This is a genomic window from Roseovarius tibetensis, from assembly GCF_050896375.1.
Lineage (GTDB): Bacteria > Pseudomonadota > Alphaproteobacteria > Rhodobacterales > Rhodobacteraceae > Roseovarius > Roseovarius tibetensis.
In genome coordinates this window covers 57,370-112,609 of sequence record NZ_JBPBBB010000005.1, presented here as the reverse complement: position 1 = coordinate 112,609, position 55,240 = coordinate 57,370, and the positions used below count along the sequence as shown (strand labels likewise).

At 63.4% G+C, this 55,240-nt stretch carries 62 protein-coding genes (2 of these 62 running past the window's edge); 23 read left to right on the top strand and 39 right to left on the bottom strand.

Annotated elements, in window-relative coordinates; translation table 11 throughout:
• A protein-coding gene (locus tag ACROSR_RS05610) for a peroxidase family protein (RefSeq protein ID WP_432682916.1) crosses the window boundary here: on the top strand, positions 1–1,282 show its 3' portion. It extends 215 nt beyond the left edge of the window; 1,282 of the gene's 1,497 nt are visible here — the last part of the coding sequence; its start codon lies off the left edge, out of view; the stop codon is at positions 1,280–1,282.
• Positions 1,283–1,440: 158 nt separating this feature from the next.
• Positions 1,441–1,584 (top strand): hypothetical protein, encoded by a 144-nt coding sequence (locus ACROSR_RS05605; RefSeq protein ID WP_432682914.1) that lies wholly within the window; start codon positions 1,441–1,443, stop codon positions 1,582–1,584.
• Between the two features lie 24 nt (positions 1,585–1,608).
• Here ACROSR_RS05605 and ACROSR_RS05600 read toward each other — a convergent pair whose 3' ends face one another.
• Genes ACROSR_RS05600 through ACROSR_RS05575 form a run of 6 tightly spaced genes read right to left on the bottom strand, consistent with a single transcriptional unit; the run spans position 1,609 to position 4,746 of the window.
• Positions 1,609–2,145 (bottom strand): DsbE family thiol:disulfide interchange protein, encoded by a 537-nt coding sequence (locus ACROSR_RS05600; RefSeq protein WP_432682912.1) that lies wholly within the window; start codon positions 2,143–2,145, stop codon positions 1,609–1,611.
• Positions 2,138–2,296 (bottom strand): heme exporter protein CcmD, encoded by a 159-nt coding sequence (gene ccmD / locus ACROSR_RS05595; RefSeq protein ID WP_432682910.1) that lies wholly within the window; start codon positions 2,294–2,296, stop codon positions 2,138–2,140. The genes ACROSR_RS05600 and ccmD overlap by 8 nt, the downstream gene beginning before the upstream one ends.
• Positions 2,293–3,036 (bottom strand): heme ABC transporter permease, encoded by a 744-nt coding sequence (locus tag ACROSR_RS05590; protein WP_432682908.1) that lies wholly within the window; start codon positions 3,034–3,036, stop codon positions 2,293–2,295. Before ACROSR_RS05590 ends, ccmD begins: the two co-directional genes overlap by 4 nt.
• Positions 3,037–3,064: 28 nt before the next feature.
• Entirely contained in the window at positions 3,065–3,721 is a 657-nt protein-coding gene (gene ccmB / locus ACROSR_RS05585) for a heme exporter protein CcmB (protein ID WP_432682906.1), read from the bottom strand.
• On the bottom strand, positions 3,718–4,335 hold the full coding sequence (gene ccmA / locus ACROSR_RS05580; RefSeq protein WP_432682904.1) for a heme ABC exporter ATP-binding protein CcmA: 618 nt from the start codon (positions 4,333–4,335) through the stop codon (positions 3,718–3,720). The genes ccmB and ccmA overlap by 4 nt, the downstream gene beginning before the upstream one ends.
• A gap of 57 nt (positions 4,336–4,392) precedes the next feature.
• Complete coding sequence (locus tag ACROSR_RS05575) at positions 4,393–4,746, bottom strand: Mth938-like domain-containing protein (RefSeq protein WP_432682902.1); 354 nt, start codon at positions 4,744–4,746, stop codon at positions 4,393–4,395.
• 198 nt (positions 4,747–4,944) lie between these two features.
• Between ACROSR_RS05575 and radA the strand changes: the two genes are divergently transcribed.
• From radA to ACROSR_RS05555, 4 genes are all read left to right on the top strand, one after another.
• A complete protein-coding gene (radA, locus tag ACROSR_RS05570; RefSeq protein WP_432682900.1) occupies positions 4,945–6,309 on the top strand; it encodes a DNA repair protein RadA in 1,365 nt (454 codons plus the stop codon).
• A 28-nt stretch (positions 6,310–6,337) separates the two neighbouring features.
• A complete protein-coding gene (locus ACROSR_RS05565) occupies positions 6,338–6,901 on the top strand; it encodes a CvpA family protein (RefSeq protein ID WP_432682898.1) in 564 nt (187 codons plus the stop codon).
• 119 nt (positions 6,902–7,020) lie between these two features.
• Positions 7,021–8,484 carry an amidophosphoribosyltransferase gene (purF, locus tag ACROSR_RS05560; protein WP_432682896.1) on the top strand — a complete coding sequence of 488 codons (1,464 nt, stop codon included), beginning with the start codon at positions 7,021–7,023 and terminating at the stop codon, positions 8,482–8,484.
• Positions 8,485–8,608: 124 nt separating this feature from the next.
• A complete protein-coding gene (locus ACROSR_RS05555; RefSeq protein WP_432682894.1) occupies positions 8,609–8,869 on the top strand; it encodes a type II secretion system protein N in 261 nt (86 codons plus the stop codon).
• A 74-nt stretch (positions 8,870–8,943) separates the two neighbouring features.
• Here ACROSR_RS05555 and ACROSR_RS05550 read toward each other — a convergent pair whose 3' ends face one another.
• Positions 8,944–9,516, bottom strand: a complete 573-nt coding sequence (locus ACROSR_RS05550) for a biotin transporter BioY (protein WP_432682892.1) — start codon at positions 9,514–9,516, stop codon at positions 8,944–8,946.
• A 107-nt stretch (positions 9,517–9,623) separates the two neighbouring features.
• On the opposite strand from ACROSR_RS05550, the gene ACROSR_RS05545 reads away from it, so the two are divergent.
• The 4 genes from ACROSR_RS05545 to ACROSR_RS05530 all read left to right on the top strand — a co-directional run bounded on the left by ACROSR_RS05545 (position 9,624) and on the right by ACROSR_RS05530 (position 12,996).
• A complete protein-coding gene (locus tag ACROSR_RS05545; protein WP_432682890.1) occupies positions 9,624–10,277 on the top strand; it encodes an SDR family NAD(P)-dependent oxidoreductase in 654 nt (217 codons plus the stop codon).
• 73 nt (positions 10,278–10,350) lie between these two features.
• On the top strand, positions 10,351–11,133 hold the full coding sequence (gene surE / locus ACROSR_RS05540) for a 5'/3'-nucleotidase SurE (protein ID WP_432682888.1): 783 nt from the start codon (positions 10,351–10,353) through the stop codon (positions 11,131–11,133).
• Positions 11,130–11,789, top strand: coding sequence for a protein-L-isoaspartate(D-aspartate) O-methyltransferase (locus tag ACROSR_RS05535; protein ID WP_432682886.1), 660 nt, complete (start codon positions 11,130–11,132; stop codon positions 11,787–11,789). Before surE ends, ACROSR_RS05535 begins: the two co-directional genes overlap by 4 nt.
• Before the next feature lie 43 nt (positions 11,790–11,832).
• The gene (locus ACROSR_RS05530; RefSeq protein ID WP_432682884.1) at positions 11,833–12,996 is read left to right on the top strand and encodes a LysM peptidoglycan-binding domain-containing protein; all 1,164 of its coding nucleotides are present in this window, start codon (positions 11,833–11,835) and stop codon (positions 12,994–12,996) included.
• 60 nt (positions 12,997–13,056) lie between these two features.
• On the opposite strand, the gene ACROSR_RS05525 is transcribed toward ACROSR_RS05530, so the two are convergent.
• The 4 genes from ACROSR_RS05525 to ACROSR_RS05510 form a co-directional block, all read right to left on the bottom strand.
• Entirely contained in the window at positions 13,057–13,230 is a 174-nt protein-coding gene (locus ACROSR_RS05525; RefSeq protein WP_432682882.1) for a hypothetical protein, read from the bottom strand.
• On the bottom strand, positions 13,227–14,360 hold the full coding sequence (locus tag ACROSR_RS05520; protein WP_432682880.1) for a YeeE/YedE family protein: 1,134 nt from the start codon (positions 14,358–14,360) through the stop codon (positions 13,227–13,229). The genes ACROSR_RS05525 and ACROSR_RS05520 overlap by 4 nt, the downstream gene beginning before the upstream one ends.
• 26 nt (positions 14,361–14,386) lie before the next feature.
• The gene (locus tag ACROSR_RS05515) at positions 14,387–15,328 is read right to left on the bottom strand and encodes a sulfurtransferase (RefSeq protein ID WP_432682878.1); all 942 of its coding nucleotides are present in this window, start codon (positions 15,326–15,328) and stop codon (positions 14,387–14,389) included.
• Positions 15,329–15,501: 173 nt separating this feature from the next.
• Positions 15,502–15,771: an usg protein gene (locus ACROSR_RS05510; RefSeq protein WP_432682876.1), complete on the bottom strand. Its 270-nt coding sequence runs from the start codon at positions 15,769–15,771 to the stop codon at positions 15,502–15,504.
• Positions 15,772–15,997: 226 nt separating this feature from the next.
• On the opposite strand from ACROSR_RS05510, the gene gyrA reads away from it, so the two are divergent.
• Positions 15,998–18,679 carry a DNA gyrase subunit A gene (gene gyrA / locus ACROSR_RS05505; RefSeq protein ID WP_432682874.1) on the top strand — a complete coding sequence of 894 codons (2,682 nt, stop codon included), beginning with the start codon at positions 15,998–16,000 and terminating at the stop codon, positions 18,677–18,679.
• Between the two features lie 71 nt (positions 18,680–18,750).
• Here the strand turns inward: gyrA and ACROSR_RS05500 are convergent, their stop codons facing one another.
• Both ACROSR_RS05500 and ACROSR_RS05495 read right to left on the bottom strand, forming a co-directional pair.
• A complete protein-coding gene (locus tag ACROSR_RS05500; RefSeq protein ID WP_432682872.1) occupies positions 18,751–20,277 on the bottom strand; it encodes a polysaccharide biosynthesis protein in 1,527 nt (508 codons plus the stop codon).
• Between the two features lie 165 nt (positions 20,278–20,442).
• Positions 20,443–21,219, bottom strand: coding sequence for an NAD-dependent epimerase/dehydratase family protein (locus tag ACROSR_RS05495; protein WP_432682870.1), 777 nt, complete (start codon positions 21,217–21,219; stop codon positions 20,443–20,445).
• Positions 21,220–21,499: 280 nt separating this feature from the next.
• Between ACROSR_RS05495 and ACROSR_RS05490 the strand changes: the two genes are divergently transcribed.
• From ACROSR_RS05490 to ACROSR_RS05465, 6 genes are all read left to right on the top strand, one after another.
• Positions 21,500–22,039, top strand: coding sequence for an NADPH-dependent FMN reductase (locus ACROSR_RS05490; protein WP_432682868.1), 540 nt, complete (start codon positions 21,500–21,502; stop codon positions 22,037–22,039).
• A gap of 206 nt (positions 22,040–22,245) precedes the next feature.
• On the top strand, positions 22,246–22,599 hold the full coding sequence (rpsF, locus tag ACROSR_RS05485) for a 30S ribosomal protein S6 (protein WP_432682866.1): 354 nt from the start codon (positions 22,246–22,248) through the stop codon (positions 22,597–22,599).
• Between the two features lie 29 nt (positions 22,600–22,628).
• A complete protein-coding gene (gene rpsR / locus ACROSR_RS05480; RefSeq protein ID WP_013961325.1) occupies positions 22,629–22,856 on the top strand; it encodes a 30S ribosomal protein S18 in 228 nt (75 codons plus the stop codon).
• 12 nt (positions 22,857–22,868) lie between these two features.
• On the top strand, positions 22,869–23,495 hold the full coding sequence (gene rplI, locus ACROSR_RS05475) for a 50S ribosomal protein L9 (RefSeq protein WP_432682863.1): 627 nt from the start codon (positions 22,869–22,871) through the stop codon (positions 23,493–23,495).
• 250 nt (positions 23,496–23,745) lie between these two features.
• The gene (locus ACROSR_RS05470; RefSeq protein ID WP_432682861.1) at positions 23,746–24,447 is read left to right on the top strand and encodes an autoinducer binding domain-containing protein; all 702 of its coding nucleotides are present in this window, start codon (positions 23,746–23,748) and stop codon (positions 24,445–24,447) included.
• 152 nt (positions 24,448–24,599) lie between these two features.
• Positions 24,600–25,448, top strand: coding sequence for an acyl-homoserine-lactone synthase (locus ACROSR_RS05465; protein WP_432682859.1), 849 nt, complete (start codon positions 24,600–24,602; stop codon positions 25,446–25,448).
• Between the two features lie 112 nt (positions 25,449–25,560).
• On the opposite strand, the gene tig is transcribed toward ACROSR_RS05465, so the two are convergent.
• On the bottom strand, positions 25,561–26,895 hold the full coding sequence (gene tig, locus ACROSR_RS05460) for a trigger factor (protein ID WP_432682857.1): 1,335 nt from the start codon (positions 26,893–26,895) through the stop codon (positions 25,561–25,563).
• Between the two features lie 266 nt (positions 26,896–27,161).
• On the opposite strand from tig, the gene ACROSR_RS05455 reads away from it, so the two are divergent.
• A complete protein-coding gene (locus ACROSR_RS05455) occupies positions 27,162–27,863 on the top strand; it encodes a Crp/Fnr family transcriptional regulator (RefSeq protein WP_432682855.1) in 702 nt (233 codons plus the stop codon).
• 273 nt (positions 27,864–28,136) lie between these two features.
• Positions 28,137–29,138 carry a DMT family transporter gene (locus tag ACROSR_RS05450; RefSeq protein ID WP_432682853.1) on the top strand — a complete coding sequence of 334 codons (1,002 nt, stop codon included), beginning with the start codon at positions 28,137–28,139 and terminating at the stop codon, positions 29,136–29,138.
• Positions 29,139–29,159: 21 nt separating this feature from the next.
• Here the strand turns inward: ACROSR_RS05450 and ACROSR_RS05445 are convergent, their stop codons facing one another.
• Positions 29,160–29,810: a response regulator transcription factor gene (locus ACROSR_RS05445; RefSeq protein WP_432682851.1), complete on the bottom strand. Its 651-nt coding sequence runs from the start codon at positions 29,808–29,810 to the stop codon at positions 29,160–29,162.
• Positions 29,811–30,031: 221 nt separating this feature from the next.
• Between ACROSR_RS05445 and ACROSR_RS05440 the strand changes: the two genes are divergently transcribed.
• The 4 genes from ACROSR_RS05440 to sucD are packed head-to-tail and all read left to right on the top strand — an operon-like array spanning position 30,032 to position 34,274.
• A complete protein-coding gene (locus tag ACROSR_RS05440) occupies positions 30,032–31,237 on the top strand; it encodes a pyridoxal-phosphate-dependent aminotransferase family protein (RefSeq protein WP_432682849.1) in 1,206 nt (401 codons plus the stop codon).
• Positions 31,238–31,250: 13 nt separating this feature from the next.
• Positions 31,251–32,192, top strand: a complete 942-nt coding sequence (locus ACROSR_RS05435; RefSeq protein WP_432682847.1) for an HpcH/HpaI aldolase/citrate lyase family protein — start codon at positions 31,251–31,253, stop codon at positions 32,190–32,192.
• Positions 32,193–32,208: 16 nt separating this feature from the next.
• Positions 32,209–33,393 carry a malate--CoA ligase subunit beta gene (locus ACROSR_RS05430; protein WP_432682845.1) on the top strand — a complete coding sequence of 395 codons (1,185 nt, stop codon included), beginning with the start codon at positions 32,209–32,211 and terminating at the stop codon, positions 33,391–33,393.
• Entirely contained in the window at positions 33,393–34,274 is an 882-nt protein-coding gene (sucD, locus tag ACROSR_RS05425) for a succinate--CoA ligase subunit alpha (protein ID WP_432682843.1), read from the top strand. Before ACROSR_RS05430 ends, sucD begins: the two co-directional genes overlap by 1 nt.
• Before the next feature lie 49 nt (positions 34,275–34,323).
• Here sucD and ACROSR_RS05420 read toward each other — a convergent pair whose 3' ends face one another.
• The 24 genes from ACROSR_RS05420 to ACROSR_RS05305 form a co-directional block, all read right to left on the bottom strand.
• Entirely contained in the window at positions 34,324–34,842 is a 519-nt protein-coding gene (locus tag ACROSR_RS05420) for a DUF2478 domain-containing protein (RefSeq protein ID WP_432682841.1), read from the bottom strand.
• A gap of 9 nt (positions 34,843–34,851) precedes the next feature.
• The gene (locus ACROSR_RS05415; protein ID WP_432682839.1) at positions 34,852–36,519 is read right to left on the bottom strand and encodes a ribonuclease J; all 1,668 of its coding nucleotides are present in this window, start codon (positions 36,517–36,519) and stop codon (positions 34,852–34,854) included.
• Positions 36,520–36,525: 6 nt separating this feature from the next.
• Entirely contained in the window at positions 36,526–37,296 is a 771-nt protein-coding gene (locus tag ACROSR_RS05410; RefSeq protein ID WP_432682837.1) for a type III pantothenate kinase, read from the bottom strand.
• Between the two features lie 18 nt (positions 37,297–37,314).
• Entirely contained in the window at positions 37,315–38,079 is a 765-nt protein-coding gene (locus tag ACROSR_RS05405) for a biotin--[acetyl-CoA-carboxylase] ligase (RefSeq protein ID WP_432682835.1), read from the bottom strand.
• Positions 38,080–38,187: 108 nt separating this feature from the next.
• Positions 38,188–39,624 (bottom strand): NADH-quinone oxidoreductase subunit NuoN, encoded by a 1,437-nt coding sequence (gene nuoN / locus ACROSR_RS05400; RefSeq protein WP_432682833.1) that lies wholly within the window; start codon positions 39,622–39,624, stop codon positions 38,188–38,190.
• A gap of 17 nt (positions 39,625–39,641) precedes the next feature.
• Positions 39,642–41,189, bottom strand: a complete 1,548-nt coding sequence (locus tag ACROSR_RS05395) for an NADH-quinone oxidoreductase subunit M (RefSeq protein WP_432682831.1) — start codon at positions 41,187–41,189, stop codon at positions 39,642–39,644.
• On the bottom strand, positions 41,189–43,156 hold the full coding sequence (nuoL, locus tag ACROSR_RS05390; protein WP_432682829.1) for an NADH-quinone oxidoreductase subunit L: 1,968 nt from the start codon (positions 43,154–43,156) through the stop codon (positions 41,189–41,191). Before nuoL ends, ACROSR_RS05395 begins: the two co-directional genes overlap by 1 nt.
• A gap of 4 nt (positions 43,157–43,160) precedes the next feature.
• Entirely contained in the window at positions 43,161–43,466 is a 306-nt protein-coding gene (gene nuoK / locus ACROSR_RS05385; protein ID WP_268954300.1) for an NADH-quinone oxidoreductase subunit NuoK, read from the bottom strand.
• Between the two features lie 128 nt (positions 43,467–43,594).
• Entirely contained in the window at positions 43,595–44,203 is a 609-nt protein-coding gene (locus ACROSR_RS05380) for an NADH-quinone oxidoreductase subunit J (protein ID WP_432682826.1), read from the bottom strand.
• Positions 44,200–44,613, bottom strand: a complete 414-nt coding sequence (locus ACROSR_RS05375) for a carboxymuconolactone decarboxylase family protein (protein ID WP_432682824.1) — start codon at positions 44,611–44,613, stop codon at positions 44,200–44,202. The genes ACROSR_RS05380 and ACROSR_RS05375 overlap by 4 nt, the downstream gene beginning before the upstream one ends.
• Positions 44,610–45,104, bottom strand: coding sequence for an NADH-quinone oxidoreductase subunit NuoI (gene nuoI, locus ACROSR_RS05370; protein WP_432682822.1), 495 nt, complete (start codon positions 45,102–45,104; stop codon positions 44,610–44,612). The genes ACROSR_RS05375 and nuoI overlap by 4 nt, the downstream gene beginning before the upstream one ends.
• Positions 45,105–45,107: 3 nt before the next feature.
• Positions 45,108–46,145 carry an NADH-quinone oxidoreductase subunit NuoH gene (gene nuoH, locus ACROSR_RS05365; protein WP_432682820.1) on the bottom strand — a complete coding sequence of 346 codons (1,038 nt, stop codon included), beginning with the start codon at positions 46,143–46,145 and terminating at the stop codon, positions 45,108–45,110.
• 181 nt (positions 46,146–46,326) lie between these two features.
• Positions 46,327–48,315, bottom strand: a complete 1,989-nt coding sequence (nuoG, locus tag ACROSR_RS05360) for an NADH-quinone oxidoreductase subunit NuoG (protein ID WP_432682818.1) — start codon at positions 48,313–48,315, stop codon at positions 46,327–46,329.
• Between the two features lie 6 nt (positions 48,316–48,321).
• On the bottom strand, positions 48,322–48,726 hold the full coding sequence (locus ACROSR_RS05355) for a DUF5333 domain-containing protein (protein ID WP_432682816.1): 405 nt from the start codon (positions 48,724–48,726) through the stop codon (positions 48,322–48,324).
• 112 nt (positions 48,727–48,838) lie between these two features.
• The gene (locus ACROSR_RS05350) at positions 48,839–49,213 is read right to left on the bottom strand and encodes a hypothetical protein (protein WP_432682814.1); all 375 of its coding nucleotides are present in this window, start codon (positions 49,211–49,213) and stop codon (positions 48,839–48,841) included.
• On the bottom strand, positions 49,210–50,508 hold the full coding sequence (nuoF, locus tag ACROSR_RS05345) for an NADH-quinone oxidoreductase subunit NuoF (protein ID WP_432682812.1): 1,299 nt from the start codon (positions 50,506–50,508) through the stop codon (positions 49,210–49,212). Before nuoF ends, ACROSR_RS05350 begins: the two co-directional genes overlap by 4 nt.
• 4 nt (positions 50,509–50,512) lie before the next feature.
• Positions 50,513–50,734 carry a DUF5337 domain-containing protein gene (locus ACROSR_RS05340; protein WP_432682810.1) on the bottom strand — a complete coding sequence of 74 codons (222 nt, stop codon included), beginning with the start codon at positions 50,732–50,734 and terminating at the stop codon, positions 50,513–50,515.
• A gap of 12 nt (positions 50,735–50,746) precedes the next feature.
• The gene (locus tag ACROSR_RS05335; protein ID WP_432682808.1) at positions 50,747–51,502 is read right to left on the bottom strand and encodes a helix-hairpin-helix domain-containing protein; all 756 of its coding nucleotides are present in this window, start codon (positions 51,500–51,502) and stop codon (positions 50,747–50,749) included.
• A gap of 74 nt (positions 51,503–51,576) precedes the next feature.
• Entirely contained in the window at positions 51,577–52,728 is a 1,152-nt protein-coding gene (locus ACROSR_RS05330; RefSeq protein ID WP_432682806.1) for an NADH-quinone oxidoreductase subunit E, read from the bottom strand.
• Positions 52,729–53,046, bottom strand: a complete 318-nt coding sequence (locus tag ACROSR_RS05325; protein ID WP_432682804.1) for a hypothetical protein — start codon at positions 53,044–53,046, stop codon at positions 52,729–52,731.
• Positions 53,043–54,260, bottom strand: a complete 1,218-nt coding sequence (locus tag ACROSR_RS05320) for an NADH-quinone oxidoreductase subunit D (RefSeq protein ID WP_432682802.1) — start codon at positions 54,258–54,260, stop codon at positions 53,043–53,045. The genes ACROSR_RS05325 and ACROSR_RS05320 overlap by 4 nt, the downstream gene beginning before the upstream one ends.
• Complete coding sequence (locus ACROSR_RS05315) at positions 54,260–54,478, bottom strand: hypothetical protein (protein WP_432682800.1); 219 nt, start codon at positions 54,476–54,478, stop codon at positions 54,260–54,262. The genes ACROSR_RS05320 and ACROSR_RS05315 overlap by 1 nt, the downstream gene beginning before the upstream one ends.
• A complete protein-coding gene (locus ACROSR_RS05310) occupies positions 54,475–55,080 on the bottom strand; it encodes an NADH-quinone oxidoreductase subunit C (RefSeq protein WP_432682798.1) in 606 nt (201 codons plus the stop codon). The genes ACROSR_RS05315 and ACROSR_RS05310 overlap by 4 nt, the downstream gene beginning before the upstream one ends.
• A protein-coding gene (locus ACROSR_RS05305; RefSeq protein WP_432682796.1) for a NuoB/complex I 20 kDa subunit family protein crosses the window boundary here: on the bottom strand, positions 55,077–55,240 show its 3' portion. The gene runs 457 nt beyond the window's last position; only the last 164 of its 621 coding nucleotides appear in the window; its start codon lies beyond the right edge, outside the window; the stop codon is at positions 55,077–55,079. Before ACROSR_RS05305 ends, ACROSR_RS05310 begins: the two co-directional genes overlap by 4 nt.

The following is a 55,240-nucleotide window of genomic DNA, read 5'->3' as shown; positions in this document are numbered from 1 at the left end:
CGCGACTAGCGTGCTGCGACCGTCGCCGGACAGCGACCAGGCCAGGGACGTGACGAGTTTCGTCAAGACGCTTGGCAACGTCCGCTCGGCCAGTCTGGACCTTGATTGCGTCTACGGATTCGGCCCGGAAGCCAGCCCGCATATCTATGACGGCGAACATCTGGCTGTTGCGGATAACGGCGTTGATCTTGCGCGCTCTCCCGGTGGCGTTGCGCTGATCGGAGATCCACGCAACGACGAGAATATCTTCATCGGACAGATCCAGTTGGTGATGCATCAGTTGCACAACCGCATCTTCGATGAACGCGTCTACCAGCGCGATATTTCCACCCGTGGGTGGAACCGGTTCGAGGCAGCGCAGGAGGAAACGCGGTATCATTACCAGTTCGTCGTGCTGTTCGATTTCCTCAAGCGGATCTGCGATCCAAAGATCTTTGCCTTTGCGGCCGAAAGGATCTGCGGGGACAAGGGTGATTTTCCCCTTTGCTACGGGCTGGACGACCATGGCAAGCTGCCGATGCCGGTGGAGTTTTCGACCGCCGCCTACCGCGTCGGGCACACGATGGTGCGCGACCGTTACGCGCTGAATGCCCGGCACACAGAGGTCGAATTGTTCGACGAGTCGTTCGGCACCCTCGGGTTTACCGCCCTGCCCGAGGATCTGGCCCCCGATTGGCGGTACATGCTGGATCTCGACCCGTGTGTGACCCCGCATATGGCCAAGGCGTTCGACCCGGCCTTCGCGGACGAGTTGATGGACCTGCCGATCGTCGGCAGCCGCAACCCCAATGACCGGTCTCTTGCGTTTCGCAACCTGATGCGCGCATCGGCGCTCGGGGTGGCCTCGGGACAGGAGATCGCGGACGAGATGAGATCCAAGGGCTATCCGCTGACTGTCACCGATCTCGCGCTGGACGAGGTTCACGAGTGGAAGCGTGTCGAGGCCGTGCTGCACAAATCCGGCACCGACCTGTCCAAGAAGACACCTTTGTTCTATTACCTGCTGCGTGAAAGCGAGATCGTGTCAGGCGGCGCGCGCTACGGTCCGTTGGGATCCGCCATCCTGATGGAGGTGTTCGGCGGGATGCTGCGCCTGTGCGACGACACGTTCGTCGAGAAATTCGTCACGGGTGAATGGCGGCCGGATGCCTGTATCGCCAAGCCGGACGCGGATTTCGACAAGAGCCGCCTGATCAAGGACGCCGATCACTATCCGCTCGACCTGGCCGATCTCGTGCGATTCGCAAAGCGGCTGGATCGAAACGGGCGCGCGACCGGATAGCCCCCGGTTTTGCAACGCGCGCAAACTGACGGCACAGGCGACCCGGTTTGCACGGATTTCCGCCGATCACGCCGCGTCCAGACCGGTCACGTCAATAAAATTTAATAGTCTCACGCGACAATGGCATACTTGGAATTAGGATTTGACGGGAACAGACGATGCGGACAGCGATCATTCTCGCGCAGGCGGCCTTTCTCAGCCTGATGGCGGTCATCGGGGCGCAGGGCGACAGCAGCCGCGAAAAGACCTGCCCACTGCCGAAATCAAGTGCCCATCACTGCACGGCCCCGCAATCGCGGTAAAATGCGATAGCGCGCGCAGGTGCGCTACTGCCGCGCTTTTTCTATTGCGGGACGGATCGTGTTCTCCATGATCCGGTCAGTGATGGGTCCGGCAAAGCGCAGCACGATCTGTCCGTCTCCGTCGATCACATAGGTCTCGGGGACGCCGTAAAGCCCCCAGTCCAACGCCATTCGACCCTTGGGATCGGCCCCGAGGGATGTATAGGGATTGCCCAGCTCTTCGAGGAACCCCAAGGCGTTACCGGGCTTGTCCTTGTAATTGACCCCGTAGATCGTGATGCCCTCGTTGGCCAGCTCTTCAAGGTTGGGATGCTCGACCCGGCAGGGGGCGCACCAACTGGCCCAGTAATTCACCAACGCCACATCGCCGTCCCGCAGGTCCGCGTCGGTAAAGGGGTCTCCATCGCCCAACGGTGTCAGGACAACGTCGGGCGCTGCTTTACCGGTCAATGCAGATGGCAATTCGTCGGGGTTGTCGCGGCCCAGACCGACGAGGGCGAGGCCCGCGAAACCGGCGAAAATCACCAGTGGCGCAACCATCAACGGCGACATTCTAGCCATTTTTTTTCACTTTCGTTTCAAGCTCCTGAAGTTCTTTCTTCACGCGCTTTGACCGGTAGAGGCTGAGCAGGACGATACCCGCGAGCAAGATCAGCGAGACCGCGTAGGAGGCCAGCACGGTGTCGGTGTATTTTCCAAGATCCGGCATCATGCCCCCCTCATCCGTTCACGTGCCAGAAGCACCCGTATCCGCCGTGCCCGGATCTCGGTGCGTGTCCGCACCAGCACAAGGGCTATGAACAGCAACGCAAAGGCCGTCATGCTGACATACAATGGCAGCTTGAAGGTCATCGCCATCCGCTCGCCGGGCGCCACCGACAGCGAGGCCCCCTGGTGCAACCCCTGGTTCCAGAAGTTGACCGCGTACCGGCTGAGCAGCGCGAAGACCGATCCGACAAGGCACAGGATCGAGGTAAGATCGGCCGCGGTGTCGTCATTCTCGATCGCCTCCCACAGGGCTATATAGCCGAGATAAAACAGGAAAAGTATCAGAAACGAGGTCAGGCGCGGGTCCCACACCCACCACGTGCCCCAGATCGGCTGCCCCCAGATCGCGCCGGTCAGCAGCGCGATCACGGTCATGACCATCCCCACCGGCGCGGCCGCCCGCGCCGCCAAGGCGCTGACATGGTGCCGGCGGATAATCCATATCAGCGACGTGACCAGCATCATCAGCCATGCATTGATCGCCATCAGCGCGGCGGGCACGTGCAGATAGACGATCTTGACCGTGGACCCTTGCCGGTAGTCGTCGGGCGTGAAGAAGAACCCCCAGACCAGTCCGACGATCAGCGTCAACGCCGCCAGCCACGCGACCCATGGCAGTACCCTGTCGGCGGTTCGTATGAATTTCAGGGGGTTGGCATATTCCCAGAGCGAATTGCGGCTCATCCCGTTTCCTTTGGTCGTCGCGTTCGTGTCATTGCAGGTTGGCTTTCAATACCGCTGCCGAGGCAAACGGCAGCAGGGCGATGGTGCCGCAGGTGATGCCCGCCAGCAAGAACAGCGGTGTCGCGGTGGTCAATCCTTCGGCCCCCCGCCGGGCGATTTCCGCGCCGAAAATAAGTGTCGGCACGTAAAGCGGCAGCACAAGCAGGCTGAGGAGCAACCCGCCACGCTTCAACCCCACGGTCAGCGCAGCCCCGAAGGTGCCGATCACGCTCAGCGCCGGCGTGCCGAGCAGGAGCGACAGGGTCAGCCAGAGAAATCCCGGCCCCGGCAGGTTCAACAGTACGCCCAGCACCGGCGCCAAAAGCACAAGGGGCAGCCCCGTCGTCAACCAGTGGGCCAGCGACTTTACGGCGACGATACCCTCCATCGGCAAGGGTGAGGTGGCGAGCAGGTCGAGGCTGCCATCCTCCCAGTCGAGCGCGAATATCCGGTCCAGCGACAAGAGACAGGCCAGCAGCGCACCGATCCACAGGATGCCGGGCGCGATCGTCGACAGGATCGCGGCCTGCGGCCCGACGCCGAACGGCACCAGCACGACGACGATCAGGAAAAACGACAGCCCGAGGCCAAACCCCCCGCCCGCGCGCATCGCCAGCCGCATGTCGCGAACCAGCAGCGCGATCACAGGAAGGCCCCATCGAAATCATCCATGTCCAGTGGCTTGGCACGGTAACCCGCGACATCGAGCACCCGCGCTTCGGACAGTCCAAGGTCGATATGCGTGGCGATCAGCGCGATACCACCGCAGGCCAGGTGGGCGCGCACCGCCGCCGTGAACATCGCCACGGCGTCCGTGTCGAGCGAGACGGTCGGCTCGTCGAGGATCCAGATCATACGTCCCGTCACCAACAGCCGCGCGAGCCCCAGACGGCGTTTCTGCCCGGCCGAAAGCGCGCCGGACGCCCGCTGCGATAGGGGGGCGAGATCGAACGCGGAGAGGGCCGGCGAAATATCCGTGGTACCAAAGGCCTGCGCCCAGAAGCACAGGTTTTCCACGACGGTCAGGGTGGGTTTGATCCCGTCGGCATGGCCTGCATAAACAAGACTGTCCTCGGGTGTCGTCACCTGCCCGGACAGGGGCGGCTGCAACCCTGCGATGGTGCGCAGAAGTGTCGTCTTGCCAATTCCGTTCGGTCCGCGCAGCACCAGTGCCTGCCCGGCGCAGAGCGTGAAGCCCACCCCTTCGAGTACGGGAATCCCGCCGCGCGCAATGTTCAGATCCGAGACGGTCAGTGTCATGCGCTGCGCTCTATCCCAATGACCGGGGCGCGAAAAGCGCCAAACCCGCACAGCGGGTCACACCGGCAAGGCCGCCAACGCGACGCGACGCCCCTCGGACAAAAGCACGTTGTAGGTCCGGCAGGCGGCGGGCGAGCTCATGACCTCGATCCCGATATCGGCATCTTCCAGAACGTGGCGCAGACCCTTGGGGATCTGCGCCGTCTCGGCCCCGGTGCCGATGAAGATGACGTCGACATCCTCGGCCAGGTCAAGCAAGGGCGCGCTGTCGTCATATCCGCCCCAGCCGCGCGCCGACGCGATGGTCACGACGATGGGCCCTTCGACGACCTCGCCGGCGACGCGGAAAAATCCCGGACCGTAGCCGTCGATCGGGGTGGCTCCGGAAAAGGTGATCTCGGTCAGTTCCATGTCCTTGGCTCCTTCACGCGGTCAGACGCAATAATCAACGCCGCGTTTTCCACTTCCGGTATACATGTGTCGCACAGATGCGTCCTGTTCAAGCCGGTCGGGCGACATCAGCGTGCCCCCCGGACCGGTGCGGGCCGGGCCACGACCCGGTGCCATTTCGGGTTTGACCGCCCATGAGCCTTGGGGCATGACCGCGCCATGGCAAAACCCGGATCCTTTTCCTGCAATTCCTGTGGCGCGGTGCATACCCGCTGGTCGGGGCGTTGCGACGCCTGCGGTCAATGGAACACGATCGTCGAGGATGCGCCGCTGTCGACTGGCCCCAAGGGCAAGACCCTGGGCGGCAAGCGGGGCGCGCAACTGACCCTGACGGACCTGTCGACACAAGAGGCCCCGCCGCCGCGTACCTTGTCGGGGATCGGTGAACTGGACCGCGTACTGGGCGGCGGCCTCGTACCATCAAGCGCGGTTCTGGTGGGCGGCGATCCGGGCATCGGGAAATCCACCCTTCTGTTGCAGGCCGCGGCGCAGTTCGCGCAGACGGGACTGCGCACCTTCTACGTTTCGGGCGAAGAGGCCAGTGCGCAGGTCAGGATGCGCGCACAACGGCTCGGGCTGGAGAACGCGCCGGTCAAGCTTGCCGCGGCCACGTCGCTGCGCGACATCCTGACGACGCTGGAGACCGAGAAACCCGATCTGGTGATCATAGACTCGATCCAGACCATCTGGTCCGACACGGTCGAGGCGGCGCCTGGCAGCGTGTCACAGGTCCGGGCCGCCGCGCATGAGCTGACGCAGTTCGCCAAGCGTTTCGGCACCTCGGTCATCCTTGTGGGTCATGTCACCAAGGACGGCCAGATCGCCGGTCCCCGCGTGGTCGAGCACATGGTCGATTGCGTCCTCTATTTCGAGGGCGAGCGCGGGCACCAGTTCCGCATCCTGCGCAGCGTCAAGAACCGCTTTGGCCCCGCCGACGAGATCGGCGTGTTCGAGATGACCGGCAGCGGGCTGGCCGAGGTCGCCAACCCGTCCGAGCTGTTCCTGTCGGGGCGCGGTTCGCCGTCGCCCGGATCGGTGGTGTTTTCCGGCATCGAGGGCACCCGGCCGGTGCTGGTCGAGATGCAGGCGCTGGTGGCGCCCACCCCGCACGCGCAGCCCCGGCGCGCGGTCGTCGGCTGGGACGGCGCGCGGCTGGCGATGATCCTCGCCGTGCTCGAAGCACGCTGCGGCATTCCGTTTGCGGGTCTCGATGTCTATCTCAACGTCGCCGGCGGTCTGCGCATCTCCGAGCCCGCCGCCGATCTTGCCGTCGCCGCGGCCCTTTTGAGCGCGCGTGAGGACACCGCCCTGCCCGCCGAAACGGTGATTTTCGGGGAAATCAGCCTGTCGGGGGCCTTGCGTCCGGTGGGGCAGTCCGAAAACAGGTTGAAAGAGGCGCAAAAACTTGGTTTCACCTCGGCTATCATTCCGTCCGGCGGCAAGATCGGCGGAGAAAGCGGGCTGAGCCTCACCCGGATGGGCGATCTGACCGCGTTCGTGGGTGACATTTTCGGCGCGGGATAGACGCCGCCAAAGGGACAGGACACGGCATATGCAAGGTTTCACCATCATCGACGGTGCCGTGGCGCTGTTCATCATCCTGTCGGCGCTGCTGGCCTATTCGCGCGGTTTCGTGCGCGAAGGGCTGGCCATCGCGGGCTGGGTCGTGGCGGGCATCGTCGCCTTCGTCTTTGCGCCGCAGGTCGAGCCGTTGGTCACCGAAGTGCCGGTGGTGGGAGAGTTCATCTCTGACAGCTGCGAGCTTTCGATGATCGCCGCCTTCGCCGCCGTGTTCGCCGTGGGCCTGATCGTGGCCTCGCTGATCACGCCGCTTTTTTCGTCGCTTGTGCAACGCTCTGTCCTTGGCGGTATCGATCAGGGGCTTGGCTTCGTCTTCGGTGTGGCGCGCGGGGTGCTGCTGATCGCGATCGCCTATTTCGTCTATGAAACGGTGATCGGCTCGCAATCCGTCGAGATGATCGACAACAGCCGCTCGGCGCAGGTGTTCGCGCAGCTCACCGGGAAGATCGAGGACGAGAACCCCGAAGAGGCGCTTGGCTGGATCACCCGTCAGTACGAGCAGCTGATCGGGGCCTGCGGCGACACGCAACTGTGATCGATGGGCCGGTCCGATCCTTCCCCGTGTGATAGTTTCGTGACATGCGGCCTTCAGGCGCGTATGCAGGCGTCACACGACTGACACAGGATTCGGAGCTGCCACTCTTGTCCACCCAAATGCCCCCCGCCCACCCGTTCGACGACGACACGCTGCGGGAGGAGTGCGGCGTGTATGGCGTCGTCGGCCTGCCGGATGCCGCCAATTTCGTCGCCCTCGGGCTGCACGCCCTTCAACATCGCGGACAGGAGGCCGGCGGCATCGTCAGCCACGAGGCCGAGCTGGGCTTCAACAGCGCCCGCCGGTTCGGCTACGTGCGCGACAACTTCACGCGTCAAAGCCTCATGGAGACGCTGCCGGGGCCGTTGGCCATCGGGCATGTGCGCTATTCCACGTCCGGGGCGAAAGGGCCCACGCAGATGCGGGACGTGCAGCCCTTCTTCGGCGAGTTCTCGATGGGCGGGGCGGCGATTGCGCATAACGGCAACATCACCAACGCCGACGCGCTGCGCCGCGAACTGATCGACCGCGGGTCGATTTTCCAGTCCGGCTCTGACAGCGAATGCATCATCCACCTGATGGCCCGGTCGTTGCAGCGCACCATCCCCGAACGGATGGAGGATGCGCTGCGCCGGGTCGAGGGCGCGTTCTCGATCGTCGCCATGACCCGGACCAAGCTGATCGGCGTGCGCGATCCGCTGGGTGTGCGGCCGCTGGTGCTGGGACAACTGGGTGAGGGCTGGGTGCTGTCGTCGGAGACCTGCGCGCTCGACATTCTCGGGGCGCGCTACGTGCGCGAGGTGGCACCCGGCGAAATGGTCGTCATCTCCGAAAAGAACGGCGTCGAGAGCCATTTTCCCTTCCGGCCGCGGCCCTCGCGCTTCTGCATCTTCGAGCATGTCTATTTCTCGCGCCCCGATTCGATCATCGGCGGGCGGTCGGTCTATGAAACGCGCCATCAGATCGGCGTGGAGCTGGCCCGCGAGGCGCCGGTCGAGGCCGATCTGGTCTGCCCGGTCCCCGATAGCGGCACGCCCGCCGCGATCGGTTACAGCCACGAATCGGGCATCCCCTTCGCCATGGGGATCATCCGCAATCAATACGTGGGCCGCACCTTCATCGAACCGACCGAGCAGATCCGCAACATGGGCGTGCGTCTGAAGCTCAACGTCAATCGCGCCCTGATCGAGGGCAAGCGCGTGATCCTTGTCGATGACAGCGTGGTGCGCGGCACGACAAGCCGCAAGATCAAGGAAATGATCCTCGATGCCGGTGCCACCGAGGTACATTTCCGCATCGCCTCACCGCCGACATCCTGGCCGTGCTTTTACGGTGTGGACACGCCGCAGCGCGAGAAACTGCTCGCCGCGACGATGTCCGAGGACGAGATGTGCGCGCATCTCAAGGTGGACAGCCTGAGATTCGTGTCGCTGGACGGGCTTTATCGTGCTGTCGGCGTGCCGTCCGGGCGCGACGCCGCGTGCCCGCAATATTGTGATGCCTGCTTTTCCGGTGACTATCCGGTGGTTCCGTCAGACCAGATCGAAAAGGGCTTTCAGATGAAGGTCGAGGCTGCCGAATAGCGCATGGATGCGCGCGCCGTTGCCGCGATGCAGCGCGATCTTGCCGAGCCTTCACATGCAGGCTTTTCACCGACAGGCGTGACGCGTAGTGGCGCGCATGCTTGCGAGAAAGGCACACACACGCATGACAGATCAGACAGACACACCCGTCGCCACGTTGGCGGCGGCCACACAAACGGGCGCGCTGCCGCAGGGTCGGTTGATCCTGCTGGGAACCATGCACGGCCCATCGACAGGGCGGGCCCTCGTCAGCCACGATGGCAGGGTGTCCGTCGTTCAGGCCGGCGACACGCTCGACCGTGCAACGGTGGTCGCGGTCGGCGAGAGCGTGGTCGTCCTCAGCCGCGGCGGCCGCGCCGAGCGGCTGACCCTGCCCGACGGCTGAGGCCCGGCATGAAAAAGGCCGTGCCCGCATCGCCGGGCACGGCCTTTCGCCACCTCGGGGATCTGTCGCGCAGCTTAGCCGCGGCGCGCCGCCAACGCCTTCCAGCCGCCCCAGACGACCATCGCCGCAAGCACGGCCTTGACCACGTCACCCAGCAGGAATGGCGCCATCCAGTAGGCCCAGAGATCCGGCATGCTGGTCCCCATCACCGCGGCCGGCCATGCAAGACCGGGCAGGTACAGAAGCGCCGAGATCCCGATGCCGCAAAGCGCCGTCGAGACGATCCCGCGGGCCAGCCCCTTTTCCACCGCAAGACCGGCAAACCATGCCATGCCAATGAACCCGTAAAGGAACCCGGCCGTCGGGCCGACAAGCGACGCCCCGTTCATGCCGCCCGCGAAGACCGGCAGGCCCATGGCCCCCTCGGCCAGATAGGCCAACACCGTCGCCGCCCCGAGGCGCGAGCCGAAGGTCAGACCGACGATCAGGATCGCCAGCGTCGACAAGGTCAACGGGACCGGGAAGAATGGCACGCTGACCTGCGCCGCGATCGCGATGAACAAGGACCCCCCGAGCACAAGCCCGGCCTTGCGAAGCAAACTGTCATGGCCCGTGACGGCCTTGGCTAGAACTGTGTCGCGCGTCATGTCGCGTCCCTCCTTGATGCATGTCAGGGCGCAGTTTTTCGCTGCACTGCTGCGAAAGTCAAGCGATTGTCCTTGAACACGCCGCCATGCGGTGGGATTTGCAAACCATGATACAGGATGACACCGTTCCCCTCGCGCTCGTGACCGGGGCCTCGCGGGGCCTCGGCGCCGCCATGGCCGAGGCACTGGCCCCGACCCATCATATCGTCGCGGTCGCGCGCACCACCGGTGCGCTCGAAGAGCTTGACGACCGCATCCAGGCCAAGGGCGGGCACGCCACGCTGGCGCCGATGAACATCACGGATACCGGGAAGCTGGCGCAGCTTTGCCGCGCGATCCATGACCGCTGGGGCGGGCTCGCGATGTGGGTTCACACGGCGGTTCACGCGGCCCCGCTGACCCCTGCCGCGCATCTGTCGGAAAAGGACTGGGCCAGATCGGTCGCCTGCAATGTCACGGCAATGGGCACCCTAATCCCGTTCATTGCGCCGCTTCTCGGCGAGAATGGCCAGGCGGTATTCTTCGACGATCCCGATGCCGTCGGCGCAAAGTTCTTCGGCAGCTACGGCGCCACCAAGGCGGCACAGATCGCCCTTGCGCGCAGCTGGCAGGCCGAAAGCGCACGGACCGGCCCGCGCGTGCACGTGCTGACGCCGGCCCCGATGCCGACCGGAACCCGCGCGCGGTTCTTCCCCGGAGAGGATCGCGCGGCTCTGAGCCATCCGCGCGACGAAGCGGCGCGACTGCTGGCCCTGTTGTAGAGGGCGCGCGCCTTGCCCCTCATGCGGTGCGCCGCTACACAGGGGGCCGAACGACACATGACGGGGCACATGCATGCGCATTCTGATCACCAATGACGACGGCATCAACGCACCGGGCCTCGCAGTGCTCGACGAGATCGCCAACGCGCTTGCCGGTGACGGGGGCGAAGTCTGGACCGTCGCGCCGGCCTTCGAGCAATCCGGCGTGGGGCACTGCATCTCCTACACCCGGCCCATGATGATCTCGAAAATGGCCGAGCGCCGCTACGCCGCCGAGGGCAGCCCCGCCGATTGCGTGCTCGCGGGCCTGCATGACGTGATGAAGGACGCGCGCCCCGACCTCGTGCTGTCGGGCGTCAATCGTGGCAACAACGCCGCTGAAAACGCGGTCTATTCCGGCACCGTGGGGGCGGCCATGGAGGCCGCGCTGCAGGGTGTCCCGGCCGTCGCGCTCAGCCAGTATTACGGGCCCGACAACCGCGATCTCGACGACACGTTCGAGGCCGCGCGCGTGCACGGGCTGGCGACCTTGCAACGCCTTCTCGACAAGGGCGTGTGGAGCCATGACGATTACGGCATCTTCTACAATATCAACTTTCCGCCCGTGCCCGCCTCGGGGGTCATGGGGCTGCGCGCCGCGCGTCAGGGGTTCCGCCGCGACATGGGCTTTGGCGTCCAGCCGCACACGGCCCCCTCGGGGCGACGGTTCCTGTGGGTGACGGGTGCGCCGCAGCACGAACCGACAAGCCCCGGCTCGGACGCGGATGTGAACCTGCAGGGCTATATTTCCGTCACCCCGATGCGGGCAGATCTGACCGCGCATGACGCGCTGGAGGCGCTGAAAGCGATCGAATGAGCGAGACTGATCCCGAAACCGCCGAACGCAAGATGCAGTTCCTGTTCGCGCTGCGCTCCAAGGGGGTGACGGATACGCGCGTTCTGACCGCGATGGAAAAGATCGACCGCGCCCCGTTCATCCGGGGCTACTTCACGGACCGCGCGTACGAGGACATGCCCCTGCCCATTGCCTGCGGCCAGACGATCAGCCAGCCCTCGGTGGTCGGGCTGATGACACAGGCCCTCAAGGTCAGCAACCGCGACAAGGTGCTCGAGGTGGGCACCGGCTCGGGCTATCAGGCCGCGATCCTCAGCCAGCTCGCGCGGCGTGTCTACACGGTGGATCGCCACCGGCGGCTGGTCAACGAGGCCTCCGAGGTGTTCCGCCGCCTCGATCTGACCAACATCACGGCGATCACCGCCGATGGCAGCTTCGGCCTGCCCGATCAGGCCCCGTTCGACCGGATCATCGTGACGGCCGCGGCCGAGGATCCGCCCGGGCCGCTCTTGGCGCAGTTGAAGATCGGCGGTATCATGATGGTTCCGGTCGGTCAGTCGGACGCCGTGCAGCGGCTCATTCGGGTGACGCGGACCGAGACGGGGTTCGAGTATGACGAGTTTCGCCCGGTCCGCTTCGTGCCTCTGGTCGAAGGCATGGGGCGTGACGAACAGTGAACATTTGCCCCCGCGACACGGGGCGGGACAAAGGACGATCACGATGCGCCACCTTTCGCGAAATCTGGTCTTCGGGGCCGGCCTCGGCCTGACAGTCGCGGCATGTGACCGGCCCGTTGACATGGACCTGCGCGGCGCGTTCGGCGACGCGCCCAGCACGACCGAAGCCGCGCGCACGGCACAAACCGGGCGGCCCGAACCGGACGCGCGCGGCATCATCTCGTATCCCGGTTACCAGGTGGCCGTCGCCCGGCGCGGTGACACGCTGGCCAAGCTCGCGACCCGGATCGGGGCGAATGCACAGGATCTCGCGCGTTACAACGGCATCCAGACCGGCGATCCGCTGCGCGAGGGCGAGGTCATCGCCCTGCCCGGTCGTGTATCGGAACCCGAGGGCGGTCCGATGCGGTCGCCCGGCGGGGTCGATATCGACAGCCTCGCCGGTGAGGCGATCCGCCGTGCGGACGGTCAGCAGGTAGAGACGTCGCAGCTTGAGCCCACAACGTCCACGGCGGTCGAGCCGGTGCGCCACCGCGTCGAGCGCGGCGAAACGGCCTTCAGCATCGCGCGGCTATACGACGTCCCGATCCGCACGCTCGCCGAATGGAACGGCCTCGGGCCGGATTTCTCCGTGCGCGAAGGACAGTTCCTGCTGATCCCGGTGGCATCGTCCGGCGCAGACGACAGATCGGCACAGGCGGACGATGTCACGCCGCCGGGCAGCGGGTCACCCGCGCCGACACCGCCTAGCGCCTCGCAGCCCTTGCCCGAGGAGGAGACGCCGCCCGCCTCTGAACCGACCGAACCGGTCGCGGCACCCGATCTCGGCACCGACCAAAGCGACTCGGGCGCCGCGCGCATGGTCTCGCCGGTTCAGGGCGACATCGTCCGCGATTACGCCAAGGGCCGCAACGAAGGCATCGACATCGCGGCCGATCCCGGAACGGCCGTCAATGCCGCGGATGCGGGCTCTGTCGCGGCCATCACGGAGGATACGAACGGCATCCCGATCATCGTGATCAAGCATGCGGGCAACCTTCTGACGGTCTATTCCAATGTCGGCGGGGTGACGGTGCAAAAGGGGGACAGCGTCACGCGCGGGCAGAAGATCGCGGAAATTCGTCGCGATGGCTCGGCCGTTCTGCATTTCGAGGTCCGCGATGGTTTCGACAGCGTCGATCCGGGTGACTACCTGAACCCGTCGTAACCGCACCATGTGTCGGATGACGGGCGCGGATCACGCCCCGCAAAGGGGCGGATCACCCGTTCATTGCGGCGGCGGCGGCGCCGCGCAATGCGCGCCCGACGCCGCCAACCCCGAACCAAGCGCCAGCATCGGCGGCGCGGTGTAGGGGTTGAGCGGTGCAGACTGGGACTGATCCAGCACGATGAGGCCAACCGCACCAAGCGCCACAAGAAGCGTCACATGCACGCGTTTCATTGCCGCGCCTCCAGTCCCAGATGCGGGCGCAGACGGATACCGGCCCAAGAGCCCGCGAATGCGGCGATGAACCACACCCAGCCATGCGCCGACCCCGTGCCGATCCCGCTGAAGAACGCGCCGATATTGCAGCCGAAGGCCAGCCGCGAGCTGTAGCCCAGCACAAGGCCCGCCGCGATCACCGCGATCCAGGCGCCCGCGGGCAGTTTGCCCACCGGAGAGGCGAGGCCCGCACGCCACCACGCCATCAGGGCGGCCCCGGCGATCAGGCCCAAATCCGTGAGCGAGGTGATGTCGGTCAAAAGGCTGGCCTCGACCTGCGCGGCATTGGCGGGCGCGGACCAGAACGGCGATCCCGACAGGTCGCCGCCCACGGCAACCACGCCCTTGGCAACCCACAGGCCAAGCCCGTAGACCACGCCCCAGGGCTGTCCGGCCACGACCAGGTGCAGGATCGCGAGCGCGGCCAGAACCCCGATCGCGCCGATATAGCGCGCCGGCGTCCGGAACGTGCCCTTGGCGCGCAGCAAGAAGGCCACCGCGCCAATTGTCGCCAGCCCCGCAAGCGTGACGATCAGCCCGCCCGTGCCGGACAGGGTCATCATCGGAAGGCTGCCAAGAGAGGTCCACCACGACAGGTGATACGCCCCGGCGAAACTGCCGATCGCGAAGAAGGGCAGCGCGACGGCCCCGATGGCATTACCGCTGCCGGCATTGACCAGCGTGCCGGACCCGCAGCCAAGGACCACCTGCATCGCCGCCCCGAACACGAACGCCCCGCCGATCATGGCGACGCCGATCGGGGCATGTGCGCCCTTCAATTCGGCACCGTTCGCGGCCAGCAGGGGAAAGGCGACCGCGGCCACGATACCGATGCAGACAAGCTGCGCGATCAGCCCCGATGGATCACGAGACAGGATCATGCGCCGCCACGGCCCGGTAAAGCCGAAGCGGAACCCTTCGAGCGCCAGTCCGAACCCGAGCCCGATCAGCAGCAGCAACCCGTAGCGCGGCCCGGCCAGTAGCGTCACCGCAAGCACGCCCATACCAACGACAAGAAGAACCGCCGCCCGTGACAGATGTCCCGGCGCGGTGGCGATGGATGCGGGGCCGTCGGATGTCGTGGTCATGCTGTGCTGCGCTCTCGTTCAGGCCGTCAGTAACGGCCCATGATCTTGTTGTAGAGGTTCTGGAAAAGTCCCGGCACATTGGCCATCTCGAACCCGGCGTTGGACCAGCCGACCACGGATTCGGGGTAAAGCCGTACAGTGTCGATACCCGCAACCTCGCTCAGGGCGAACCAGTTGGTCGCGGCCCAGTGCCCGGTGTTGCAGAAAGACACCAGGCTGTCGTCCTGCGCGAACCCGTTCTCGGCCGCCAGCCGGCGGATCAGGTCGGGGTCGATGCGCGCGGGTTCGTCCCCACCAAACCAGCGATCATGCGTGAAGTAGCGTGATTGCGGCAGGGTGCCGGGCTGTGCGGCCGCACCATGCTTGGTCTTGCCCTGCCAGAACGCCTCGGGACGGGCATCTATCAATTGCGCCGTGTCCTCGCCATCGACGATGGCCTTCACATCCGCGCGCGTGGCCAGCCATTCATCGGAAAAATTGACGGTGATCTCGCTGGGGTTCACCTCGGGGGCTGCGCCGATGGCGACCTCTTCGCCGGCGCCTGTCCAGGCGTTCATGCCCCCATTCAGGATGGCCAGGGGGCTGATACCGCTGGATTTGAGTGTCCAGTAGACGCGCGCGGCGGCGCCGAAATCGGTCTGGTCCGTGCCTTGGTGAATCACCACGACCGGCGTCTCGGCGTCGATTCCGAGACCGCGCAGCACCTGCGTGATGTGATCCTCGGAGACAAGCTGGCCGGGATTGTCGGACGGGCCGCGAAAGAGGCCGTAAGGGGCGTTCAGCGCACCGGGCACATGCCCGTCCTCGTAAGCCGCCGCACTGCGGATATCCAGGACGACCGGATCGGTCGTGTCGATGGCCTCGCGCAGCCCCGCAGGGTCCACGAGCGGGCCAAGCTCCGCCTGCGCGACGGCCGGCACGACAGCCATGGCCGCGGCCATGCAGGCGGCGCGTATCTTCATCAACATGTCGGGATCCTTTTCCGTGAGACGTTGTGATTGCCGATGCGTCTTACGCCCCTGCCCGCAACACGACAAGGCGTCCTGCGCACCGCTTCACGCCATGGTGAAAAGCGCCAACGACAATCCGACATCCGGGCATGCGGCATGACGACCCGCATCGGGCGCGCCGCGACGCCCGCTCAGTTCACGGTGAATTCGCCGACCACGTTTCGCCATTCTCCGGCGGCGACCATCTTGCGATGCGTGAAACGTACCGAGTGCAGCGGCCCCTCGATCTCGCGTTGCCAGAACTCGATGAATTCGAACAGCTTGGGGTGATCCGGGGCAAGGTCGTAGTCCTGCCAGAGATAGCTGTTGAGCACGCTTTGATGGTCGGGCATCCGGTAAAAGAATTCCGCCGTGGTCAGGCCATATCCCTTGAGCATCAGTTCGGTTTCCGAGGTCTCCATGTGTCGCTCCTGTTCCGTAGACCCTTCGATGATGCCCGAAAGATTTTACTTTTCAATGAAAACAGTTTGTTACCACTCGTCTCAAGTGGCTGATAAAAGCACGTCTTCAGGGCCATTGCACCCTATGTGGTGGCTCTGATATAGGTTCTTGACAAGATATTGCGCCAGATCACAGGACGGTAAAAACGTGAGCGATACGCCTCAACCCCCTGAAACCAATGACGAAATGCCGCCCGCTTACGACGGGCCGTCGGTTTCCATCACGCACGAGATGAAAACCTCGTATCTCGATTACGCGATGAGCGTGATCGTGAGCCGCGCGATCCCCGATCTGCGCGATGGCCTGAAACCTGTGCACCGGCGCATTCTCTACGCGATGCACGAGGGCGGCAACACGCATGACAAGCCCTACCGCAAGTCGGCGCGCGCCGTGGGTGACGTCATGGGCAAGTACCACCCGCACGGCGACTCGGCGATCTACGACGCGCTGGTGCGGATGGCGCAGGATTTCTCGATGTCGCTGCCACTGCTGGACGGCCAGGGCAATTTCGGCTCGATGGATGGCGATAACGCCGCCGCCATGCGCTATACAGAGGTACGCATGGACAAGCCCGCCTCGTATCTGCTGGCCGATATCGAGAAAGAGACGGTTGATTTCCAGGACAATTACGACGGCAAGGATCGCGAACCGACGGTCCTGCCCGCGCGTTTTCCCAACATGCTGGTCAATGGCGCGGGTGGTATCGCCGTTGGCATGGCGACCAACATCCCGCCGCATAACCTGGGCGAGGTGATCGAGGCGACGCTGGCACTTATCGACGATCCCGATCTCGAAAGCGCCGATCTGATCCGCTACGTGCCGGGCCCGGATTTCCCGACGGGGGGCATCATGCTGGGCCGGTCCGGGGCGCGCAAGGCGTATCTGGAAGGGCGCGGCAGCGTCGTCATTCGCGCCAAGACCCGCATCGAGGAATTGCGCAAGGACAGGTTCGCCATCGTCATCGACGAGGTGCCCTACCAGGTCAACAAGGCCGCGATGATCGAAAGGATCGCCGAGGCCGCGCGCGACAAGCGGATCGAGGGGATCGCGCATGTGCAGGACGAGAGCGACCGCACCGGCGTGCGCGTGGTCGTCGAACTGAAGCGCGACGCGACGCCCGACGTGGTGCTGAACCAGCTGTTCCGGTTCACCCCGATGCAGACGTCGTTCGGCTGCAACATGCTGGCGCTGAACGGCGGCAAGCCCGAGCAGTTGACGCTGCACCGGTTCCTGTCGCTTTTCGTGCAGTTCCGCGAGGAAGTGGTCGCGCGCCGTACCGCGCATGATCTGCGCAAGGCGCGCGAGCGGGCGCATGTGCTCTGCGGTCTGGCTGTGGCCGTCAGCAACGTGGACGAGGTCGTCGCGGCGATCCGGTCTTCGGCCGATGCCGCCGAGGCGCGGGAAAAGCTGATGACCCGGCGCTGGCCGGCGGGCGACATCCTTGAATACATCGCGCTGATCGACGACCCCAGCCACCGCGCCAACGAGGACGGAACCTACAACCTGTCGGAAACGCAGGCGCGCGCGATCCTCGATCTGCGGCTGCAGCGCCTGACGCAACTGGGTGTGCGAGAGGTCACCGACGAGCTGCGCGACCTTGCCGGAAAGATCAAGGATTACCTCGCCATCCTCGCCAGCCGCGAGCGGATCATGCAGATCATCTCGGACGAGCTGCGCGAGGTGCGCGACCAGTTCGCCGTGCCACGCCGAACCGAGATCGTGGACTGGGCCGGCGATCTCGAGGACGAGGACCTCATCGAACGCGAAGACATGGTCGTGACGGTGACGCAGGGCGGCTATGTCAAACGCACCGCACTGGCCGATTTTCGCGCGCAGAAACGCGGCGGCAAGGGCCTGTCGGGCATGGCGACCAAGGACGAGGACGTGGTCACGACGCTGTTCGTGGCCAACACGCACACGCCGCTTCTGGTCTTCACGACCGAGGGCATGGTCTACAAGCTCAAGACATGGCGGCTGCCGCTTGGCGGGCGCACCTCGCGCGGCAAGGCCATGGTCAATATCCTGCCCATCCCCACCGGCGTCTCGATCGCCGCGATCATGCCGGTGGACCGCGCCGAGGAAGACTGGGACGACTTGCAGATCGTCTTTGCAACATCGGCGGGCGACGTGCGGCGCAATGCGCTGTCGGATTTCACCAACGTCAAACGCAACGGCAAGATCGCGATGGACCTGCCCGAGGGCGTGGAGCTTGTGAACGCGCGGATCTGTTCGCCCGGCGAGGACGTGATGCTCATCACCAGTTCGGGACGCGCCATCCGCTTTCCGGTGACCGATGTGCGGGTCTTCAAGGGCCGCAAGTCCACCGGCGTGCGCGGCGTGCGCCTGCAGGGCGCCGATCGTGTCGTGTCGATGTCGGTGATCGACCATTTCGACGCCAGCGCAGATGAGCGCGCGGCCTATCTCAAGAGACGCCGCGCCGCTGCCGGTGCGCCCGAGGAAGAGGGCATCGACGACATGGGCGGTGTCGAGACAGCCATCACGCCTGCGCGGTTCGAGGAAATGCGCGCGGGCGAGACGCTGATCCTGACGATCACCGCGCGCGGGACGGGCAAGCTGTCGTCAAGCCACGATTACCCGGTGCGCGGACGCGGCGGCATGGGCGTGGCGGCGATCGACAAGGGGATGCGCGGCGGGCCTGTCGTCGCGTCCTTTCCGGTCACGCAGGATGATCAGATCATGCTGGCCACGTCACGCGGCCAGTCGATCCGCGTGCCGGTGATGGGCATCTCGTTCCGGTCGCGCGGGGCCGGTGGTGTAAAGGTGTTCAACACCGGCGCGGGCGAAGAAGTGGTCTCGGTCGCCTGGATCGCCGAACATTCGGAAGAGGACGCCCCGACGGACGAGTGACCCTTGTCCGGTCCCTGCCCCCGGTGTCACCCCCGTTATCCGGCCGGGTGACGTCGGGGCGGGTGCCGGGATCAGTCGTTGATGGCCTCGTCGGGCTCGGCATGTTCCATCCATTGCGCAAGGATGCTGCGCAGCAAGGCGACGTCGCGCGTCTCTATTGCCTCGGCCAGCGATTTCAGCGCCTTGGCCAGTTCGATCTCGGACAGGTGGCCCTCTTGCGCGCGCAGGATCCGGGGATGCGGCGTGGTCAGCATGTCAGACCCGATCAGCAATTCCTCGTGCAGTTTCTCGCCGGGCCGCAGGCCGCTGATCTCGATCCCGATATCGCCGTCGGGGGTTTCGGCATCGCGCAGGGTATATCCCGAGGCCGCGATCATGCGGCGCGCGATGTCGTGAATCCTGACGGGCGCGCCCATGTCCAGCACGAACACATCGCCGTCGTGCGCAAACGTGCCGGCCAGCAGCACCAGCCGCACAGCCTCGGGGATGGTCATGAAATAGCGCGTCACGTCCGGGTGCGTCAGGGTCACCGGCCCGCCGCGCGCGATCTGATCCGCAAAGGTCGGAATCACCGATCCCGACGACCCGAGGACATTGCCGAAGCGCACCATCGAAAACCGGGTGTGCTGCGAGCGTGTCGCGAGATCCTGCACGATCATCTCGGCAAAGCGTTTCGACGCGCCCATCACCGATGTCGGGCGCACGGCCTTGTCGGTGGACACAAGGATGAACCGTTCCACCCCGGCCTCGCGTGCGGCATTGGCGACGGTGCGCGTGCCGATGACGTTGTTGCGCATCCCCTCGATGGCATTCGATTCGACCAGCGGCACGTGCTTATAGGCCGCGGCGTGCAGCACGACGTCGATCTTCCTGGCGCTCATCAGCACGTTGACGAGGGCCGCATCGCAGACAGAGCCGAGGATCGGCATGATGTCGAGATCAGGCGACAGGGTGCGCAGTTCGCGCTCGATCTCGAACAGCACATGCTCGCCGTGATCCATCAGGATCAGCGTCTCTGGCGCACATCTTACCAACTGGCGGCACAGTTCCGAGCCGATGGACCCTCCCGCGCCGGTGACGAGGATCCGGCGCCCGGCATAGATATCGGTCACGTCGGACATGTTCCCCTCGACCGCGTCACGTCCCAGAAGCGTGGCGGGATCGACGGGGCGGCTGTCGAAACGGCTTTGCGCCGTGCCGGTCACGAGATCGGCAAAGGACGGCAATGCATGCACGTCGCAGCCCGTCCGGCGCAAATCCCGATCGAGGCGCTCGCGCTGACCGTCCGTCAGGCCGGGCATGGCAAGGATGATCCGGCGGATGTCCTGCCGCGCGACAATCACGTCGATCTCCCGCGCCGGATACACCCGCAGCCCTTCGATGGTCAGCGATTGCAGGCGGGGATCGTCATCGACGAACGCTACAGCCCGGATCGTGTCATCATGCGCGAGCGCCGCCGCAAGCTGTCGCCCGGTACGCCCTGCGCCGTAGATCAGCACGTGGATGCGGGGGGCCACCGTGGAATGATCGCGTTGCCGGATCGCGGTCCGCCGCCTCGGCAGGGCCGCGACCAGCCCGCTGCGTATGCTTCGTAGCATCCTGTGAAACACGACGGATCTCCATCCGGCCAGACCAGATATTTGTTTTGGCTCGATTCGATACATACCGCGCGATCTTGCGCGCGCGCAATCACGCTCACCGACCTGTGACAGCGTTTGACAGGATGTTTGGTTCAGACCGCGGTGCTGCCGTGCGGCGCGCGATCATCGCGCGGGTGCCAGACCGCGCCAATCCGCGATCATCGCCTCGGGTGTCGTGCACCGGATCACACCCGGCAGGACGCGCCCAAGCCGCCCCGTATCCAGCGACACGCAGGGCTGGGCGCCGGGCGGCGCATCACGCCAGACGACCGGTCGCCCGGCGGCCCGCGCCAGATCGACCATCGCGACCGGCTCTGGCGCCGCGACGTTTAGGATGTCCGGCACGCGATCCACCGGCAGGCGCGCAAGCGCGGACAGCACCCGTGCAAGGTCGCCCGGCGCGATATAGCTTCGACGTGGCCCCGTCCCATCGGCAAAGCGGTCCAGGGTGACGGGGTGCGTATGGTCGTGCAGCGCCGCGCCAAGGCTGTCTGCCCCCACGACATTGGCCAGCCGCAAGATCACGTGACGCGGGCCTTCCGGCGGCAGCGCCGCGATGGTGCCTTCCATGTCCCGCTTGGCCGCACCATAGGCGTTTGCAGGGGCCGGGCTGCGGGTCTCTGGCATCCACGTGCCAGGGCCGTAGATCGCGGCCGAGGACAGGTGAAAAATCCGCCCTGCTCCGCATGCCTGTGCAAGGCGCACCCCCTCGAACACCAGATCGCGGTTCAGCCCGAGGGTGTCCGCATCGCCGTCTGTTCGGCCCCACAGGGCGATCACGGTCTCGCATGGCGGCAATGCCGGCACGGGCTGGCCCGGTGACCAGACTATATCTGCCGGCGTCCTGCGCGCGCACAGGATCGGGGCAATGTCCGGTTCCGCCAGCCACGCGGCCTGCAACAATAGGCCAAGACGACCGTTGGGCCCTGTGACAAGACAGCGGGGCGGATCGCACGTGATGTTCAAAAGCGGATCCCTGCCCCGTGGCCCTATTCCATGTGGCTTGCAAATAGCACGGCCTGCCCTGCACGGAAACCCGACCCGTCAGCATCCCGCGGCCGCGACACGCCTCGAAAGGGGTATCATGGATAATTGCCGCATACCGTGAAATCGCGATTGCCAAACCTGCCTTCAGGCTCCACGTGGTCATGACGTATTGTAAATTTACAGGAGAATGCTGATGGCAGACCCGAAACTGCTGATACTGTCAGGATCACTGCGCAAAGGATCTTACAACCGGATGCTGATCATCCTCGCCGCCCGCGCGTTCGGTAGCGCCGAAGTGACGGAAGGCGATCTCGACCTGCCGCTCTACAACGGCGATCTGGAAGAGGCCAACGGCGTGCCCGAAAAAGTGCACACGCTGGTGCAACAGATCACGGATGCCGATGCGGTCGTGATCGGCGCGCCCGAATACAACAAGGGCATCACCGGCGTTCTGAAGAATGCCCTCGACTGGGTCAGCCGCGTGCCCGGCGGCGCGTTCAAGGACAAGCCGACGGTCGTTGTCTCGGCGTCGGCGGGGCGCACCGGGGGCGAGACGTCGCAATTCATGACCCAGCACTGCCTGTCGCAGCATCAGGCGCGCCTGATCCCCGGCCCGGCGGTCTGCGTGGCCGGTGCGATGGACGCGTTCGACGACGATGGGCGTCTGAAGGATGAAACCGCACAGAAGCTGCTGAACACGCGCATGCAGCGCCTGCGGGCCGAGGTCACCTGATATCCTTTCGGGTCGCCCGCGCACGGGCGGCCCGGACAACGGGGCAATCCGTGCCGCGTGCGGCATCGGACTTGCACACCATGAAGGGGCCATGTACACGCCCGATACCTTTCGCATCATGGATGAACCGCGCAGGCTCTCGTGGACGGGTCGCGAAAGGTCATAGGCCCGCCTTTGAAATGCGCCTTGATAAAAATGGAGACGACATGCCGTTCTATGAGCATGTAATGATCGCGCGTCAGGACTTGTCCAACGCGCAGGCCGAAGGCCTGATCGAACATTTCGGCACCGTGCTGTCGGATAATGGCGGCACCCTCGTGGATAGCGAGTATTGGGGTGTCAAGACGATGGCCTACAAGATCAACAAGAACCGCAAGGGCCACTACGCCTTTCTGCGCACGGATGCCCCGGCACCGGCCGTGCAGGAAATGGAACGCCTGATGCGCTTGCATGATGACGTGATGCGCGTGCTGACCATCAAGGTCGATGCGCATGAAGCGGGACCATCCGTGCAGATGCAAAAGCGCGAGGAACGCGGCGAACGCCGCGAGCGTCGCTGATCCATTTCCTGAAGAAAGGACGATAACTCATGGCAACCAAACCGTTTTTCCGTCGCCGCAAGGTGTGCCCCTTCTCGGGGGACAACGCGCCCAAGATCGACTACAAGGACACACGCCTGCTGCAGCGCTACATCTCCGAGCGTGGCAAGATCGTGCCGTCGCGCATCACCGCCGTGTCGGCCAAGAAGCAGCGTGAACTGGCGCGCGCCATCAAGCGCGCACGGTTCCTCGCCCTGCTGCCCTACGCCGTGAAATAAGGAGACGAGACTATGCAAGTGATCCTTCTGGAACGCGTGGCCAAGCTTGGCCAGATGGGCGAGGTCGTGGACGTCAAGCCCGGTTTCGCGCGCAACTACCTGCTGCGGCAAGGAAAGGCGCTGTCGGCCTCGCCGCGCAACATCGCCGATTTCGAAGAGCGTAAGGCGCAACTCGAGGCACAGAACCTCGAAAGCCGCAAAGAGGCCGAGGCGATGGCCAAGGACCTCGACGGCAAGCAGTTCACGGTGATTCGCCAAGCCTCTGATGGTGGCGCGCTGTATGGGTCGGTCAGCACCCGCGATGCGGCCGATGCCGCAACCGAGAACGGCTTTACCGTCGACCGCAAGCAGGTTGCGCTCAGCCGTCCGATCAAGGAGTTGGGGCTGCATGACGTCATCGTGACCCTGCACCCCGAGGTCGAGGTCAAGATCCAGCTCAACGTCGCACGCACCGAGAACGAGGCCGAATTGCAGGCGACCGGCAAGTCCATCCAGGACGCCGCCGCCGAGGCCGACGAAGCCGCCGATTACGAGATTGCCGAGCTGTTCGAGGATATCGGTGCAGCGGCCGAGGACGACGACAACCTGTCGGAAGTGATCGAGGATCCGTCCACGAAACCCCGCAGCGACGATAGCTGATCGCAACACGGTCGCTGACTGGCGGTCGCGTATCCCCAAGATGCGCGGCCGCCATACCCCAGTATCCCCAGCCCTACTCGTCTGATTCCGAACATAATAAATGCTCCGACGCAAAAGCCGTAATGACGTGCGGGTGGCATTTCATGATGCTCTGGCGCACCGCCGGTGTGACCCGCAGGAAAATCGACGTTGAAATTTAGTGGGGCTGTCGTTACGTTTTGACAATTCGCACCTGCAAACGGACATTTTGATGGATCTGATCGATCTCAGCAAAATACCAAAGTCGGATGATCGGTTCGTACGATTCCTCGACGACGTTTGCGATCGGATGGAATTTGATCACGCCTCTTACGCAACATTCAACCCTGTAACCGGCGCAGTCCAGGGGTTTGCGAATTATCGGCCAGAGTGGATTTCGCATTACTCGAAAAAAAGTCTTCATCGGATCGACCCGACGATCCATCTGAGCAGGAAATCGATTGCACCGGTTGACTGGAGCTTTCTGGAACGCAATGCGCATTTCTGCTCTGTCTTTGCGGATGCCCCGGATTTCGGAGTCTCCGACCGCGGTTTGACGGTGCCCGTTCGCGGGCCGTATGGGGATGTCGGGCTGCTGAGCGTAACGCGAGATTGCACAGATTCCGACTGGCAAAACCTGAAGAAGAAGATCATCGGTGATCTCCAGGTCGCTGCGGTTCACATGCATGACAACGTGATTGCGGCTGACGTCACGCGCGCCGTGTTCAACCGGCCGGCCTTATCCACGCGCGAACGCGAAATCCTGCAATGGGTCGCCGATGGGAAATCGCAACAGGATATCGGTGACATTCTGAACATATCTCATCGTACGGTCGAGGTGCATTTGCGCTCGACACGGACCAAGCTTGCCGCGCTTACCACGGCTCAAGCCATTGGTCGGGCCGTTGGACTGGGTATCGTAAAGCCAAGCTGAGTTGTCTGCACACGCAACTCGGTAACGGTATTTAGCTAAAATTATTCAATGCTGAACTGCCCTTGACCGCGGTACTAAGGGAAACCCCTAATAGAACATTCTCTGCCAATGGTAGAGGGTCGTCGCAGGATCGACAATATTGGGGAACAAACATGATCATCGTTATCGATGCACTCAACAAAAAACGCTACGAAACCATACTGCAGGAAACGTACCGCCTTCGTGCGCGCGTATTCCGGGATCGTCTCGATTGGGACGTACAGGTGCATGATGGGCTTGAAAAAGACGAGTTCGATGCGCTCGATCCGGCGCATGTCGTCTCTATCGACGAAGATGGGAATGTCGTGGGCTGCATGCGGCTATTGCAAACGACGGGGCCGCACATGCTCGCCGACGTTTTTGCCAAGGTTCTGGATGGCGAGCCACCGCTGCGCGACCCGCAGATTTGGGAAGCGACCCGTTTCTGCGTCGATACAGAGCGTCTGACGCGCAAGGGTCGGGCGAAAAACTCGATCAGCTATGTGACGTCCGAGGTGATGGTCGGAGCATTCGAATACGGTCAGAAGGCCGGGGTTCTCGACGCAGTTGCAGTTATCGACCCTGTCATGAACAGGGTCATGATCCGGTCGGGTAATGCCCCCTACGACTATCTCGGTAAGACAACCGATATGGGCAAAGTGTCCGTGCTGGCGGCTCTTCTGGACTGCTCGGATGAGCGGATCCAGAGAATCCGCGAGTTCGCGGGTATCGAAGGCAATGTCTTCCTTGAAGACGAAGACGTGGTTCCATCTCCGATATCCGCTCGCCACGACGTCGCAAAGCCGGAGCGTGAAATCCATTTTCACAAGCAGACGGCCAGCGCCGAAGAGGCCAGACCCGCGAAATCGCATCTCGAGGAATATTGCGACGAACAAATCGCTGCCGCCTCGACCGAGCATGAACGGGTCGCGGCCCTGCGTCTCAAGGCCGCGCTTGCGGACAAGATCGGGTCCCACGCCTGACATGGCATAAGAGGTTTCGCCGGACCAAACCGAAAGGTCCGGCGGAAGCAAAGAAAAGGGCCGCCCCGTCGTCAAACGGGGCGGCCCAAATAATTGGCGACAGGCAAAACGTTTATTCTTCGTCGTTCATCTCTTCGACGGCCTTTTCGAGCTCTTCCTTGGTCACCTCGGCTTCGGTGACATCGGCAAGCTCGACCACGTAGTCGATCACCTTGTCCTCGAAGATCGGTGCCCGAAGCTGCTGGCTCATCTGCGGGTTCTTCTGCACGAATTCGAAGAACTCACGTTCTTGCCCGGGATATTGCCGCGCCTGGTTCATCACCGCTTGGGTCATTTCGGCATCCGTCACCTCGACTTCGGCCTTCTGTCCAAGATCCGCGAGAAGCAGCCCGAGACGGACGCGCCGCTCTGCCAGCTTCTGATGCTCTTCCGTCGGCTCGATCTCCGGGTGATCGTGGCCTTCGACATCCGGGTTTTCGTCGTGCCAGATCTGATGCGCGATCTGCTTGGCCTCGGTTTCGACCATGCTGGGGGGCAGGTCGAAGCTGACCTTCTCGTCGAGCTGATCCAGAACATGCCGCTTCAGGATCGCGCGGGCGGCCCCGGCGTATTCCTGCTCCAGCCGCTCGCGGATCTGGGTCTTCAGCGCCTCGAGATCCTCGGCCCCGTATTTTTGCGCCAGATCATCATCAACCTCGGCCGCTTTGGGGGCCTTCACGGCCTTGACGGTGCAGTCAAAGACCGCTTCCTTGCCGGCAAGGTGCGCGGCCTGATACTCGTCAGGAAAGTTGACGGTCACTGCCTTTTCGTCGCCAACCTTGACGCCGACAAGCTGCTCTTCGAAACCGGGGATGAAGCTGTCGGACCCGAGGGTCAGGGGATAATCCTCTGCGCTGCCTCCTTCGAAGGCCTCGCCGTCGACACGGCCGACGAAGTCGATCACGACCTGATCGCCATCCTCGGCCGGGGCAGTGTCGTCCTTGTCCTCGAAATCCTTGGCATTGTCGGCAAGGCTCTTGAGCGCCTCGTCGACCGCCGTCTCGTCGGGCTTGACGACCAGCCGCTCCAGCTTGAGCGATCCGAGATCGACGTCCGGGATGTCGGGCAGCGCCTCGTAGCTCAGATCGATCTCGACGTCGTCGCCTTCTTTCCAGTCGTCATTGGCCATCTTCACATTGGGCTCGGCAGCCGGGCGCACGCCCTGCTCTTCGAAATGCGTTTTCATGGCCTCGTCGACGCTTTCCTGCATCGCTTCGCCCAGAACCCTCTGGCCGAACTGCTTTTTCAAAAGCGGCAGGGGAACCTTGCCCTTGCGAAACCCCTTGAGCTCGACCTCGGGCTGGGCTTCCTTCAGCTTTTCCGTGACCTTGTCGTCAAGGTCCTGGGCCGACAGGACCAGCTTGTATTCCCGTTTCAGACCTTCGTTGAGTGTCTCGGTGACCTGCATGTTCGTCCTTCTCTATGCATCGGGCCGCGGAGGCGTCCGCGGCGGTCAGAATCCCGTGCCTGATAGGGCTGCCATGGCCATGATGCAAGCGGACTCTGCTGATCTGGTATCAAGGGGCCAGTCCGCGCGGGGCATGTTGCGCCGCGTGTCCCGGCAATGATGCCGCGATGCGCGGTCGCGCATGTCGATCAGCCAAGTCAAAACCTGTTCCCGATTTTGGGTAACCTGCGTTAGATTGGGGGGGGTCGGACCGGAGGGAATATCGATTGGACATCGCCGAGCAGCAGACGAAACGATATCTGCGGGCCTGCCCGTTGTTCCGGGACCTGGAAGACGATGTGATCCTGCGAATCGGGCCGCGGGCCCGCAAGGTGACGTTGCCGCGCGGCAAGGTGCTGTTCCATCAGGGTGATCCATCAAACGGGCTGTACGTGCTGTGCTCGGGGCTTGTGGCCGTCAGTATCACCGACGACGATGGCAATGTCCTGACCCTGTCCTTGCCGACACACGGGGCCCCGTTGGGTGAAATGGCATTGGTCAGCCCCGACCCCAGGTCGGCCACGATCACCGCACTCGAAGAGACCAGCCTGCTTCATCTTGAAACCGGAACGATCCTGACATTGCTGGCAGAAGAACCCACCTTGGCCGTGCATTTGATCCGATTCCTGTCACATAGGCTGCGCCATTCGAACGCGACCCTTCAGGAATTCGCCTTCGGGAACTTGCAGCGGAGATTGCTGCAAAAACTGACCGAACTGGGGTTGCAGCATGGCTCGCTGACCGCAGACGGCTTGGATCTTGGGCGAAAATTTTCACAAACGGCCCTTGCCGAGATGCTTGGCGTCACGCGAGAGGCCGTGAACAAACAGCTGAAATCATTGCAGGATCAAGGCATGATTTCGATGGCGCGCGGCATTGTTCAAATTCACCGCCCGGCAGAAATCATCAAAAATCTTCCCAATACGTGATCCCGTTCACAGCGGCGCTCGTCCGGATCGGACACAGTGAGATCAGGCAGACGGGACCGACATCCCCGGATGCTCGGGCAAGCGGATACCGAAATCCTCTGACCGCAACGCGAACCTGATCGGCACGTAACGAAACTTTCCCCGCGATACCGCGTGAGTGTTCATTGAACGCCTTGGGAAAGATGTGCCCGGCCAGCGGCGGGATTTCAGGGTCTGACGTCCGGATCTGTGCGGGTCGCAAGACCCCTTCGGCGATTGAAAGAGAGATGATCCATGAGCAGCACCGCAACATTCAGCCCAACTGGCCTCTGGACCACGACACCGCGGTCATTCGCCCTGTCACCGTCGCATATCGGCGTGATCTGCGCCTGGAGTGCCGTGATCATCTACGCGTCTTCCAATTCCATCGTGTCCCTTCTGGTCTCGATCGGCGAGGCGGCCCCGGTTGCCGGTGGCCGCAATGCCATCACCTACGTGAACCTGTTGCTTCTGGGATCGCTGATTTCGATCCTTCCGATGTGTGTCCTGTTCCGGCGCGATCTGACCCGGTCGAATGTCCAGAGGCTGACCTCGCACAACTGGCGTTTCCTGACACTGTCGGCGCTGCTTTCCTGTGCAATCACGCCGGGGCTGTTCTTCTATGCGCTCGCCCATACAAGTGTGACCAACATCGTGCTGATCACCCGGATAGAACCGCCGCTCTTTCTGCTCGCGGCGTCGGTTTTTCTCAACGAGACGCTCAGCCGTCGCGCCCTGATCGGGGGGCTGGTCGCGCTGTCCGGGGCGGTCGTGATGATCAGCCTGCGCGACGGCGGTGGTCTGGGCGCCCTTGGCAAGGGCGAATGGGCCGCCGTCGGGGCCACCCTGTCCTACATCGCATCGACGCTGGTGACACGCACCAGCCTGCGCGACATCCCCGTCGGCCTGTTCTCGGTCGGTCGCACGATCATGGGCTCGGGGATGTATTTCGCACTGGTATGCCTCACGATCGGCCCCGAGGCGTTCCGCGACATCTTCGCGCCGGTGCTGTGGTCATGGATCTGGATCTATGCCGGGATCGTCATCGTGCTGGCACAGGTCACCTGGAACCTGGCGCTGAAATATGCCCCATCGGATGTGCTGTCGCTGGCCACGTCGTTTTCGCCGCTGGCAGCGATCCTGATCGCAATGGCGTTGCTGGGCGAAACGGCGGGGCCGGGTTTCGTACCGGGCGCGGCGTTGATCATGCTCGCCATCATCATGGGGCGCAAACCCCGCCCGCCGCATGGATCGTGACACGACGGGCAGCCGCGCGGCTCAATACGTTCCCGCGACGTATTTCGCGATGGCACCCCCGCGCGAGTTGACCTCGAGCTTCTGATAGATCGCCTTGAGGTAATACTTGACCGTGTTTTCCGACAGCCCGAGCCGCGCAGATATCTGGAAATTGGTCAGACCGTCCACCAGAAGGCCCAGTATCTCGTGCTCGCGCCGGGTCAGGGTGTCGCCCTGCTCTCCGGTCAGCCGCTTGAGCACTTCCATCGGCAGGATCGAATGCCCCTCGATCAGACGCCCCAGAACCCGCGGCAGGCTGGTGAAAATATCCCCCATCATGCAGATCGAGTGTGCCCCCGCCTTGATCGCGGTGCGGATGAAGGCGAACTCGGTCTCTTCGGCCACGACCACCACCATGACCTTGGGGTGGTCGCGGCGCATCATGTCCAGCACGCGGCTCAGGTCGGCATCGGCAAGCCTGACACCCAGCACCACGATTACCGGCCCGGGGCAGCGGCGCAAGGCCTTGCGCAAGCTTGCCTTGTCACTTGCGAACGCCCCCAGGCGCACCTCTGGGATATTGGCCACAAGCGACCCCAGACCCTGACAGACGATCATCTGGCGGTCGGCCACGATGACCTCGGGCACCGTCTTGTCCACCTCGCCGGTGGATGCCTGCACCACGTCCCGCATCTGCATCTCCTCTTCCCGTCGAACAGAAAGACAAATGAACGCCGTGAAATCAAACGATTTCATGGCATGCCGCCGCATGCCGCACAGATCGGCGCGGGTAGGCATGCCCTACCCGGCGGGCCGGATCGCCCCCCTTGTCGCGCAGCTTTTCCATGCGCGCGGGCATTCCCGCGGACGGGACAGGACGCGCATGATGGACAAAGACAACAAGGAGTCCCTCGATGTACGGCCAAAGCCATCTTTTCATCCCCGGCCCGACCAATGTGCCGGAGGAGGTTCGCCGCGCGATGAACATCCCGATGGAGGACATGCGCGCCCCGGATTTCTGCGATTTCATCATGCCGCTTCTCGACGATCTGCGCCGGGCGTTCCGCCTTGAACATGGCCGCGTGTTTGCCTTTCCCGGTTCCGGCACGGGGGCATGGGAGGCCGCGATCACCAATACGCTGAACACCGGCGACCGGGTGCTGATGTCGCGTTTCGGCCAGTTTTCAACACTTTGGGTCGATATGGCCACGCGGCTTGGCCTCGACGTGGACGTGATCGACGTGGACTGGGGCAAAGGTGTTCCGGTGGCAGAGTACGAGGCGCGTCTGGCGGCAGACACGTCGCACGCCATCAAGGCGGTCTTCGCAACCCATAACGAGACCGCGACCGGCGTGACCTCGGATATCGCGGCCATTCGCGGGGCGCTGGACACCACGGGCCACCCTGCCCTTCTGTTCGTCGACGGCGTCAGCTCGATCGCGTCGATCCCGTTCGAGATGGAACGCTGGGGCGTGGACCTCGCCGTTGCCGGCTCGCAGAAAGGGTTCATGCTGCCCGCCGGGCTGGGGTTTCTCGGCGTCAGCGACAAGGCGCTCTCGGCGCACGAGCACGCCGACATGCCCCGCTGCTTTTTCAGCTTTGCCGACATGATTCGCCTCAATGACACGGGCTATTTCCCCTACACCCCGCCCACGCCACTCTTGCGCGGACTGCGCGTGTCGCTCGACATGCTGCTCGGCGCGGGGATGGAGACTGTCTGGGATCGGCATCACCGGCTGGCCGAGGGCGTGCGCGCCGCGATTGCCGAATGGGAAGGGTGCCGTCTCGTGGCCGAGGGCCCGGAATGGCAATCCGACACGGTCGCGGCGATCTACACCCCCGAGGGTATCGATGCCCGCGAGGTAATCGAGACGGCCTATTTCAAGTACCAGACATCGCTCGGGTCCGGTCTGGCCAGGCTGGCAGGGCGGGCATTCCGGATCGGGCACCTGGGGTCGATGAACCCCGTGATGCTCTGCGGGGCATTGTCGGCCGCAGAGATGGCGCTGCGCGACACGGGTGCAAACATCACGCCCGGCCGTGGCGTCGCGGCCGCGCAGGAAGCGTTTCGAACATCAACACCGATGCCGGGGCAACCCTCGGATGCGCGCGCTGCGTGAAAGGACAAGACACATGAGCTACACGCTTCACCCTCTGAAAAAACAACGCCTGCACCGCTCGGAACTGGCGGTGCCCGGCTCGAACCCGTCGATGATCGAGAAAGCCGCAAATTCTGAGGTCGACGTGATCTTTTTCGATCTCGAGGACGCGGTCGCCCCGCCCGACAAGATCCAGGCGCGCGCCAACATCATTCAGGCGCTCAACGACATCGACTGGGCCGCCAAGGGCAAGACCGTCTCGATCCGGATCAACGGGCTGAACACGCATTACATGTATCGCGACGTGGTCGAGATCGTCGAACAGGCGGGCCAATACCTCGACACGATCCTTGTGCCCAAGGTCGGGGTGCCAGCGGACCTTTACACTGTGGAAACCATGGTCAGCCAGATCGAGCAGGCCACCGGCCTGACCCACAGGATCGGCATCGAGGCGCTGATCGAGACCGCGCTCGGCATGGCCAATGTCGAGGCGATCGCGGCGGCACCCGGACGGCTTGAAGCGTTGCATTTCGGGGTCGCCGATTACGCCGCCTCGAACCGTGCGCGCACCGTGGTGATCGGCGGGCTGAACCCCGACTATCCTGGCGACCAGTGGCATTTCGCGCTGTCGCGCATGACCGTCGCCTGCCGGGCCTTCGGGCTGCGCGCCATCGACGGGCCGTTCGGTGATTTCGCCGATCCCGACGGCTATGTCCTGTCGGCCAAGCGCGCCGCGGCCCTCGGGATCGAGGGCAAATGGGCCATCCATCCCAGCCAGATCGCGCTTGCCAACGAGGTATTCTCTCCGCCCGAGGCGGAAGTGACACGCGCGCGCCGCATCATCGAGGAGATGCGCAAGGCCGAGGCCGAGGGCAAGGGCGCCGCCAGCCTCGACGGCAAGATGATCGACGCGGCAAGCGAACGCATGGCCAACAACGTCCTGAGCGTGGCCGATGCCATCGCGGCCAAGGGATAAGGAAAGGAACCCGGACATGGATATCCATGAATTCCAGGCCAAAGACCTGCTGCGCAAGTTCGGTGTGCAGGTGCCGCGCGGCGGCATCGCCTACAGCCCCGAACAGGCGGTCTACCGCGCGTCCGAGCTGTCGGGCGACAAGTGGGTCGTCAAGGCGCAGATCCATTCCGGCGCGCGCGGCAAGGCGGGCGGCGTGAAGATCTGCAAGTCCGAGAAAGAGATCAGCGAGGCCGCGTCTTGGATGCTGGGGCGCATGCTTGTCACCCATCAGACCGGCCCGCAGGGCAAGCTGGTCAGCCGGCTTTATGTCGAAGAGGCGACCGATATCGCGCAAGAGATCTATCTGGCCTTCGTGATGGACCGCAAGGAAGAGCGCGTGGTCGTCGTCGCCTCTGGCGAGGGCGGGATGGAGATCGAGGATATCTCGGCGCAGGAGCCCGAGTCGATCATCCGCTCGGTGGTCGATCCGGCGGTCGGCATGCAAAGTTTTCAGGCGCGCGAGATCGCGTTCTCTCTGGGGCTCGACGCCGCGCTTATCCCGCAGGCCGTCAAGACGATCATCGGCGCCTACCGCATGATGGAGGAAACCGACGCCAACATGGTCGAGATCAACCCGCTGGTGGTGACCGGCGCGGGCGAGATCATGGCGCTGGATGGCAAGGTCAGCTTTGACGATAACGCGCTGTTTCGCCGCCCAGAAATCTCCGAACTGCGCGACAAGAGCCAGGAAGACCCGCGCGAGACCTTCGCCAGCGATCGCGGGCTGAATTACATCGGCCTCGACGGGCAGATCGGCTGCATCGTCAACGGCGCGGGTCTGGCGATGGCCACGCTTGACATGATCAAGATGGCCGGTGGCGAACCCGCCAATTTTCTCGACGTGGGCGGCGGGGCCAGCCCTGAACGGGTGCTGATGTCGTTTCAGGCCGTGCTCAACGATCCCAAGGTCGAGGCGATCCTCGTGAACATCTTCGCCGGCATCAACCGGTGCGACTGGATCGCCGAGGGCGTGATCCGCGCGGTGCACGAGCTGGAGCTGACGCTGCCCGTCGTGGTGCGGCTGTCGGGCACCAATGTCGAGGAGGGGCGCGCGCTGCTGGCCGCAAGCGATCTCGACATCATCACCGCCGAAACGCTGGCCGAGGCCGGCGAAAAGGTCGTGGGCGCATGGCAATCCCTCAAGACGAAGGAGGCCGTGTGATGGCCATTCTCATAGACAGATCGACCCGCGTGCTGGTCACCGGGCTGACCGGGCGCATCGGCAGCTTTCACACCCAGGACATGATCGCGCATGGCACCAACGTCGTGGGGGGCGTCACCCCCGGCAAGGGCGGCACCACGCATGACGGCTTGCCTGTCTTCAACACCGTCAAGGGCGCGGTGGCCGAAACCGCGGCGGATCTGGTGATCTGTTTCGTGCCGCCGCCCTTCGCCGCCGACTCGATCATGGAGGCCGCCGATGCCGGGATCGGCACATGTGTCTGCATCGCCGACGGCATTCCGGCGCGCGACATGATCCGCGTCAAGCGCTACATGCGCCGCTACAAGGCCGACAAGCGGATGCGCCTGATCGGGCCCAACTGCGCGGGGATCATCACGCCGGGACAGGCCTTTGCCGGGCTGATGCCGCCGTCCATATACGCGGCGGGCCGGATCGGGATCGTCGGACGCTCGGGGACATTGGGCTACGAGGCGGCCAGCCAGATGAAGGCGCGCGGCATCGGCGTGTCGACATCCGTGGGCATCGGCGGCGACCCGATCAACGGCTCATCCTTCCGCGACATCCTGGAGCTTTTCGAGAACGACGAGGGCACCGATGCGGTGGTGATGGTCGGCGAGATCGGCGGCCCGCAAGAGGCCGAGGCCGCGGCCTACATCCGCGACCACATGACCAAGCCTGTGGCGGCCTACATTGCCGGCCTGTCGGCCCCCAAGGGGCGGCGCATGGGCCATGCGGGGGCAATCGTGTCGGCCTTCGGCGAATCTGCGCAGGAAAAGGTCGAGATCCTGTCGGAAGCGGGCGTCACGATCGTGCCGACGCCGTCGTCCTTCGGCGCCTCGGTCGAGGCCATGGTCGCCTGACAGGCGCCCACGGGGGCGTCCGTCCCACGGGCAAGGCCGACCCCGTGGCTCACTCCGTAGGGGCTGTGGCGGACAGAGAGGCAAGCCACGCATCAAGCGCTGCTCCGTCGGGCGCGACCCGCTCGGCCATGCCTTCGGTGAACGCCGCGAAGGGGGCAAGGTTGCGCTGGTTCACCCCCACCAGCACCGGCACGTCCGCGCCAAGAGCATCGGCGATCAGGCCCCGAAAGCCGCGCCCGTCGCATTCCTGCTTGCCGAACTTGTTGACGATCAGCAGATCGCAGCCTTCCGCCAGTCGCTCGGCGGTTGTTACCACCGCAGCTTCCAGCGCGGCCGGGTCAAGCCGACATCCCCGAGCGCCCGGCCCAAGGCTTTGCGAGATGCGGATCACCGGACCGTCGGGCAAAATCCGCACATCCATGTCACAGGGCCTGTCGGGGCCGCAATTCGCGTTGATCTGTACGGTGCCGCACACGCGCAATCCTCGCGCTGCCGCGCGTTCGGAAAGCGCGTGCAGCAAGAGGTCGGTATTACCGACCCCCTCGGCCGTCATGTAGCCGATCCGCATCGCGACCCGTCACTCGGTCAGGCGGCTGATCACTACCGTCACCTCGGGCCGCTTGCCGATTTCGGTCTGCGTGCTCTGGCGTGCGACCTTGCGCAATCCCTCTTCAAGCTTGCCGTCATCCTTCAGCGTCTTGTCGGTCGCACGCCCCATGAATTGCGCCAGATCCTCTTCCAGAACATCGACCAGCGCCGCGCGGCTGCGCCCTGTCTCGGCCAGGCCCATGGTCTCGACCCAAGGATCCCCCAGCGGATCGTCCTCTTCGTCGAGAATGACGTTGATCATGACATGCCCGTTCAAGGCCATGCGGATCCGGTCGCGCACGATACCGTCAAGCGCCCCGACCCGAACCGAGCCGTCGAGATAGCTGCGCCCCGTCTCGACATACTCGGCGACTTTCGGCGCATTGCCGCTAAGGTCGATCATCATGCCGTTGACCGCGAGTATCCCCTGGATCCCGTTGGCCTTGGCCAGCTTGACATGTTCGCGCAGGTGCCGGTGCTCGCCATGCATCGGGATCAGCATCTGTGGCTTCAGCAGCTTGTGCATCACGTCGAGATCAGGGCGGTTCGCATGGCCGGAAACGTGGTAACGGTCCTCGCCCTCGATGACATCGACGCCCAATTCGGACATCTGGTTCATGATGCGAATGACGCCGCGTTCGTTGCCCGGAATGGTCTTTGACGAGAACAGGAACGTGTCGCCGTCCCGCAACGCCATGCCGTTATACTTGCCGCTCGCCAACTGCGCACTTGCTGCGCGACGTTCGCCCTGGCTGCCGGTCACGATCAGCATCAGCTGTTCGTGCGGGACCGCCTTGGCCTCTTCCGGGCTGATCGTGGCCGGAAACCCCGTCAGCACACCGGTCTCCTTGCCGGCCTCGACCATGCGCTGCATCGCACGCCCCATCAGGCAGACGGACCGGCCCGCGCGCACGCCGGCCTCGGCCAGCGTTTTCAGCCGGGCCACGTTGCTGGCGAAGGTGGTGCAGACGAACATGCCCTTCGATTGTGCCACAAGATTGGTGATCGGCTCTGCGACGGAGCTTTCGGACCGGCCCTCATGATGGCTGAAGACGTTGGTCGAATCGCAGGTCAGCGCCTTGACGCCCGGTTCGGCAAGGCTTTCCCACAGCGCGTGATCGAACGGTTCGCCCACACCGGGCGTAAGGTCGATCTTGAAATCCCCGGTATGCACGATGCGACCACCGGGCGTATCGATCACCAGCCCGGAACTTTCCGGGATCGAGTGCGAGATCGGCACATAGCCAACGCCAAAGGGGCCAACTTGCGTTGCCTCGGGCCACGGTGACACCGTCTTGACCGCCTTTTCCGGATGTCCGAATTCGGCCATCTTGCGGCGGGCCAGGTTCGCGGTGAAGGTCCGTGCATAGATGGGCGCCCCAAGGCGGTCGTAATATTGCGCCACCGCCCCGATATGATCCTCGTGCCCGTGGGTGATGAAGATCGCCTCGAGCCGGTCGCGCCGGTCGGCCAGCCACGTGATGTCCGGCAGGATGAGGTCCACACCGGGCGTGGTGTCCATGTCCGGAAAGGTCAGGCCCAGATCGACAAGGATCAGGCGTTCCTTTCCCGGCGCGCCATAGCCGTAGACATAGGCGTTCATGCCAATCTCACCCGCCCCGCCAAGGGGAAGGTAAATCAATCGTTCAGTGCTCATGGGGCGTCAGCCCTCCTTGTTGTATTGGTGGATCACGGTCAGACCGTGCATCGTGAGGTTATCCTCGAACATGTCGAACATGTCCGTTCCCTGCTGGAAGAGAGGTGCCAGCCCACCTGTTGCGATCACCGTCATGGTGCGGCCGCGTTCGGCCTTTATCCGTGCGCATATCCCATCGACCAGGCCGACATAACCCCAGAATACGCCCGATTGCATGCACGCCACCGTGTTGGTGCCGATCACGCGCTCGGGCTTGGTGACATCGACATGCGGCAATGCCGCCGCGGCCTCGTGCAGCGCCTGAAGCGACAGGTTCACGCCCGGCGCGATCACCCCGCCGATATAGGCGCCATCGCTGTCGACCACGTCAAAGGTGGTGGCGGTGCCAAAATCCACGACAATCAGGTCCCCGCCATACAGGTCGAAACCCGCCACCGTGTTGACCAGCCTATCGGGGCCTACATCCGTGCCCGCATCAACCCGCACATCCACCGGCAGGCGGCAGTCGGGCTTGCCCACCACCAGCGGACGGCAGCCAAAGTACCTGTCCGAAAAGACCCGCAAGTTGAAGACCACGCGCGGCACGGTGGCGCTGATGACGACCGCATCGATGGTCGCCTCGATCCCGTGATGCGCCAGCAGCGTGGTGAACCAGACGAAATACTGATCCGCGGTGCGCTGATGCTCAGTCGACGTGCGCAACGTGCACAGGAATGTCTCGCCGTCCCAGACCGAGAAAACGGTGTTGGTATTCCCGCAATCAATCGCCAGCAGCATCACGACCCTCCGCACGCATCAAAAGAAAACCTCGGCAGCGGCGATCTCACGCCGGCCTTGCGGCGTCGATAGAACAAGACGACCCGCCGCGTCCACGGTCTCGAACCGGCCTTCGACGGTATCGCGCGTTGTGCGCGCGGTGATCACATCCCCCAGTTTCGCCGCACGGCCCAGCCATGCGCGGCGGATCGGCTCGAACCCGTAGGTGGCGAATTGCGCCTCGAACCTTGCATATTCCGGGGCGAGCACATTCAGGAACGCTTGCGGCCCCATGGCCACGCCCGTCTCCGACAAGAGCGAGACGGGCCGCAACGCCCCCGCCTGCAACGCCGCGCCGCCCGGCGCCATGCGCAGATTGACTCCGATACCGATGGCGAGATGGCTCAGGCCCCGGCCCGCACCGGCGCTCTCCAGAAGGATGCCAGCCAGCTTGCCCCCGTTCAAAAGCACATCATTGGGCCATTTCAAAGCGAACGCGTCGCGACGCCCGGTCACGGCAACCAGCGCCTCCCACAGCGCCAGCGCCGCCACGAAAGACCGCAAAGCGACCTTGTCCGGACATTCCGATGGGCGCAGCACGAGGGTTGCCGCGAAATTTCCGGCCGGGTTGTCCCACGACCGCCCGCGTCGGCCACGCGCGGCAGTCTGTTCCAGCGCCAGTATCCATTCCGGTCCCCGCAGATCTGGCGCGATCCGCACGGCCTCGGCATTGGTGCTGTCCACGCACGCCATCACCCGGCATCCATACCCTGCGGGCCAGTCATTCACGGAATCCTTGTTCATCTTTCCACAAATACTCCCGCCGGAGGCCCGCACCCCGACAGGGGTGCCACAAATAAAGCGACGCGCCCGGCAGGCGCGTCACGATGTCGTCCAACCCGGCCGACCCCGTCAGTCGACAAGCGTTGCCGCTGCGACCTGCGCCATCGCCTCGACACCGAACATGTTGATGATTCCGACCAGCATCACCGCGGCCGATACCATCAGAAACGCCCACTGCACCGGCGATCGGCCCGTTTCCAGGCCTTCGCCTTCCTCGCCGAAATACATGTAGTAGACGATGCGCAGATAATAGAACGCACCGATCACCGACGCGATCACGCCGGCCACCGCCAGCCAGGCAAGCCCGCCCTCGTAGGCCGCGCGCAAGACGTAAAGCTTGCCGAAAAAGCCAAGAAGCGGCGGCACCCCGGCCAGGCTGAACAGCAGGATCAGCATCGCAAGCGCCCGACCCGGCTCTGCCTTGGAGTACATGTTGAGGCTTCGGATATCCGTCACGGGGCGTCCGTCCCGCTCCATCGACAGGATGAAGGCGAAGGTGCCCACGTTCATCGTGACGTAGATCGCCATGTAGACCAGCATCGCCTGGACCCCGAACGCGGTCCCGGAGGCAAGCCCCATCAGCGCATAGCCCATATGCGCGATCGAGGAATAGGCCATGAGGCGCTTGATGTCCGTCTGTCCGATCGCGGCAATCCCGCCAAGAAACATCGACAGAAGGCTCAGCACCGCCAGCACCTGCTGCCAATCCCCCACCACGTCACCGAAGGCGTCATGAACGACACGCGCCACAAGCGCCATGGCCGCGATCTTGGGCGCGGTCGCCAAGAACGCGGTGATCGGTGTCGGTGCGCCTTCATAGACATCCGGTGTCCACATGTGGAACGGCACCGCGGAAATCTTGAACGCGAGGCCGGCCAGAACGAACACCAGCCCCAGAAGCAGCCCGAGCGGCGCCTGCCCGTCGGCGGCATTTATTATGCCGGAAAACAGCGTCGTGCCTGCATACCCATAGGTCAGCGAGGCCCCGTACAGCAGCAGGCCCGAGGACAGCGCCCCGAGGACGAAGTATTTCAGACCCGCCTCGGTCGACTTGGCGCTGTCGCGGCGCAGCGAGGCGATCACGTAAAGCGCGAGGGATTGCAACTCGAGGCCCATGTAAAGCGCCATGAGATCACCGGCGCTGACCATGACCATCATCCCGACAGTGGCCAGCGTCACCAGCACCGGGTACTCGAACCGCAGGATGCCGCGCCGCTCCATGTAATCCTGCCCGAGCAGAAGCACGGCAGCCGCCGACAGAAGGATTGCAACCTTGGCAAACCGGGCGAACCCGTCATCGTTGGACATGCCGCCGAACGCGGTGCGCGTGCCCTGCTCTGACGCGGCCCCGATCCACAGCGCCATCGCCACCAGGACCGCCGCGGTCAACCAGACCAGCATGCCCGCCATCCTGTCCTTGCCGGTGTACGCCACGCCTAGCAGCGCACCGATGGCGTAGACCGACAACACGATCTCCGGCAGGATGACGTTGAGATCAGAGTGCATAATTCAGGGCCTCCGGTTCAGTGATCCGCGACGGCGACCTGGCTCGTGGACTTCGCCACGGCCTGTGCCATCTCGACATTGGAAATCAGCGCCTCGACCGAGGGGCCGGTGATATCGGTGACCAGACGGGGATACACCCCGAGAAGCAGTGTCATCAGCACGAGCGGCGCGAAGATCGCCCGCTCGCGTCGTGTCATGTCGCCGATGGTACGCAGGCTTTCCTTGATCAGATCGCCGAGCACCACCCGTCTGTACAGCCACAGCGCGTAGGCTGCCGACAGGATGACACCCGTCGCGGCGACCGCCGCAACCCATGTGTTGACCTGGAACACGCCCACCAGTGTCAGGAATTCGCCGACGAACCCGCTGGTGCCCGGCAGGCCGACATTAGCCATGGTGAAGAACATGAAGATCAGCGCATAGGCCGGCATCCGGTTCACGAGGCCGCCATAGGCCGCGATCTCGCGCGTGTGCATACGGTCATAGATCACGCCGACACACAGGAACAATGCGCCGGAAATGAACCCGTGGCTGATCATCTGGAAGATCGCGCCGTCCAGGCCCTGCTGGTTCGCGGCGAAAATGCCCATCGTGACATATCCCATATGCGCCACCGAACTGTACGCGATCAGCTTTTTCATGTCGTCCTGCGCCAGCGCAACCAGCGAGGTATAGACGATAGCGATGGCCGACATCCACAGCACCAGCGGCGTCAGCACCTCTGCCCCCACCGGGAACATCGGCAGCGAGAACCGCAGGAATCCGTACCCGCCAAGCTTCAGCAGAAGCGCAGCCAGCACGACCGATCCGGCGGTCGGGGCCTGCACGTGCGCATCAGGCAGCCAGGTATGCACCGGCCACATCGGCATCTTCACGGCAAAGCTGGCGAAGAAGGCCAGGAACATCAGCGTCTGCGCCCCGCCGATGATGTGAACCCCGAGGATCGAGAAGCTGTCGGACGCGAACTCGTGGCGCAACAACATCGGAATGTCCGTGGTGCCGGCCTCTGCGAACATCGCCACCATCGCCACCAGCATCAGCACCGAGCCGAGGAAGGTGTAGAGGAAGAACTTGAACGACGCATAGATGCGCGCCGCGCCGCCCCAGATCCCGATGATCAGGAACATCGGGATCAGCCCGGCCTCGAAAAAGAGGTAGAACAGCATCAGATCCAGCGCGACGAAAACACCCAGCATGAGCGTCTCGAGGATCAGGAAGGCGATCATGTATTCCTTGACGCGCACGCTCACGTTCCACGAGGCGGCGATGGCAAGGGGCATGATGAACGTGGTCAGCAGAACGAAAAGGACGCTGATGCCGTCCACGCCCACCTTGTATTTCAACCCCAGCAGCCAGTCGCGCTCTTCCACGAACTGAAAGCCGGTATTGGCGGGATCGAACCCGAACAGGATGAACAGCGACACGACGAATGTCAGCGTGGTTGCGATCAGCGCCACCCACTTGGCGTTGCGCTGTGCCGCCGCATCCTCACCGCGCAGAAAGACCGCCAAGATAGTCGCGGCGACAGCCGGGATGAAGGTCACTATGGAAAGAAGGTTATCCATCAGTTGGCCCCTCCGAAGATCGTCATCCACGTGACCAGAACCGCGATCCCGATCACCATGGCCAGAACATAGGTGAAGATATATCCGGTCTGCGCCCGACCGGCGATCCGCGTCAGCCGCGGGATAAGGCCCATGGCGACGCCGTTGATCGACCCGTCGATCACGTCGCCATCCCCGCGCTTCCACAGCATCGTGCCAAGTGCACGGATCGGTCGCACGATCACCCAATCGTAGATTTCATCGAAATACCATTTGTTGAGCAGGAATAGGTACAGCGGACGGTTCGTTTCCGCCCATTTGCCGGGCATCGAGGGATCGAGGACATAGAACCACAGGGCGGTCAGGAACCCGATCACCATCGCGATGAAGGGGCTGACCTTGACCCATGCGCTGACGTAATGCGCGTCGTGCAGCACCGTATTGCTCTCGACCATCAGGATCGAGTCGCCGAACCAGTCGGTGACCTGCTCGGTCGAGCCGAAGAACGGCCCGTACCAGATGATGCCGGCAAACACCGCACCGACCGCCAGAACGCCGAGCGGCACGATCATGGTCATCGGGCTTTCATGTGCATGCGCGTGTTTTTTCTGGTCCCCGCGCGCCGTCCCGAAGAATGTCAGGAACATCAGCCGCCAGCTGTAAAACGAGGTGAAGAGCGCGGCGATCACCAGCATCCAGAAGGCATAGCCGCCCGACGTGCCGGCATAGGCGCTCTCGATCACGGCGTCCTTGCTGAAGAACCCGGCAAAGCCGATATAGGTAAACGGAATACCTACTCCGGTGATCGCCAGCGTCCCGATCATCATCGCCCAGAACGTGTAAGGCAGTTTCTTTCGCAGGCCACCGTAATTGCGCATGTCCTGTTCGTGATGCATCCCGTGGATCACGCTGCCCGCGCCGAGAAACAGCATCGCCTTGAAGAAGGCGTGCGTGAACAGGTGGAACATCGCGACCGAGTAGACCCCCACCCCGGCCGCGACGAACATGTAACCAAGCTGCGAACAGGTCGAATAGGCGATCACGCGCTTGATGTCGTTCTGAACCAGACCGACCGTCGCCGCGAAAAACGCCGTCGTCGCCCCGACGAACACCACGAAATTCATCGCCTCCGGCGCGTATTCCATCAGGGGAGACATCCGGCAGACCAAGAACACGCCCGCCGTGACCATCGTCGCCGCGTGGATCAATGCCGACACCGGCGTCGGACCCTCCATCGCGTCGGGCAACCAGGTATGAAGGAAAAGCTGCGCCGATTTCCCCATCGCGCCGATGAACAGAAGCACGGCGATCAGGTTGGCCGCGTTCCATTCGGTCCAGAGAAAGCTGAGCTGGGTTTCGGCGAGCTCAGGCGCCGCGGCGAAGATGTCGTCCAGGCGGATCGAGTCGACCAGAAAGTACAGCGCCATGATGCCCAGAAGAAAGCCGAAATCACCGACCCGGTTGACCACGAACGCCTTGATCGCCGCCGCGTTCGCGGAAGGCTTGCGGTAATAGAAACCGATCAGCAGGTACGAGGCGACGCCGACACCTTCCCAGCCGAAGAACATCTGCAGCAGGTTATCGGAGGTCACCAGCATCAGCATGGCGAAGGTGAAGAACGACAAATACGCGAAGAAACGCGGGCGGTAGCTCTCGTTCTCGCGGAAGTTCTCATCATGGGCCATGTAGCCCATGGAGTAAAGGTGCACGAGCGCCGAGACCGTGGTGATCACGATCAGCATGATCGCCGTCAGACGGTCCATCCGGATGGCCCAGGCCGTATCGAGCGTCCCCGATTGCACCCAATCCATGATATGCATGCGCTCGGTCACGCCGTCATGCCCGAGAAACAGAACCCAGCTTAGCAGCGCCGACAGGAACAAAAGCCCCGTGGTGACATATTGCGCCCCCATGTCGCCAATCAGACGCCAGCCAAACCCCGCGATGATCGCCCCGATCAGAGGCGCGAAAAGAACAATCGTTTCCATGACGTCAGCCCTTCATCACGTTGACGTCTTCGACCGCGATCGTGCCCCGATTGCGGAAGAAGCAGACAAGGATCGCAAGGCCGATGGCGGCCTCGGCGGCGGCCACGGTCAGCACGAACAGCGTGAAAACCTGCCCCACCAGATCGCCGAGATGCGCGGAAAAGGCGACAAGATTGATGTTCACCGACAAGAGCATCAACTCGATCGACATCAAGAGGATGATCACGTTCTTGCGGTTCAGGAACAACCCGAAAATGCCTATCACGAACAAGGCCGCCGCAACCGTGAGATAATGTTCAAGTCCGATCATGTCTGTCCCTCCGGGCCGTGCCCGATTTTCTTGTTCCCGCTGGTCCGGTTATCACCCGGATCGTTTCTTGTCGCATCCCGGCGCTTGTCCCGGAATACAGGGTGGCGTCACCCCAAGACGTGCCCGGATCAGAGACCCTGACCCGGTTTCACGTCCTTCAACTCCATCGCTTTGGCCGGGTCGCGGTACATCTGCGCCAGCACATCCTGACGCTTGATGTCCGTGCGGTGCCGCAGGGTCAGCACGATCGCCCCGATCATGGCCACCAGCAGGATCAGCCCGGCCAGCTGGAACAGGATGAAATACGTATCATACAGCAGCATCCCGAGGGCGGCCGTGTTTTCCATGTCGGTCGGCGTCACGGACCGGCGTGCGGCCTCGGCCCCGTCAGCCGCGGTCCAGTTGCCAAACGCGATGCCGAACTGCATCAGCAGGATCACCCCGATCAGTAGCGCCAGCGGCATGTACCGGGCCATTTCGGCCTTTAGCTCGGCAAAATCGACGTCAAGCATCATCACGACGAACAGGAACAGCACCGCGACCGCCCCGACATAGACGATGATCAACAGCATCGCGACGAATTCCGCGCCCAGAAGCACGAACAGCCCCGCCGCACTGATGAAGGACAGGATCAACCAAAGCACCGAATGCACCGGGTTCCGGCTGATTACGGTCAGCAGTCCCCCGGTCAGAAGCGAGACGGCAAAGAGGTAGAACGAAACTGCCGCAATCGTCATTTCTCAGGTCCTTTCTCGCCCATGTCGTCCAGAACCTCGCGCGCGGTCTCCATGGCGCGGGTCATCGACGGGATGCCGGCGAACATCGCCATGTGCGCGATGGTCTCGGCGATCTCGTCGCGTGTCGCGCCGGCCTCCAGGGCGTGGCGCACGGTCAGTCGGATCTGCGTATCGCTCTGCGCGCCCAGCATCGTCAACCCCGCGAGCGTGATCAAGAGCCGCGTCTTGGCATCAAGACCTTCCTTGCTCATGCCACGACCAAAGCTCATTTCCATGAACTCCTTCGGCATCGTCGGCCACATCGCCTCAAACCCCTTGGGCGAAAACGCCTCCATCGCGGGGTTCATCGCCTTGGCCATTTCCTGGGCCTGGCGCATCATCATCTCGAAGGGGTTTGTCTGATCTGTCATCGGTACGGCGCATCCAGTTCGAGGTTGCGGGCGATTTCGGCTTCCCAGCGGTCGCCGTTCGCCAGCAGCTTGGCCTTGTCGTAAAACAGCTCTTCGCGGGTTTCGGTGGCGAACTCGAAATTCGGCCCCTCGACAATGGCATCCACCGGACACGCCTCCTGACAAAAGCCGCAATAGATGCATTTCGTCATGTCGATATCGTAGCGTGTCGTGCGGCGCGACCCGTCATCGCGCGGCTCGGCGTCGATGGTGATCGCCTGCGCAGGGCACACTGCCTCGCATAGCTTGCACGCGATGCACCGTTCCTCGCCATTCGGATACCGGCGCAACGCATGCTCGCCCCGGAACCGCGGCGAAAGCGGGCCCTTTTCATGCGGGTAGTTCACGGTGGCCTTGGGCGCGAAGAAGTACTTGAAGCCCAGCCTGAAGCCTTTCAGGAAGTCAGTGAGCAGGAAGTACCCGGCCGCGCGTCCATAATCGATCTGCGTCATTGGTCAGCCTCCAATCGCCCAACGGGCCCAGAACCCGCCGAACACTTCGAATTTCGCAAGAAATGCCACGATCACGACCCATCCCAGCGACAGTGGCAGGAACACCTTCCAGCCGATCCGCATCAATTGGTCGTAGCGGTACCGCGGCGTGATCGCCTTGACCATCGCAAAGATGAAAAAGAAGAACGCCATCTTCGCGATCATCCAGAACACCCCGTCCGGCAGACCCGGAATGGGCGACAGCCACCCGCCAAAGAACAAGAGAGAGGTCAGCGCGCACATCAGGAACATGGCGATGTATTCGCCCGCCATGAACAACAGGAACGGCGTCGATGTGTATTCGACCTGGTACCCTGCCACCAGTTCCGACTCGGCCTCGGGCAGGTCGAAGGGCGGCCGGTTGGTTTCGGCCAGCGCGCTGATGAAGAACAGGAACACCATCGGCAGGTGCGGCAGCCAGTACCAGCCGAAGAACCCAAAGGCCGTGTCCTGCGCCGCGACGATATTGCCGAAGTTGAGCGATCCGGTCGAGATGATCACCCCGATGATGATCAGCCCGATCGACACCTCGTAGGAAATCATCTGCGCGGCCGATCGCAGGCTACCGAGGAACGGGTATTTCGAGTTCGAGGCCCATCCGCCCATGATCACGCCGTAGACCTCAAGCGACGAGATCGCGAAGACGAAAAGGACGGCCACGTTGATGTCCGAGAGGACCCAGCCCTCGTTGAGGGGGATGACCGCCCAGGCAAGGATGGCGAGAACAAAACTTGTCATCGGGGCCATGATGAACACGGTCTTGTCGGCCCCGGCCGGCACGACGACCTCTTTCATCACGTATTTCAACGCGTCGGCGACAGTCTGCAACAGCCCCCATGGTCCGACCACGTTCGGGCCCCGACGCATCTGCACGGCGGCCCAGACCTTGCGGTCACCGTAGACCAGAAACAAAAGCGAGATCATCACGAAGCCCACGACCGCGAGGCATTGCGCAAGGATGATCACCAGGATCCCGAGCGGGGTTGTAAAGAATTCAGCCATCAGGTCCTCACACCATCGGTAGTCTGTTTCAGCGCGCCCGCCGAGCTGCCGCGCCGGTCTTGACAAACGCCAGCTTACGCGACGCGGCTGTCACGACCCTGTTAACCGCATCGCGCACCGCAATGCTACCCTTGCCGGACGCCTAAGCGCCAAAATGGCGAAGGGACAGTCCCCGCCCGGTTCACTCGGCCGCAATCGGCCGCTCTGCGCGGGCGCGCGCATTGGCGCTGAGTTCCGCCATAAGCTCGCTTGACCGTGCGATCGGGTTGCTCAGGTAAAAGTCCCTGATCGTCAACCGGAAATCCGCCTTGCCAAGCGCGGCCTTGCCCAATGGCTGCCAGTCGTTCTGCGGCACCTCGTCGATCTGTTTGAGATGTGGGACATCCTGCACAAGCTTCTGCCGAAGTTGCGCCATGCTGTCATAGGGCAGCACCGCCCCCATTTCGCCCGAAAGCGCGCGCAGGATGGCCCAGTTTTCCTTGGCGTCCCCCGGTGGGTGCCCGGCACGCAACGCCAATTGCGGACGCCCTTCGGTGTTGACGAACAACCCCTGCTCTTCGGTATAGGCTGCGGCGGGCAGGATCACGTCGGCGCGGTGCGCGCCGCGATCCCCGTGGCTGCCTTGGTAGATGACAAAGGGACCGTCCGCGATCTCGATCTCGTCCGAACCGAGATTATAGATCACATCCGCCCCGTCGATCGCGGCATCAATCCCGCCCTCGGTCACTGCGCCGACATCCATGGCCCCGACACGCGATGCGGCAGTGTGCAACACGAGCATGCGCCCCGAGAGCGCCTGTGCGGCGGCAAGAACCGCCTCGCCGTCCGCCTCCTGCAACGCACCCTGGCCAACGATCACGATGGTGTCCTCGGCGACACTCAACCCGTCGAGTGCAGAGCGATCCGTGCCGGCATGAGTATAATCATATGTCAGATCGACGCGCGGTCCGACCACAGTCACGTTCGCCCCATCGATCCACGCCTTGCGGATCCGGGCGTTGAGGACCGGTGCCTCGACGCTCGGATCGGTGCCGATCAGAACGAAATTGCGTGCCGTATCAAGCTCTTCGATCGCGACATTGCCGACATAGGCACTTCTGTTGCCCGCTGGCAGTCGCGCCTTGTCTGTGCGGCATTCGACCGAACCGCCCTGCCCTTCGATCAGCTGCTTGAGGGCGTAGGCCGCCTCGACCGGTGCCAGATCGCCGACAAGGCCGACAGGCTTTGCCGCAGCCTTGATCGCCTCGGACGCCTTGCCAAGGGCCTCGGGCCATGTCGCGGCGCGCAGCTTGCCATTCTCGCGGATGAAGGGCCGGTCGAGACGCTGACGACGCAGACCATCCCAGACAAACCGAGTCTTGTCAGAAATCCATTCCTCGTTCGTGCCATCGTGGTTGCGCGGCAGGATGCGCATGACCTCGCGCCCCTTGCTGTCGACCCGGATCGACGACCCGAGCGCGTCCATCACGTCGATGGATTCGGTCTTGGTCAGCTCCCACGGGCGCGCGGTGAACGCATAGGGCTTGGACACCAGCGCGCCGACCGGGCACAGGTCGATGATGTTGCCCTGCAGGTTCGAATCGATCACCTCGCCCAGATAGGTCGTGATCTCGGCATCCTCGCCGCGTCCGGTCTGGCCCATCACGTTGACGCCTGCCACCTCGGTGGTGAAGCGCACGCAGCGTGTGCAGGAAATGCAGCGCGTCATGTGCGTCTCGACCAGCGGCCCGAGATCGAGATCCTCGGTCGCGCGCTTGGGTTCGCGGTAGCGCGAAAAATCCACGCCGTAGGCCATCGCCTGATCCTGCAGGTCGCATTCACCGCCCTGGTCGCAGATCGGGCAATCCAGCGGATGGTTGATCAGCAGGAACTCCATCACGCCTTCACGCGCCTTCTTGACCATCGCGCTGTTGGTCTTGACCTGGGGCGGGCTGCCGTCCGGGAATGGGCGCATGTCCTTGACCTGCATCGCGCACGAGGCCGCCGGTTTCGGCGGCCCGGGCTGAACCTCGACCAGACACATCCGGCAATTGCCCGCAATCGACAGGCGTTCATGGTAACAGAAGCGCGGAATCTCGACCCCGACCTGCTCGCAGGCCTGAATGAGGGTCATCCGGCCCTCGATCTCGACTTCCTGACCGTCGATGACGATCTTGCGTAGGTCAGACATCTCTACTCACCTTGCTTTCAAAAGTTGGCCGATCTGGCTTTGCCGGGCGATTTCCTGTCGCCCGAGGGTGCACATGCTCGGACCTTCATCGGGTTCCGCCCCGCTTGCTCTGATATAGGCGTCGCGACGCGCGCGCATCTTGCTCTTCTCGGCCGGATCTTCGATGTATCGATCAATCTCCGCGTCCGAGTATCCCCTTTTACGGGCTTCGCTCTTCAATGCCTGTAAGTAGCTCATGGCGGTGAACAGCCGCGGTGAGATCTCGTCGCATTGCCGGCGTATCTTGTCGGCCACGGCCACGTTGAACAGGCCGGTGTTGATATCCTTCTCCGATGCCAAGGATCCGGCGCGCGCCTCCACGACGGTCGCAGTCATCGCGAACCAAAGCACGAGCGACAATGTTACGCGCATGGAAAGGTTCCCTTCTCAGTCGCTGACCGACGCTTTGCTGGCGCGGCCCCTGTTGCATCGCGTCTTTTGCGCCCCGTATCGTTGCCGAAACAGCGCGGCTGGTCACACTTTTTTACCATATCACGCAGCGTCCGGTCACCGAAACCCGGTCTCCTGCGCGGGCATAGACCGGTCTTTCAGACTCGACCTCGTTGGCGGCCCACACGATATCGGACGTCCCGAAATTATGCAGGCAGTACCGGGTGGCCTCGTGCACCACGGCCCGCCGCGCCCCGTCGATACCGCGCGACGCCCGCGTCACGGATGCCGTGAACTCACGACGATCCTGCGTTTCCGTACGGCTCTTGGCCGGATAGTAATTGCCATCGAACGTAACACGTTCCGACCTGTCGGCGCATCCGGCAAGTACGATCAGCCCGAGGCCCGCCACGCAGGCACCCCGCATGAAACGCGTGCGGCTGCGCGTCGTATCCGGGACTGCCGTCATTCCGCCGCCACCGCGCTGATGCGGCCCGCGCGCTTGTCCTTGATACGGTCCTCGATCTCGTCGCGGAAGTTCCGGATCAGCCCCTGAATGGGCCACGCCGCGGCATCGCCGAGGGCGCAGATCGTATGCCCCTCGACCTGCTTGGTCACGTCGAGCAGCATGTCGATCTCCTCGACCTCGGCCTCGCCGCGCACCAGCCTGTCCATCACCCGCATCATCCAGCCGGTCCCTTCGCGACAGGGCGTGCACTGGCCGCAGCTTTCGTGCTTGTAGAATTTCGACAGTCGCCAGATCGCCTTGATGACATCTGTGGACTGGTCCATCACGATCACCGCCGCCGTCCCGAGGCCCGAGCGCAGTTCCTTCTGCAGGTAGTCGAAATCGAGGATCGCGTCGCGCATGTTCTCGCCGCGCACGCACGGCACCGAGGCCCCGCCGGGGATCACCGCCTTGAGGTTCTTCATTCCGCCGCGCACGCCGCCGCAATGCTTGTCGATCAGTTCCTCGAACGAGATCGACATCGCCTCCTCGACCACGCAGGGGTTGTTGACGTGCCCCGAGATCGCGAAAATCTTGGTGCCGGCATTGTTGGCGCGGCCAAAGCTCGAAAACCATTCCGGCCCGCGGCGCAGGATCGTCGGCGCCACGGCGATGGATTCGACGTTGTTCACCGTGGTCGGGCAGCCGTAAACGCCGGCCATCGCCGGGAAGGGCGGCTTCATCCGCGGCATCCCCTTCTTGCCTTCAAGGCTTTCAAGCAAGGCCGTCTCTTCGCCGCAGATATACGCGCCGGCGCCATGGGTGAGGTATATGTCGAAATCCCAGCCGGACCCGCACGCGTTGCGTCCGACCAGTCCGGCCTCGTACGCCTCGTCGATCGCCACCTGAAGCGCTTCTTTCTCGCGGATGTATTCACCGCGGATATAGATGAAGCAGACATGCGCGTTCATCGCGAAACTGGCGACAAGACAGCCCTCGATCAGCGTGTGCGGATCATGGCGCATGATCTCGCGGTCCTTGCAGGTGCCCGGCTCGGACTCGTCGGCATTGACCACGAGATAGGCAGGCCGCCCGTCGCTTTCCTTGGGCATGAACGACCATTTGAGCCCGGTGGGAAAGCCGGCGCCGCCGCGACCGCGCAACCCGCTTGCCTTCATCTGATCGACGATCCACGTGCGGCCGTTCTGCAGCATCTTGGCGGTGCCATCCCAATGGCCCCGCGCCATCGCCCCCTTGAGGCTGCGATCATGCATCCCGTACAGGTTTGTGAAGATACGATCTTCGTCTTTCAGCATCTCGTTACCTCTGATTGCTCTGACGTGCGCGCCAGATCTGATAAATCAAGACAAAGGCCCATATGAACCCCGCCAATGCCATGAGGTCGAACAGCGCAAGCTCTCTTTGTCCAAGCCCGGCTTGGCGACCGATGAAGGTGGCCACCACCCATAGCGCCGCCGTCCCGGCGATGACCAGCGCGGTGGCCCGGCCTTTTCGTGCGATCCGGGTCTCGTTGTCGGTCATCTCGCACCCTCGTCAGTGGGCATCATCCCCGGCGACCTGCCCGGCCGTACCGGTGTCCCCGCCAGCCGCAAGCACCTTTGCCTGCGCGACCCAGTCATCACGGCTGACGCGGCCCTTGAAGCCAACGAGATTTTCATCGACCCAGTCCACCTCGTCCTTGGTCCATGCCGCGATCTGGTCGAAATGGTAAAACCCGAAGTCATTGCACAGTTGTTCCAAGTTCGGACCCACACCCTTGATCTGTTTCAGATCATCTGCCTGTCCACCCCTCGGCGCATTCAGTCCCGTCGGGCGCACGCCAACCATGTCGTCGACCGATGCGGACGCGGGATCGTTCATGTCCGCCTCTTGCGCATCGAACCGCCACTCTCCCTTGCGCTCTGCCAGCTCCTGCTCGCCGTCAAGCACGGTGTCGGATTTCACGGCCGCATCTGCGCTCGGGGCGCGCGACGCCGCGGATTTCGATCCCATCGCCACATCCATGACACTGGCCTGATCCAACGGGGCCTTGTACCCCGTGATCCCGGTCGCGTTGCGCAATGCGCGGACGACATCGCGCCCTTCGATGCCGCGATCACCGTCGGGATAATCCGTGCAAACCAGCCATCTGAAAACGACGCCAAGCACGACTGCCACCGCGACACCAAGCATCACGCCCGGAACCAGGCCCAGGGACCGGGTCGACGCCAGAAGCACCATAAGCCCGGTCAGGCTGGCAAGACCCCAGCAGACCATCTGGCAGGTGCTCAGCTTTGATGTATCCGACATGACAAATCCCCTTGTGTTGATCGAGCGGGACGTTTCCGCAGCATCACCTTTCTGCCACGGTCGGCAGATCGAGTCTATCGACTGTTCACTAGCTGTTTCGCTTGCTCGACCCACTCGTCACGGCTGGCCCGTCCTTTGAAACCTTCAAGGTTCTGGTCCACCCAAGCCACCTCGTCGGCGGTCCAGCGCGCCACTTGGTCGAAATGAAAGATCCCGGCCTCGTTCAAAACCTGCTCCAGTTTTGGGCCAACACCCTTGAGTTGCTTGAGGTCGTCCGCCGCCCCATCACGCGGTGCATCAAGCGTTTCGGGCTTTTTCGCGGACGCCTCCGGATCACCCTGAGACGCGTGCGCCGCGGGTTTCTCTTGCGTCGCGTCGGCCTTGGCAGGGCGGGCCGTGCTGCTTGCGCCACCTTTGGTCACAAGCTCTGCGACTGCCGCGACCGAGGCGGTGCTGGTGATCTTGACCGGCTCGTCGTTGTGCTTGACATCCGGCGTCGCGGGCGCGTGCATCGCGCCCTTGTCGCGCCACGGCGTTTGCAGCGGAATTTCCGTGCCGTCGATGCGTCTGATCGTATCACCGATATCGACGGCGCGCTCCACGCTGGCGTTATACGCCGGACGATCAGCCTCGAACGCGGTCAGGCAGGTCAGACCCGACTGCGGCTCGGACGCGTAGCGCCCGGTCTGCGATCCCGGCATCGGGACCTTGCCGGCGGCGAGATCGTCGATAATCGCCGCAAAGCTTTCGGCCGTCAGGTCCTCGTAGTAATCCTTGCCGATCTGCGCCATCGGCGCGTTGGCGCAGGCCCCGAGGCATTCCACCTCTTCCCAACTGAAATTACCGTCCTTGGACAGCTCGTACGGGTTCTTGGCGATCTTGTCCTGACAGACCGCGATCAGCTCCTCTGCTCCGCACAACATGCATGGTGTCGTACCGCAGACCTGGAAATGTGCAAGACGCCCCACGGGTTGCAGCTGGAACATGAAATAGAACGTCGCAACTTCGAGCGCCCGGATGAAATCCATCTCCAGCATTTCTGCGACATGCTCGATCGCCGGGCGGGTCAGCCAGCCTTCCTGCTCTTGCGCGCGCCACAATAGCGCGATGACGGCACTCGCCTGCCGTCCCTCGGGATATTTGGTGATCTCGCCCTCTGCCCACTCCTGATTGGCCGGGGTGAAGGCAAAGCTTTCGGGTTGCTCTTGGTAAAGACGGCGTAGCATCTAGGCACAGCCTCCTGTGATCAGTTTAACGCCTCCGCCGGGTAGCCGTTCGGCCCCGTCCGAGGACAGTCTGTAAGCGGTGATATCCATCAACTGCGCCCGCGACAGGCCGGTCTGCAACTCGACCGCCAGATAATCCGGCTCGGTCACGATGGTGCAGCCAAGGCTTTCCACGGCCGCGTCGTACCGCGCGACATCGGCCTCGGTCACACCCTCGGGTATCGTGGCACAGGCGGCCAGAAACGCGCCGGCGGACAGCCCGCACAGCAGCCGCACCGGATGCTTGCACCGATGTGCAACGCCAAAGGGCAATATCACCGGTCGATCTCCCCGAACACGACATCCATGGTGCCGATGATCGCCGCGACATCGGCCAGCTGATGCCCGCTGGCGACATGATCCATCGCTTGCAGGTGCAGATATCCCGGTGCCCGCAGCTTGACACGGTACGGTTTGTTCGTGCCATCCGACACAAGGTATACGCCGAATTCACCCTTGGGCGCCTCGACGGCGGCATACACCTCGCCGGCCGGCACGTGGAACCCTTCGGTGTACAGCTTGAAGTGGTGGATGAGCGCCTCCATCGAGGTTTTCATCTCGCCACGTTGCGGTGGGGTGATCTTGCCGCGCGAAAGGATGTCACCCTGCCCCTCGGGCGCGCGCAGTTTCTCGATCGCCTGCTCCATGATCCGCAGCGATTGCCGCATTTCCTCCATGCGCAGCAAATAGCGGTCATAACAATCGCCGTTCTTGCCGATAGGCACGAGGAAATCGAACTCATCATAGCATTCATAGGGCTGCGACCGACGCAGGTCCCATGCCATGCCCGACCCGCGCACCATCACACCGCTGAAGCCCCAGTCGAGCGCTTCCTGCTGCGTCACGACGCCGATATCGGCGTTGCGCTGCTTGAACACCCGGTTTTCCGTCAAGAGACCGTCAATATCGTCGATAACCTTGGGGAATTCCCGGCACCATTCCTCGATATCGTCCAGCAGTTCCGGCGGCAGATCCTGATGGACGCCACCGGGGCGGAAATAGGCCGCATGCAAGCGCGCGCCGCAGGCCCGCTCGTAGAAGATCATCAGCTTTTCGCGCTCCTCAAACCCCCAAAGCGGCGGGGTCAGCGCACCTACGTCCATCGCCTGGGTGGTCACGTTCAGCAGATGGCTTAGAATGCGTCCGATCTCGGAATAAAGAACGCGTATCAGGCTTGCGCGGCGGGGCACCTCGACACCGGTCAGCCGTTCGATCGCCAGACACCACGCATGTTCCTGGTTCATCGGCGCGACGTAATCCAACCGGTCCAGATAGGGCAGGTTCTGCAGATACGTTCGGCTTTCCATCAGTTTCTCGGTGCCGCGATGAAGCAATCCGATATGCGGATCACAGCGCGTCACGATCTCGCCGTCAAGCTCCAGAACCAGACGCAAAACACCATGAGCCGCAGGGTGTTGCGGCCCGAAATTGATGTTGAAATTGCGGATCTTCTGCTCGCCCGTCAGGGTATCTTCGAACTTCGTTCCGTCCATCACGACCGTCCTCCGTCAAGCTTGTCGCGAAATGCCATGACCCACAACAGCACGATAACGCCGAAAGGAATGATCGCCAGCAGCGACACCCAGCTCGGAATGCGAAATTGTGGCAACAGCCGCCACAGCGGAATGATCATGAGGGCTGCGAAGATCAGCATGAGGATAATACCGCCACCGCCCATGCCGGCGCCGCCCATTCCGGGACCACCCATCATTTCGCTTCCTCCTTCTCGTCGCCGGGCAGCACGTAATCTGCGCCTTCCCATGGCGACATGAAATCGAACTGCCGGTATTCCTGCACCAGTTTCACCGGTTCGTAGACGACGCGCTTGCGTGTCTCGTCATAGCGCACCTCGGTATAACCCGTTGTCGGGAAATCCTTGCGCAGCGGATGCCCGCGAAACCCGTAATCGGTCAGGATGCGGCGCAGGTCCGGATGACCCGAAAACAGGATGCCGTACATGTCGAACACCTCGCGCTCGAACCAGTTGGCAGCAGGGTAAACGTCGGTGATCGACGGCACCATGTCCTCTTCCCGTGCCGCGACCCGCAGGCGGATGCGGTGGTTCTGGTACATGCTCAGAAAGTGGTAGACCACGTCGAACCGCTTGGGACGTTCGGGATAATCGACACAGGTGATGTCAACCAGCGTCGAGAAGGCGCATGTCCTGTCGGTCTTGAGAAATTCGCTGAACCCGGCAATGTTCGGCAATGCCACGTCGACGGTCAGCTCGTCCCGCGCGATCGCCCAACCGAGAACGCAGTCCTGCCGTTTGGATTCGATATGTGCGCCCAGTTCCTTGAGTGCCTTGCTCATCTTACCATCGTCCCGACCCGGCGGATCTTGCGCTGAAGTTGAAGGATACCGTACAGAAGCGCCTCGGCTGTCGGCGGGCAACCGGGAACGTAGATGTCGACCGGCACGATCCGGTCACAGCCGCGCACCACCGAATAACTGTAGTGATAGTAGCCACCAC

Bases quoted from the DNA above. Each gene is read 5' to 3' on its own strand.
- ccmD (WP_432682910.1), bottom strand. From the start codon at position 2,296: ATGATGCCGGATCTTGGAAAATACACCGACACCGTGCTGGCCTCCTAC.
- ACROSR_RS05350 (WP_432682814.1), bottom strand. From the start codon at position 49,213: ATGACGGCAGTCCCGGATACGACGCGCAGCCGCACGCGTTTCATGCGG.
- gyrA (WP_432682874.1), top strand. From the start codon at position 15,998: ATGCCGCCCGCTTACGACGGGCCGTCGGTTTCCATCACGCACGAGATG.
- sucD (WP_432682843.1), top strand. From the start codon at position 33,393: ATGGCCATTCTCATAGACAGATCGACCCGCGTGCTGGTCACCGGGCTG.
- ACROSR_RS05500 (WP_432682872.1), bottom strand. From the start codon at position 20,277: ATGCTACGAAGCATACGCAGCGGGCTGGTCGCGGCCCTGCCGAGGCGG.
- rpsF (WP_432682866.1), top strand. From the start codon at position 22,246: ATGCCGTTCTATGAGCATGTAATGATCGCGCGTCAGGACTTGTCCAAC.
- ACROSR_RS05525 (WP_432682882.1), bottom strand. From the start codon at position 13,230: ATGAAACGCGTGCATGTGACGCTTCTTGTGGCGCTTGGTGCGGTTGGC.
- ACROSR_RS05600 (WP_432682912.1), bottom strand. From the start codon at position 2,145: ATGGCTAGAATGTCGCCGTTGATGGTTGCGCCACTGGTGATTTTCGCC.
- ACROSR_RS05315 (WP_432682800.1), bottom strand. From the start codon at position 54,478: ATGATGGGTGGTCCCGGAATGGGCGGCGCCGGCATGGGCGGTGGCGGT.
- ACROSR_RS05320 (WP_432682802.1), bottom strand. From the start codon at position 54,260: ATGGACGGAACGAAGTTCGAAGATACCCTGACGGGCGAGCAGAAGATC.
- ACROSR_RS05520 (WP_432682880.1), bottom strand. From the start codon at position 14,360: ATGACCACGACATCCGACGGCCCCGCATCCATCGCCACCGCGCCGGGA.
- ACROSR_RS05510 (WP_432682876.1), bottom strand. From the start codon at position 15,771: ATGGAGACCTCGGAAACCGAACTGATGCTCAAGGGATATGGCCTGACC.
- ACROSR_RS05465 (WP_432682859.1), top strand. From the start codon at position 24,600: ATGATCATCGTTATCGATGCACTCAACAAAAAACGCTACGAAACCATA.
- surE (WP_432682888.1), top strand. From the start codon at position 10,351: ATGCGCATTCTGATCACCAATGACGACGGCATCAACGCACCGGGCCTC.
- ACROSR_RS05435 (WP_432682847.1), top strand. From the start codon at position 31,251: ATGAGCTACACGCTTCACCCTCTGAAAAAACAACGCCTGCACCGCTCG.
- purF (WP_432682896.1), top strand. From the start codon at position 7,021: ATGCCCCCCGCCCACCCGTTCGACGACGACACGCTGCGGGAGGAGTGC.
- ACROSR_RS05310 (WP_432682798.1), bottom strand. From the start codon at position 55,080: ATGAGCAAGGCACTCAAGGAACTGGGCGCACATATCGAATCCAAACGG.
- ACROSR_RS05410 (WP_432682837.1), bottom strand. From the start codon at position 37,296: ATGCTGCTGGCGATTGATTGCGGGAATACCAACACCGTTTTCTCGGTC.
- nuoK (WP_268954300.1), bottom strand. From the start codon at position 43,466: ATGATCGGACTTGAACATTATCTCACGGTTGCGGCGGCCTTGTTCGTG.
- ACROSR_RS05380 (WP_432682826.1), bottom strand. From the start codon at position 44,203: ATGACGATTGCGGCAGTTTCGTTCTACCTCTTTGCCGTCTCGCTTCTG.
- nuoH (WP_432682820.1), bottom strand. From the start codon at position 46,145: ATGGCTGAATTCTTTACAACCCCGCTCGGGATCCTGGTGATCATCCTT.
- ACROSR_RS05535 (WP_432682886.1), top strand. From the start codon at position 11,130: ATGAGCGAGACTGATCCCGAAACCGCCGAACGCAAGATGCAGTTCCTG.
- nuoF (WP_432682812.1), bottom strand. From the start codon at position 50,508: ATGCTGAAAGACGAAGATCGTATCTTCACAAACCTGTACGGGATGCAT.
- ACROSR_RS05445 (WP_432682851.1), bottom strand. From the start codon at position 29,810: ATGCGGGACGTGGTGCAGGCATCCACCGGCGAGGTGGACAAGACGGTG.
- nuoI (WP_432682822.1), bottom strand. From the start codon at position 45,104: ATGACGCAGATCGATTATGGACGCGCGGCCGGGTACTTCCTGCTCACT.
- ACROSR_RS05415 (WP_432682839.1), bottom strand. From the start codon at position 36,519: ATGAGCACTGAACGATTGATTTACCTTCCCCTTGGCGGGGCGGGTGAG.
- nuoL (WP_432682829.1), bottom strand. From the start codon at position 43,156: ATGGAAACGATTGTTCTTTTCGCGCCTCTGATCGGGGCGATCATCGCG.
- rplI (WP_432682863.1), top strand. From the start codon at position 22,869: ATGCAAGTGATCCTTCTGGAACGCGTGGCCAAGCTTGGCCAGATGGGC.
- ACROSR_RS05355 (WP_432682816.1), bottom strand. From the start codon at position 48,726: ATGCGCGTAACATTGTCGCTCGTGCTTTGGTTCGCGATGACTGCGACC.
- ACROSR_RS05530 (WP_432682884.1), top strand. From the start codon at position 11,833: ATGCGCCACCTTTCGCGAAATCTGGTCTTCGGGGCCGGCCTCGGCCTG.
- rpsR (WP_013961325.1), top strand. From the start codon at position 22,629: ATGGCAACCAAACCGTTTTTCCGTCGCCGCAAGGTGTGCCCCTTCTCG.
- ACROSR_RS05470 (WP_432682861.1), top strand. From the start codon at position 23,746: ATGGATCTGATCGATCTCAGCAAAATACCAAAGTCGGATGATCGGTTC.
- ACROSR_RS05340 (WP_432682810.1), bottom strand. From the start codon at position 50,734: ATGACCGACAACGAGACCCGGATCGCACGAAAAGGCCGGGCCACCGCG.
- ACROSR_RS05375 (WP_432682824.1), bottom strand. From the start codon at position 44,613: ATGACAGATCAGACAAACCCCTTCGAGATGATGATGCGCCAGGCCCAG.
- ACROSR_RS05430 (WP_432682845.1), top strand. From the start codon at position 32,209: ATGGATATCCATGAATTCCAGGCCAAAGACCTGCTGCGCAAGTTCGGT.
- nuoN (WP_432682833.1), bottom strand. From the start codon at position 39,624: ATGCACTCTGATCTCAACGTCATCCTGCCGGAGATCGTGTTGTCGGTC.
- ACROSR_RS05590 (WP_432682908.1), bottom strand. From the start codon at position 3,036: ATGAGCCGCAATTCGCTCTGGGAATATGCCAACCCCCTGAAATTCATA.
- ACROSR_RS05450 (WP_432682853.1), top strand. From the start codon at position 28,137: ATGAGCAGCACCGCAACATTCAGCCCAACTGGCCTCTGGACCACGACA.
- ACROSR_RS05515 (WP_432682878.1), bottom strand. From the start codon at position 15,328: ATGTTGATGAAGATACGCGCCGCCTGCATGGCCGCGGCCATGGCTGTC.
- ACROSR_RS05440 (WP_432682849.1), top strand. From the start codon at position 30,032: ATGTACGGCCAAAGCCATCTTTTCATCCCCGGCCCGACCAATGTGCCG.
- radA (WP_432682900.1), top strand. From the start codon at position 4,945: ATGGCAAAACCCGGATCCTTTTCCTGCAATTCCTGTGGCGCGGTGCAT.
- ACROSR_RS05405 (WP_432682835.1), bottom strand. From the start codon at position 38,079: ATGAACAAGGATTCCGTGAATGACTGGCCCGCAGGGTATGGATGCCGG.
- ACROSR_RS05490 (WP_432682868.1), top strand. From the start codon at position 21,500: ATGGCAGACCCGAAACTGCTGATACTGTCAGGATCACTGCGCAAAGGA.
- ccmA (WP_432682904.1), bottom strand. From the start codon at position 4,335: ATGACACTGACCGTCTCGGATCTGAACATTGCGCGCGGCGGGATTCCC.
- ACROSR_RS05545 (WP_432682890.1), top strand. From the start codon at position 9,624: ATGATACAGGATGACACCGTTCCCCTCGCGCTCGTGACCGGGGCCTCG.
- ACROSR_RS05565 (WP_432682898.1), top strand. From the start codon at position 6,338: ATGCAAGGTTTCACCATCATCGACGGTGCCGTGGCGCTGTTCATCATC.
- ACROSR_RS05335 (WP_432682808.1), bottom strand. From the start codon at position 51,502: ATGTCGGATACATCAAAGCTGAGCACCTGCCAGATGGTCTGCTGGGGT.
- ACROSR_RS05330 (WP_432682806.1), bottom strand. From the start codon at position 52,728: ATGCTACGCCGTCTTTACCAAGAGCAACCCGAAAGCTTTGCCTTCACC.
- ACROSR_RS05555 (WP_432682894.1), top strand. From the start codon at position 8,609: ATGACAGATCAGACAGACACACCCGTCGCCACGTTGGCGGCGGCCACA.
- ACROSR_RS05550 (WP_432682892.1), bottom strand. From the start codon at position 9,516: ATGACGCGCGACACAGTTCTAGCCAAGGCCGTCACGGGCCATGACAGT.
- ACROSR_RS05420 (WP_432682841.1), bottom strand. From the start codon at position 34,842: ATGCGGATCGGCTACATGACGGCCGAGGGGGTCGGTAATACCGACCTC.
- nuoG (WP_432682818.1), bottom strand. From the start codon at position 48,315: ATGTCTGACCTACGCAAGATCGTCATCGACGGTCAGGAAGTCGAGATC.
- ACROSR_RS05575 (WP_432682902.1), bottom strand. From the start codon at position 4,746: ATGGAACTGACCGAGATCACCTTTTCCGGAGCCACCCCGATCGACGGC.
- tig (WP_432682857.1), bottom strand. From the start codon at position 26,895: ATGCAGGTCACCGAGACACTCAACGAAGGTCTGAAACGGGAATACAAG.
- ACROSR_RS05395 (WP_432682831.1), bottom strand. From the start codon at position 41,189: ATGGATAACCTTCTTTCCATAGTGACCTTCATCCCGGCTGTCGCCGCG.
- ACROSR_RS05605 (WP_432682914.1), top strand. From the start codon at position 1,441: ATGCGGACAGCGATCATTCTCGCGCAGGCGGCCTTTCTCAGCCTGATG.